Raw genomic sequence first — 56,774 nt, forward strand, 5'->3', positions numbered from 1 at the left:
CACGAACGCGTTCAAGATCAACGAGGACGTCGTGATCCCGCTGAACCGGATGGGCGAGTACACCGACGGCATCGAGCGGATCAACATCGAGCTGTCGCTGAAGAACAAGCTGCAGCTGGTCGACGCGTTCGAGGCGTTCTTCCGTGGCGGCAACCTGCCGCTCGGCAAGACCGACGACGCGAACGAGATCCCGAGCGCGGAACTGCTGGAAGACCGCGTGCAGCAGGCGCTGGAGCTGCTCAGGCGCGTGCGCGCGCGCTGGGAATTCGTGCGCGACCGGCTCGACCAGCCGCTGCGCGAGGCGCAGCACTACCTGGTGCAGCTCGGCTACGAGGCGCTCGCGGAGAAGTTCGCCGATCGCGCGGACGAGCAGCCGGGCGCGACCGTGTTCCACGTCACGCAGGACCGCACGGTGCGCATCTCGTGGAAGCAGGAGATCCGCGCGGAACTGCGCGCGATCTTCAACGGCGGCGCGTTCAAGCCGATCCTCGACGAAGCGCAGGCGATCCACAAGCGCGTGCTGCGCGCGCGCGTGTTCGTCGCGCTGCACATGCACGCGGGCGACGGCAACGTGCACACGAACATCCCGGTCAACTCCGACAACTACGAGATGCTGCAGGACGCGCACGCGGCCGTCGCGCGGATCATGACGCTCGCGCGCTCGCTCGACGGCGTGATTTCCGGCGAGCACGGGATCGGCATCACGAAGCTCGAGTTCCTGACCGAGGACGAGATCGCCGAATTCCGCGCGTACAAGCAGCGCGTGGACCCGAACGGCCGCTTCAACAAGGGCAAGCTGCTCGAGGGCGCCGATCTGCGCAATGCGTACACGCCGAGCTTCGGGCTGATGGGCTACGAGTCGCTGATCATGCAGCAGTCCGACATCGGCGCGATCGCCGATTCGGTGAAGGACTGCCTGCGCTGCGGCAAGTGCAAGCCGGTGTGCGCGACCCACGTGCCGCGCGCGAACCTGCTGTACAGCCCGCGCAACAAGATCCTCGCGACGTCGCTGCTGGTCGAGGCGTTCCTGTACGAGGAGCAGACGCGCCGCGGCGTGTCGATCAAGCACTGGGACGAGTTCAACGACGTGGCCGACCACTGCACGGTGTGCCACAAGTGCGCGACGCCGTGCCCGGTGAAGATCGACTTCGGCGACGTGACGATGAACATGCGCAACCTGTTGCGCAAGATGGGCAAGAAGAAGTTCAACGCGGGCAACGCGGCGGGCATGTTCTTCCTGAACGCGACCAATCCGCAGACGATCAACGTCGCGCGCGGCGTGATGATGGGGGTGGGCTACAAGGTGCAGCGCTTCGCGAACGACATGCTCAAGAAGGTCGTGACGAAGCAGACGCAGCACCCGCCGGCGACGACGGGCAAGCCGCCGGCGGTCGAGCAGGTGATCCACTTCGTGAACAAGAAGATGCCGGGCAACCTGCCGAAGAAGACGGCGCGCGCGCTGCTGGACATCGAGGACAACAAGATCGTGCCGATCATCCGCAACCCGAAATCGACGACCGTGGATTCGGAAGCGGTGTTCTACTTCCCGGGCTGCGGCTCCGAGCGGCTGTTCTCGCAGGTGGGGCTGGCGACGCAGGCGATGCTGTGGGAGGCGGGCGTGCAGACGGTGCTGCCGCCGGGCTACCTGTGCTGCGGCTATCCGCAGCGCGGCTCGGGCCAGTACGACAAGGCCGAGAAGATCGTCACCGACAACCGCGTGCTGTTCCACCGGGTGGCGAACACGCTGAACTACCTCGACATCAAGACGGTGGTGGTGTCGTGCGGCACGTGCTACGACCAGCTCGCGGGCTACGAATTCGACAAGATCTTCCCGGGCTGCCGGATCATCGACATCCACGAGTTCCTGCTGGAGAAGGGGATGAAGCTCGACGGCGTGACGGGCACGCGCTACATGTACCACGACCCGTGCCACACGCCGATCAAGACGATGGACCCGGTGAAGCTGGTCAACGAGCTGATGGGTTCGGAGAAGGACGGCTACAAGATCGAGAAGAACGATCGCTGCTGCGGCGAATCGGGCACGCTGGCGGTCACGCGGCCGGACATCTCGACGCAGGTGCGCTTCCGCAAGGAAGAGGAGATCCGCAAGGGCGCGGCGAAGCTGCGTGCGATTCCGGTGGTGGCGGGCGATGCGGCGGCGCCGGCGGCCGCGGCCGGCCCGGACGTGAAGATCCTGACGAGCTGCCCGTCGTGCCTGCAGGGGCTGTCGCGCTACAGCGAGGACGCGAACCTCGAAGCGGACTACATCGTGGTCGAGATCGCGCGCCAGGTGCTCGGCGAGAACTGGATGGCCGATTATGTCGCACGGGCCAACCATGGCGGGATCGAGCGCGTGCTGGTCTAATGCGGGCATGACGACCGCCCGTCCACATGGGAGCGACGATGGAATGCGTGTTTTGCCGTGAAGACGGCGGCGAGGTGCTCTGGCAGGACGATGCGCTGCGCGTCGTGCTCGCGACGGGCGAGCACGACTACCCGGGCTTCTGCCGGGTGATCTGGGGCGCGCACGTCGCCGAGTTCTCCGATCTCGGCGAGTCGGAGCGGGCACACTTGATGCGCGTGGTCTACGCGGTCGAGCGGGCCGTGCGCCGCGTGATGCAGCCGAACAAGGTGAATCTCGCGAGCCTCGGCAACATGGTGCCGCACGTGCACTGGCACGTGATTCCGCGTTTTTCCAACGACGCCCATTTCCCGCAGCCCGTATGGGCGCCGCGCCAGCGCAGCGTGTCCGAGGCGCTGCTGCGCTCGCGCGCGGCGCAGGCCTCGCTGCTGCACAATGCGGTGCGCGAGGAAATTCAACGCATGACCGATTCGAGGCAGCCATGAGCGGTTTGACTTCCACGACGCCGATTCCGTCCGGCGTCGTCGTGCACGCGGTGTCGCGCGTGCTCGAATTGCAGTATCCGAACGGCGAGAGTTACCGGATTCCGTTCGAGCTGATGCGCGTGTATTCGCCGTCGGCCGAGGTGCGCGGCCACGGGCCCGGCCAGGAGACGTTGCAGACCGGCAAGCGCGAAGTGACGATCACCGCGCTCGAGGGCGTCGGCAACTACGCGCTGCAGCCGACGTTCTCCGACGGCCATTCGACCGGCATCTACTCGTGGGATCTGCTGTACGAACTGGCGACGCAGCAGGACGCGCTGTGGCGCGACTATTTCGACAAACTGAAGGCGGCGGGCGTCGAGCGCGACGCCCCGATGCAGGCGGCCGGCGCGCCGCACGGCCACTGCCACTGAAATCGACGGCGCCCGCTCGGCGCCGTCTTGCCATTTACTGAGGATCAACGCGATGAGCAAAACCCACTTCGGCTTCGAAAGCGTCGAGGAAAACGAAAAAGCGAAGAAAGTGGCGGGCGTGTTTCATTCGGTCGCGAGCAACTACGATCTGATGAACGACCTGATGTCGGCGGGCATGCACCGCGCGTGGAAGGCGTTCACGATCGCGCAGGCGAACGTGCGCCCCGGCTTCAAGGTGCTCGACATCGCGGCCGGCACCGGCGACCTGACCAAGTCGTTCGCGAAGGCGGCCGGGCCGACGGGCGAGGTCTGGCATACCGACATCAACGAATCGATGCTGCGCGTCGGCCGCGACCGGCTGCTCGACAAGGGCATCGTGACGCCGTCGCTGTTGTGCGACGCCGAGAAAATTCCGTTTCCGGACAACTACTTCGATGTGGTGACGGTCGCGTTCGGGCTGCGCAACATGACGCACAAGGACGCCGCGCTCGCCGAGATGCGCCGCGTGACGAAGCCCGGCGGCCGCGTGATGGTGCTGGAATTCTCGAAAGTCTGGGATCCGCTGAAAAAAGCGTACGATCTGTATTCTTTCAAAGTATTACCGTGGCTTGGCGACAAGTTCGCGAAAGATGCCGAAAGTTATCGGTATCTTGCTGAATCTATCCGGATGCACCCCGATCAGGACACGCTGAAGACGATGATGGAACAAGCGGGCCTCGACGCCGTCAAATATTACAATTTGTCAGGTGGCGTGGTAGCTTTACATATGGGAGCCAAGTACTAAGGGGCTCTTCCCATACATTTGTCTTACATCTGGAGAAACTGATGTTCGAATCGCGTTCGTTGTTCAACCGTGGCAAGCCGTCGAAGCCGTGGGCTCGACGGGTCGGCACCCTGCTGATGGTCGGCCTGCTCACGGCCGGCACGTTCGCATCGCTCGACGCTGAGGCCAAGCGCATGGGCGGCGGGCGCAGCATCGGCCGCCAGAGTTCCACCGTCACGCAGCGTCAGGCCACGCCGCCCGCGCAGCAGCCGATGCAGCAAGCGGCGCCGTCGCAGGCGCAGCGTACGAACCCGGCCGCGCCCACGCCGGCCGCGCAACCCAACCGCTCGCGCTGGCTTGGGCCGATCGCCGGCCTCGCGGCCGGTCTCGGCATCGCGGCGCTGCTGTCGCACTTCGGCCTCGGCGGCGCGTTCGCGAGCATGATGGCGAACGTCATCGTGATCGCGTTGCTCGCGATGGTCGGCATCTGGCTGATCCGCAAGTTCATGAACCGCCGTCGCCCGCAGGAGCCGGCGTATTCGGTCGGCGGCGCGTCGTCGTCGTCGGGCGGCTACGCGCAAAGCCCGTCGTTCCAGCAGGGCAACACCGGCAGCAACTATGCAGGTAGCGGCAGCAGCTATGCGAACGAAGCGCAGGGCGTGTTCGGCGGCGGTGCGGCGGCGGCCGGTGCGGCAGGCGCGATGGCGGCTGCGCCGCTGCAGGTGCCGGCCGGCTTCGATACCGAAGCGTTCCTGCGCAGCGCGAAGGTGTACTTCGTGCGCCTGCAGGCTGCGTGGGACCAGGGCAACCTGGCCGACATCCGCGAGTTCACGACACCCGAAATGTTCGCCGAGATCAAGATCGACCTCGATTCGCGCGGCACCGACGCGAACCAGACCGACGTCGTGCAGCTCGACGCGGAACTGGTCGCGATCGAGGATCGCGGCATCGAGCAGTCGGCGAGCGTACGCTTCCACGGTCTGATCCGCGAATCGGCGAATACGTCGGCCGCGCCGTTCGACGAGGTGTGGAACCTGTCGAAGTCGGGCAGTCAGGGCTGGCTGCTCGCGGGTATCCAGCAGATCAACACGCACTGAGCGTGACCGGCGGCCCGCGCCGCCGGGCATCCGGGCGACGGCCGCCGCACTGCGACCGCTTGCCGCCCGGGTGTACGGTCGGGCACGGTCTGCCGCCGATCCGACGTTACAATAGAAACCCGCGTGGGCGCCCGGCCTGCGCGGGTTTTTTCTTTCCCAGCCCGATGACCTTTGCCGCCAAGCCTTTTGCTGCTGCCGTCAATCACTTGCTCGCGCGCGAATCGTGGGCGCGCGACCGCCTGATTCCCTATGCGGGCAAGACTGCCCGGATCGACGTGCCTCCCGTCACGCTCACGCTGCTCGTGCAGCCCGACGGTTATCTGTCGGCCGTCGACGCGCACGATGCGCAACAGGTCGACGTGTCGATCGCGCTCGCCGGCGACACGGTCGCCGCGTTCCTGCAGGGCGGCCAGGCGGCCGTGATGAAGCACGTGAAGATCGAGGGCGACGCGGAATTCGCGACGCAGATCGCGAAGCTGGCCGAGCATCTGCGCTGGGAACCTGAGGAAGATCTCGCGAAGCTGGTCGGCGACGCGGCCGCGTACCGGATCGCGACGTTCGTGCGCGACGCCGGCGCGCGCGCGCGCCGCACCGGCCGCAACGTGCTCGATTCCGTCGCCGAATACTGGCTCGACGAGAACCCGCAAGTCGTCCGGCGCGCGTCGCTCGGCGGCTTCGACGCGGAACTGGCGCGCGCACGCGATGCGCTCGCGCGGGTCGAAAAGCGGGTCGAGCGACTCGAACAAAAAATCGGCGCGCGCACGGGTTCCGGCCCGCGCGGCGCGCACTGAGGGCCGCAGGGCATGCGCATTTTCCGTTTCATCAAGATTGTCTACACCGTCATCCGCTTTGGCCTCGACGAAGTGATGCTGTCCCGGATCGACGACCGGCGCGTGAAGCTGCTGCTGCGGATCACGACGATCGGCCGCCGCTATTCCGATCCGCCGGCCGTACGGCTGCGTCACGCGCTCGAAAGCCTCGGCCCGATCTTCGTGAAGTTCGGCCAGGTGCTGTCGACGCGCCGCGACCTGCTGTCGGTCGATTTCGCGAACGAACTCGCGAAGCTGCAGGACCAGGTGCCGCCGTTCGATTCGGCCGTCGCGATCGCGATCATCGAGAAATCGCTCGGCGCGCCGGTCGACGAACTGTTCGACGAATTCGAGCGCGAGCCGATCGCGAGCGCGTCGATCGCACAGGTGCATTTCGCGAAGCTGAAGCAGGGCGCGCATGCGGGCAAGGCGGTCGCCGTCAAGGTGCTGCGCCCGAACATGCTGCCGGTGATCGATTCCGACCTCGCGCTGATGCGCGACATCGCGACGTGGACCGAGCGCATGTGGGCCGACGGCCGACGCCTGAAGCCGCGCGAGGTCGTCGCCGAATTCGACAAGTACCTGCACGACGAGCTCGACCTGATGCGCGAGGCCGCGAACGGCAGCCAGCTGCGCCGCAACTTCGCGGGCCTCGACCTGCTGCTCGTGCCGGAGATGTTCTGGGATTTCTCGACGTCGCAGGTGCTCGTGATGGAGCGCATGACCGGCGTGCCGATCAGCCAGGTCGAGACGCTGCGCTCGGCGGGCGTCGACATCAAGAAGCTCGCGCGCGAAGGCGTCGAGATCTTCTTCACGCAGGTGTTCCGCGACGGCTTCTTCCATGCGGACATGCACCCCGGCAACATCCAGGTGAGCCTCGATCCGAACACGTTCGGCCGCTATATCGCGCTCGATTTCGGGATCGTCGGCGCGCTGTCCGATTTCGACAAGAACTACCTCGCGCAGAACTTCCTCGCGTTCTTCAAGCGCGACTACCACCGCGTCGCGACGCTCCACCTCGAATCGGGCTGGGTGCCGCCCGAGACGCGCGTCGAGGAGCTCGAAAGCGCGATCCGCGCGGTGTGCGAGCCGTATTTCGACCGCGCGCTGAAGGACATTTCGCTCGGCCAGGTGCTGATGCGCCTGTTCTCGACGTCGCGCCGCTTCAACGTCGAGATCCAGCCGCAGCTCGTACTGCTGCAGAAGACGATGCTGAACGTGGAAGGGCTCGGCCGCTCGCTCGACCCCGAACTCGACCTGTGGAAGACCGCGAAGCCGTATCTCGAGCGCTGGATGACCGAGCAGATCGGCCTGCGCGGCTGGTACGAGCGGTTCAAGGTCGAGGCGCCGCAGTGGAGCAAGACGCTGCCGCAGCTGCCGCGCCTGATCCACCATGCGATGGCCGCGCGCCACGACGCGCCGCGCGCCGCGAGCGAGGAGCTGATGCGCCAGATCCTCGTCGAGCAGAAACGGACGAACCGGCTGATGCAGGCGTTGCTGATCTTCGGCCTGGCCGTCGGCGTCGGCGCGCTCGTCGCGCGCGTGCTGCTCGCGCTCGCGTACGGCGCCTGATCGAAAGGAGCGCGGCGATGTCCGATCCGAAGCAACCGGCCGCACCGTCGGCCGCCGATTTCGCGACGCGCGACCCGGGCAGCGCGTCGTTCTGGAATGAGCGCTTCGAGCGCGGCGTGACGCCGTGGGAATTCGGCGGCGTGCCGGACGGTTTTCGCGTGTTCGCGCGGCGGCTCGAGCCGTGCGCGGTGCTGATCCCCGGCTGCGGCAGCGCGCAGGAGGCCGGATGGCTCGCGCAGGCCGGCTGGCCGGTGCGCGCGATCGATTTCGCCGCGCAGGCGGTCGCTGCCGCGAAGGCGCAGCTCGGCGCGCATGCGGACGTCGTCGAGCAGGCGGATTTTTTCCAGTACCGGCCGCCGTTCGACGTGCAGTGGGTGTACGAGCGAGCGTTCCTGTGCGCGTTGCCGCCGGCCATGCGTGCCGACTATGCGGCGCGGATGGCCGAGCTGCTGCCCGCGGGTGGCTTGCTGGCCGGTTATTTCTTCCTGGTGGCGAAGCCGAAGGGGCCGCCGTTCGGCATCGAGCGTGCGGAGCTCGACACGCTGCTCGCGCCGCACTTCGAACGGGTGGAGGATTTGCCGGTGACCGATTCGCTGGCCGTGTTCGACGGGCACGAGCGCTGGCTCACGTGGCGTCGCCGCTGATGCGCCGGCGTCTCGGCCATTGCCGGAGCGCGCCCGGGTTTCGGCTATAATTCAAGGTTTTGCAAGCCGTTTCCAGTTTCCGCGGGAAAAATATCATGCCGATCTACGCCTATCGATGCGAAGCGTGCGGTTTCGCGAAGGACGTGCTCCAGAAGATGAGCGACGCGCCGCTGTCGCAATGCCCTGAATGCGGGAAGGATGCTTTTCGCAAACAGGTGACTGCCGCCGGGTTCCAGCTCAAGGGCTCGGGGTGGTATGTCACCGATTTCCGCGGTGGCTCGGGCGGCACCAGCGCACCGGCGGCGGCGTCGGGCGACGCGGCGCCGGCAGCCTCCGGGGCGCAAGCCGCACCCGCCGCGGCCGCGCCGGCCGCGGCGAGCAGTTCAAGCAGCACCACGACGACGAGCGCCGCGCCGGCACCGGCTGCGACGCCCGCCGCCGGCAGTTGACCGTCGCGGCCCGGCCGGGTCGCGACCAACCCGCGCCGCCGGCGCGGTTCATTGACGGCAGATGATGAAAAAGACGACCCTGAAAACGGTGTTCCTGACCGGCTTGCTGGTTCTCGTCCCGCTCGCGATCACGCTGTGGGTGCTCGGCCTCATCATCGGCACGATGGATCAGACGCTGCTCCTGCTGCCCGAATCGTGGCAGCCCGAGCGGATGCTCGGCTTCCATCTGCCGGGGATCGGCGCGGTGCTGACGCTCGCGTTCATCTTCGTGGTCGGGCTGGCCACGCAGAACTTCATCGGCCAGAAGCTCGTCACGTGGTGGAACGCGGTCGTGCGCCACATCCCGGTCGTCGGGCCGATCTACACGAGCGTCAAGCAGGTATCGGACACGCTGCTGTCGAGCAGCGGCAACGCGTTCCGCAAGGCGCTGCTGATCGAATACCCGCGCCGCGGCTCGTATACGATCGCGTTTCTGACCGGCGTGCCCGGCGGCGACGTGGTCAACCATCTGACGGAAGAGTACGTGAGCGTGTACGTGCCCACGACGCCGAACCCGACATCCGGCTTCTTCCTGATGCTGCCGAAGAGCGAAGTCATCGAACTCGACATGTCGGTCGATGCCGCGCTCAAGTACATCGTCTCGATGGGCGTCGTGGCGCCTTCGGCGCCGGTTCCGGCGCCCGCCCGCCGTCCCGTCGAGCCGCCGCTGTAAGTAAAGAATCATCGCCCGGGCCGCGCGTTGCGGCGCCCGTTGATCAAACCGAACGAAAGCAAACATCATGTCGATGCGTACTGAATACTGCGGTCTCGTGACCGAACACCTGCTGGGCCAAACCGTGTCGCTGTGCGGCTGGGTGCAGCGCCGCCGCGATCACGGCGGTGTGATCTTCATCGACCTGCGCGATCGTGAAGGCCTCGTGCAGGTGGTGTGCGACCCGGATCGCGCCGAGATGTTCGCGACCGCCGAAGGCGTGCGCAACGAGTTCTGCGTGCAGATCAAGGGCCTCGTGCGCAACCGTCCGGAAGGCACGGTCAACGCCGGCCTGAAGAGCGGCAAGATCGAAGTGCTGTGCCACGAGCTGAACGTGCTGAACGCGTCGGTCACGCCGCCGTTCCAGCTCGACGACGACAACCTGTCGGAAACGACGCGCCTCACGCACCGCGTGCTCGACCTGCGCCGCCCGCAGATGCAGCACAACCTGCGCCTGCGCTACCGCGTCGCGATCGAGGCACGCAAGTACCTCGACGAACAGGGCTTCATCGACATCGAAACGCCGATGCTGACGAAGAGCACGCCGGAAGGCGCGCGCGACTATCTCGTGCCGTCGCGCGTGAACGCGGGCCAGTTCTTCGCGCTGCCGCAGTCGCCGCAGCTGTTCAAGCAGCTGCTGATGGTTGCGAACTTCGATCGTTACTACCAGATCACCAAGTGCTTCCGCGACGAGGATCTGCGCGCCGACCGCCAGCCGGAATTCACGCAGATCGACTGTGAAACGTCGTTCCTCGGCGAGCAGGAAATCCGCGACCTGTTCGAGGACATGATCCGTCACATCTTCAAGACGACGATCGACGTCGAGCTCGACGCGAAATTCCCGGTGATGCCGTACTCGGAAGCGATGGCGCGTTTCGGTTCGGACAAGCCGGACCTGCGCGTGCAGCTCGAATTCACCGAGTTGACCGACGCGATGAAGGACGTCGACTTCAAGGTTTTCAGCACGCCGGCCAACGCGAAGGACGGCCGGGTCGCGGCGCTGCGCGTGCCGAAGGGCGGCGAGCTGTCGCGCGGCGACATCGACGGCTACACCGAATTCGTGCGCATCTACGGCGCGAAGGGCCTCGCGTGGATCAAGGTCAACGAGAAGGCGAAGGGCCGCGACGGCCTGCAAAGCCCGATCGTCAAGAACCTGCACGACGCATCGATCGCGGCGATCCTCGAGCGCACCGGCGCTGAAGACGGCGACATCATCTTCTTCGCGGCCGACCGCGCGAAGGTCGTCAACGACAGCCTCGGCGCGCTGCGCCTGAAGATCGGCCATTCGGAATTCGGCAAGGCGAACGGTCTCGTCCAGGCCGGCTGGAAGCCGCTGTGGGTCGTCGATTTCCCGATGTTCGAATATGACGACGAAGACGCGCGCTACGTCGCCGCGCACCATCCGTTCACGAGCCCGAAGGACGAGCACCTCGAGTACCTCGAGACCGATCCGGGCCGCTGCCTCGCGAAGGCGTACGACATGGTGCTGAACGGCTGGGAAATCGGCGGCGGCTCGGTGCGTATCCACCGCGAGGAAGTGCAGAGCAAGGTGTTCCGCGCGCTGAAGATCGGCGCGGAAGAAGCGCAGGCGAAGTTCGGCTTCCTGCTGGACGCGCTGCAGTACGGCGCGCCGCCGCACGGCGGTATCGCGTTCGGTCTCGACCGCATCGTCACGATGATGGCCGGCGCCGATTCGATCCGCGACGTGATCGCGTTCCCGAAGACCCAGCGTGCGCAGGATCTGCTCACGCAGGCGCCGAGCCCGGTCGACGAGCGTCAACTGCGCGAGCTGCACATCCGTCTGCGTCAGCCGGAGCAGCCGAAGGCGTAACGCGCTTTCGCCCCCTCTGTCGTGTGTGCGGTCACGCCCACACGACACCCATGAAAAAGGCGCGGTGCGCCTTTTTCATTTTTTGCGGTACAGTCGCAGCACTTGCCGCACGTTCGGGGCACAGGGTCGACGCACCGCCTCGTGCCGCATGAAACCAAGATGACGAAGCCGCCGAAAATCCCTGAATCCGTTCTCGTCGTGATCTACACGCCCGACCTCGACGTGCTCGTGATCAAGCGTGCCGACCAGCCCGATTTCTGGCAATCGGTCACCGGCTCGAAGGACGCGCTCGACGAGCCGCTCGCGCTCACCGCCGCGCGCGAAGTAGCCGAGGAAACCGGCATCGCGGTCGGCACGCCCGACGTGCCGGCCAGCGCGCTCGTCGACTGGCATCACCGGATCGAATACACGATCTATCCGCAATACCTGCACCGCTATGCGCCGGGCGTCACGCGCAACGTCGAGCACTGGTTCGGGCTGCGCGTGCCGCATCGTGTCGACGTGACGCTGTCGCCGCGCGAGCACGTCGACCACGCGTGGCTGCCGTTCCGCGAGGCGGCCGCGCGCTGTTTCTCGCCGTCGAACGCCGAGGCGATCCTGCAATTGCCCGTACGCGTGGCGCTCGCGCGGGCGCCGCACGGCTCGTCCGCATGAATGCGGAGACCCGCAAGCGCTTCGCGCAATTGCGGCAGATGTTCTTGCAGGAGCGCGGCTCCGCGTCGCGGCTCGCGTTTACGGCCGGCAACACCGTGCGGCTGTGCGAAACCGGCGGCGAATTCTTCCAGGCACTGATCGATCGGATCGATGCCGCCCGCGAGCAGGTGATGCTCGAAACCTACATCTTCTGCGACGACGCGGCCGGCCGGCCGGTGTCGGACGCGCTGATCCGCGCGGTGCAGCGCGGCGTGCGCGTGCGCGTGATCACCGACGGCATCGGCACCGCCCGCCTGCCGCTGTTCGACACGTGGGCCGAGGCCGGTGTCGAACACTGCATCTACAACCGCTACCTGTTCGGCCGCTTCGGCTTCTCGCGCACGCACCGCAAGCTCGCGGTGGTCGATCACGCGGTCGCGTTCTGCGGCGGCATCAACATCGTCGACGACTACACGCAGGGCAGCGCGACGCTGCCGTTCCCGCGCTGGGATTTCGCGGTCGAGATGGCCGGGCCCGCGGTGTCCGACGTGCGCGCCGCGTTCGAGCTGCAGTGGCACCGGATCCAGTTCGGCCACAAGCCGTACGCGCAGTACGCGGCCGGGCTGCACGGCGGCGAAGCGTTTCCGGACATGTTCCGGCGCTGGATGCGCAGCCACCGGTGGATCAAGGCCGGCGCGCTGCGGGTCGTGACCGAGCCGAGCGTGGCGTTCGTCGCGCGCGACAACGTCGTGAACCGCCGCGCGATCGAGAAGGCGTATCTCGCGGCGATCGGCCAGGCGCGCCAGCGGATCCTGCTCGCGAATCCGTACTTCATGCCGGGCCGCAAGCTGCGCCGCGCGCTGACGGGCGCGGCCCGCCGCGGCGTCGACGTGCAGGTGCTGATCGGCCGCAAGGAGTTCACGGCGCTCGATACGGCCGTGCCGTTCCTGTATCACTCGCTGTTGCGCGCGGGCGTGCGCGTCGCCGAATACGACAAGACGATCCTGCACGGCAAGGTCGCCGTGATCGACGACAACTGGGCGACGGTCGGCTCGTCGAATCTGGACGCGCTGAGCCTGATGCTGAACAATGAAGCGAACGTCGTGCTGGTGCGCTACGATGCGGTAACGAACCAGTTGCGCGACGCGATCGCCACCGCGTTCGCCGAAGGGCGCGAGATCGACGCCGCGCACTACGCCGCGCGCCCGCGCATCGAGCGGCTGCTGAACTGGCTGGCGTACAACACGTACCGCCTCCTGATGAAGGCGCTGACGGTCGGCGGTTACGACTGACGCAGACTAAGCATTCACTTCAAAAATCCGTCCGCACGTTCGTGCGGAAAAGCCGCTCCGGTCCCGCCGGAATCGCGCAAAATAGCGGCTCGGTTAGACACCGGTTTCTAATAATTTCCTTGTTTCGCGAGCGGCCGCACTCAATAATAGTACGGCCGTTCGATTTTATTCGAACCCCCGAACGGTTACAGAAATAGCTATGCGAAAAGGCGAACAGACGCGTGCCGCGATACTCGAAGCTGCTTTGGACCTCGCCAGCCGTGACGGGCTGGAGGGGCTGACGATCGGCCTGCTGGCCGAGCGCATGCAGATGAGCAAGAGCGGCGTGTTCGCGCACTTCGGATCGCGCGAGGACCTGCAGGTCGAGGTCGTGCGCGAGTACCACCATCGTTTCGAGAACGAGGTGTTCTTTCCGAGCCTGCGCGAGGCGCGCGGTCTGCCGCGTCTTCGGGCGATGCTGGCGCGCTGGATGGAGAAGCGCATCCAGGAGGTGACGACCGGGTGCATCTACATCAGCGGCGCTGTGGAGTACGACGACCGGCCGGACAGCCCCGTGCGCGAACAGTTGATCGCGAGCGTGACCGCCTGGCGTGCCGCGTTGCTGCGCGCCATTTCGCAGGCGATGGAAGAAGGGCATCTGCGCGCGGATACGGATCCGGAATTGATGCTCTTCGAGTTGTACAGCTTCACGCTCGGCCTGCATCACGACGCACGCTTCCTGCATTCGCCGGACGCCGTGCGCCTCACGTGGGCCGCGCTGGAAAAGACGATTGTTTCGTATCAGAGCGAGAGCCGTTAGCGGCGCGTGACCCGCCCGCCAGGAGCTCGAGCCGTTTGCCCACCTTTGGAGAGAGTCATGGGACAGTACGCCGCGCCGCTGCGCGACATGCAATTCGTGTTGCACGAGCTTCTGAACGTCGAAGCCGAAGTCAAGCAAATGCCCAAGCATGCGGACCTCGACGCCGACACGATCAACCAGGTCCTCGAGGAAGCGGGCAAGTTCTGCTCCGAGGTACTGTTCCCGCTGAACCAGGTCGGTGACCGCGAAGGCTGCACGTATGAAGGCGACGGCGTCGTGAAGACCCCGACCGGCTTCAAGGAAGCGTATCAGCAGTACGTCGAGGCCGGCTGGCCGGCGCTCGGCTGCGATCCGGACTACGGCGGCCAGGGCCTGCCCGCGTTCGTGAACAACGCACTCTACGAAATGCTGAACTCGGCGAACCAGGCCTGGACGATGTATCCGGGCCTGTCGCACGGCGCGTACGAATGCCTGCACGCGCACGGCGCGCCGGAACTGCAGCAGCAATACCTGCCGAAGCTCGTGTCGGGCGAATGGACCGGCACGATGTGCCTGACCGAGCCGCACTGCGGCACCGATCTCGGCATCCTGCGCACCAAGGCCGAACCGAACGGCGACGGCTCGTACTCGATCAGCGGCACGAAGATCTTCATCTCGAGCGGCGAGCACGACATGTCGAAGAACATCGTCCACCTCGTGCTCGCGCGCCTGCCGGACGCGCCGCAAGGCACGAAGGGGATCTCGCTGTTCATCGTGCCGAAGTTCATTCCGGACGCTTCGGGCGAGCCGGGCGAGCGCAACGGCATCAAGTGCGGCTCGATCGAGCACAAGATGGGCATCCACGGCAACTCGACGTGCGTGATGAACCTCGACGGTGCGAAGGGCTGGATGGTCGGCGAGCCGAACAAGGGCTTGAACGCGATGTTCGTGATGATGAATGCCGCGCGTCTGGGTGTCGGCATGCAGGGCCTCGGCCTCACGGAAGTCGCGTACCAGAACTCGCTGACGTACGCGAAGGAACGCCTGCAGATGCGTTCGCTGACCGGCCCGAAGGCACCGGACAAGCCGGCCGACCCGATCATCGTGCACCCGGACGTGCGCCGCATGCTGCTCACGCAGAAGGCCTACGCGGAAGGCGCGCGCGCATTCACGTACTGGTCCGCGCTGCAGATCGACAAGGAGCTGTCGCACGCCGACGAAGCGGTGCGCAAGGAAGCGGCCGACCTCGTCGCGCTGCTCACGCCGATCATCAAGGCGTTCCTGACCGACAACGCGTTCGAGTGCACGAACCATGCGATGCAGATCTACGGCGGCCACGGCTTCATCTCCGAGTGGGGCATGGAGCAGTACGTGCGCGACGCGCGGATCAACATGATCTACGAAGGCACGAACTCGATCCAGTCGCTCGACCTGCTGGGCCGCAAGGTGCTCGGCGACATGGGCGCGAAGCTGAAGAAGTTCGGCAAGCTCGTGACCGAATTCGCGGAAGCCGAAGGCGTGAAGCCCGAGATGGCCGAGTTCATCAACCCGCTCGCCGACATCGGTGAAAAGGTGCAGAAGCTGACGATGGAAATCGGCATGAAGGCGATGCAGAACCCGGACGAAGTCGGCGCCGCGGCCGTGCCGTACCTGCGCACCGTCGGCCATCTGGTGTTCTCGTACTTCTGGGCGCGCATGGCGCGCATCGCGCTCGACAACGAAGCGTCGGGCGACCGTAGCGGAGATCCGTTCTACAAGTCGAAGCTCGCCACCGCCCGCTTCTACTTCGCGCGCCTGCTGCCCGAAACGGCATCGACGATCCGCGCCGCGCGCGCCGGTTCGAAGACGCTGATGGAAGTCGACGAATCGCTGTTCTGATCCAAGTCCGGGCGGTGCGCGCCGCGCGCCGCCCGAACGCAACGGTTCTGGTACTCACTTCGCCGTGCAGCCCCCATATTCCGCGCTGCACGACACTATCCGGAGACATCCCGTGAGCAATTTCCTGATTCGCAAGGTCGCCGTGCTGGGCGCCGGCGTGATGGGCGCGCAGATCGCCGCGCATCTCGTCAACGCGCGCGTGCCGGTGCTGCTGTTCGACCTGCCGGCCAAGGAAGGCCCGAAAAACGCGATCGCGCTGAAGGCGATCGAGAACCTGAAGAAGCTGTCGCCCGCGCCGTTCGGCGTGAAGGACGACGCGAAGTATCTCGAAGCCGCGAACTACGAGGACGACATCGCGAAGCTCGCCGAATGCGACGTCGTGATCGAGGCGATCGCCGAGCGGATGGACTGGAAGCACGACCTGTACAAGAAGGTCGCACCGCACATCGCCTCGCACGCGATCTTCGCGACCAACACGTCGGGCCTGTCGATCACGAAGCTGTCCGAAGGTTTCTCGGACGAGCTGAAGTCGCGCTTCTGCGGCGTGCATTTCTTCAACCCGCCGCGCTACATGCACCTCGTCGAGCTGATCCCGACCGCGCATACGCGGCCGGAAATCCTCGACCAGCTCGAAACCTTCCTGACGAGCGTCGTCGGCAAGGGCGTCGTGCGCGCGAAGGACACGCCGAACTTCATCGCGAATCGCGTCGGCATCTTCTCGATCCTCGCGGTGATCACCGAGGCCGCGAAGTTCGGCCTGCGCTTCGACGAAGTCGATGACCTGACGGGCAGCCGCCTCGGCCGCGCGAAGTCGGCGACGTTCCGCACCGCGGACGTGGTCGGCCTCGACACGATGGCGCACGTGATCAAGACGATGCAGGACAACCTCGCCGACGATCCGTTCTTCCCGGTCTACCAGACGCCCGCCGTGCTCGCCGAGCTGGTGAAGCAGGGTGCGCTCGGCCAGAAGACGGGCGGCGGTTTCTACAAGAAGGAAGGCAAGGCGATCAAGGTGCTCGACGCGAAGATGGGCACCTACGTCGACTCGGGCGCGAAGGCGGACGAAACGGTCGGCCGCATCCTGAAGCGTCCGCCGGCGGAACGCCTGAAGCTGCTGCGCGAGACGAACCATCCGCACGCGCAGTTCCTGTGGTCGATCTTCCGCGACGTGTTCCACTACATCGGCGTGCATCTCGAATCGATCGCCGACAACGCGCGCGACGTCGACCTCGCGATCCGCTGGGGCTTCGGCTGGAACGAAGGCCCGTTCGAAGGCTGGCAGGCCGCCGGCTGGAAGCAGGTCGCCGAATGGGTGCAGGAAGACATCGCGGCCGGCAAGGCGCTCGCGAACGTGCCGCTGCCGTCGTGGGTACTCGAAGGCCCGGTCGCCGAGAAGGGCGGCGTGCACACGGCCGAAGGCTCGTGGGCGCCGGCCGCCAAGCGTTTCGTGCCGCGTTCGGACCTGGCCGTGTACGACAAGCAGGTGTTCCGTGCGCCGCTCGTCGGCGAAGCCGGCGCCGACCCGAAGACGTACGGCAAGACGCTGTTCGAAACCGACGCGGTGCGCGCGTGGGTCGACGATCGTGCCGGCGAGGACGACGTCGTGATCGTGTCGTTCAAGTCGAAGATGAACACGATCGGACCGAGCGTGATCGACGGCCTCGTGCAGGCGATCGAACTCGCGGAGAAGGATTACAAGGGCGTGGTGATCTGGCAGCCGACGTCGCTGAAGCTCGGCACGCCGGGCGGCCCGTTCTCGGCCGGCGCGAACCTCGAGGAGGCGATGCCCGCGTTCATGATGGGTGGCGCGAAGGGCATCGAGCCGTTCGTGAAGAAATTCCAGGAAGGCATGCTGCGCGTGAAGTACGCGAACGTACCGGTCGTCGCGGCCGTGTCGGGCATCGCGCTCGGCGGCGGGTGCGAGCTGATGCTGCACAGCGCGAAGCGCGTCGTGCACGTCGAGAGCTACATCGGCCTCGTCGAAGTGGGCGTCGGCCTCGTGCCGGCCGGCGGCGGCCTGAAGGAAGCGGCGCTGCGCGCAGCGGAAGCCGCGACGGCCGCGAATGCGACCACCGACATCCTGAAGTTCGTCACGAAGTCGTTCGAGAACGCGGCGATGGCGAAGGTGTCGTCGTCCGCGCACGACGCGCGTGCGATGGGCTACGTGAAGCCGTCCGACACGATCGTCTTCAACGTGTTCGAACTGCTCGACACCGCGAAGAAGGAAGCGCGTGCGCTGGCCGCCACCGGCTACCGCGCACCGCTGCGCGCGAAGGACGTGCCGGTCGCGGGCCGCTCGGCGATCGCGACGATCAAGGCATCGCTCGTCAACATGCGTGACGGCCGCTTCATCAGCGATCACGACTACCTGATCGCGAGCCGCATCGCCGAAGCCGTGTGCGGCGGCGACGTCGAAGCCGGCAGCCTCGTCGACGAAGAATGGCTGCTCGCGCTGGAGCGTCGCGCGTTCGTCGAGCTGCTCGGCACGCAGAAGACGCAGGAACGGATCATGGGCATGTTGCAGACCGGCAAGCCGGTGCGTAACTGAGCGAGCGGATAAGGCAAGGAGTTTCAAATGAGCAAACAACTGCAAGACGCATACATCGTCGCCGCCAGCCGCACGCCGATCGGCAAGGCCCCGCGCGGTGTCTTCAAGAACACGCGCCCCGACGAGCTGCTGGTTCACGCGATCAAGTCGGCGGTCGCTCAGGTGCCCGGCCTCGACACGAAGGTGATCGAGGACGCGATCATCGGCTGCGCGATTCCCGAAGCCGAGCAGGGCCTGAACGTCGCGCGCATGGGCGCGCTGCTGGCGGGCCTGCCGCAGACGGTCGGCGGCGTGACGGTCAACCGCTTCTGCGCGTCGGGCATCACCGCGCTGGCGATGGCGGCCGACCGCATCCGCGTCGGCGAATCGGACGCGATCTTCGCGGGCGGCTGCGAATCGATGAGCATGGTGCCGATGATGGGCAACAAGCCGTCGATGTCGCCGCACATCTTCGATCGCAGCGAAGACTTCGGCATCGCGTACGGGATGGGCCTGACGGCCGAGCGCGTCGCCGAGCAGTGGAAGGTGAGCCGCGAGGACCAGGACGCGTTCTCGGTCGAGTCGCACCGCAAGGCGCTCGCCGCGCAGCAGGCCGGCGAGTTCGGCGACGAAATCGCCGCGTACACGATCACCGAGCGTTTCCCGAACCTCGCGACCGGCGAAGTCGACGTGAAGACGCGCGAGATCAAGCTCGACGAAGGTCCGCGCGCGGATACGTCGCTCGAAGGCCTCGCGAAGCTGCGCACGGTGTTCGCGAACAAGGGCTCGGTCACGGCCGGCAACAGCTCGCAGACGTCGGACGGCGCGGGTGCGCTGCTCGTCGTGTCGGAGAAGGTGCTCAAGCAATTCAACCTGACGCCGCTCGCGCGCTTCGTGAGCTTCGCGGTGCGTGGCGTGCCGCCGGAAATCATGGGTATCGGTCCGAAGGAAGCGATTCCGGCCGCGCTGAAGGCCGCTGGCCTGAAACAGGACGATCTCGACTGGATCGAACTGAACGAAGCGTTCGCCGCGCAATCGCTGGCGGTGATGCGCGATCTCGGCCTCGATCCGTCGAAGGTCAACCCGATGGGCGGCGCGATCGCACTGGGCCACCCGCTCGGCGCGACCGGCGCGATCCGCGCGGCGACCGTCGTGCACGGGCTGCGCCGCCGCAACCTGAAGTACGGGATGGTCACGATGTGCGTCGGCACCGGCATGGGCGCCGCGGGCATCATCGAGCGCCTGTAAGCGAGGCGCGGATAAAAGCGACGACGGTGCGCGGGCCACGAGCTCGCGCACCGTTTTTTCATTCCGGTAGAGACAGTCAAAGGAGACGGTTGTGGCCGACATTCAAGTGGAACGCGCCGACGGCGTGATGACGATCACGATCGCACGCCCGGCGAAGAAGAATGCGCTGACGGCGGCGATGTACCAGACGATGGCCGACGCGCTCGCCGACGCGCAGGAAGACAAGGCGACGCGCGTGATCCTGCTGCGCGGCAGCGACGGCAATTTCAGCGCGGGCAACGATCTCGAGGATTTCCTGAAATCGCCGCCGACGGACGACACCGCCTCGGTGTTCCAGTTCCTGGCGCGGATCAGCAGCGCGAGCAAGCCGGTCGTGGCAGCGGTGCCGGGCATTGCGGTCGGCGTCGGCGTGACGATGCTGCTGCACTGCGATCTGGTCTACGCGGCCGACACCGCGACGTTCTCGCTGCCTTTCGTGCAGCTCGGGCTGTGCCCGGAAGCCGCGTCGAGCGCGCTGCTGCCGCGCCTGGCCGGCCATCAGGTCGCCGCCGAGAAGCTGCTGCTGGGCGAGGCGTTCGACGCGCTGGAAGCGCACCGGATCGGCATCGTCAACCGCGTGCTGCCGGCGGCGGAGCTCGACGCATTCGCGGCGAAGCAGGCGGCGAAGCTGGCGGCGCTGCCGGCGGCATCGCTGCGTGTGACCAAGGCGCTGCTCAAGGATACGGGCGGCGTGGCGACGCCCGCGCGGATGGCCGAGGAAGCGCGCCACTTCTCGGCGATGCTGCGCGCGCCGGAAGCGCGCGAGGCGATGACGGCGTTCTTCGAGAAGCGCAAGCCGGATTTCCGTCAGTTCGACTGACGGAGCAGGCCGCGCTGGCGGTGGCTTGCCGGCGCGGCTTCGACCGCGATCAGGCCGTGCCGTAGTCGACGTGGCCCGTTTCGCGGCAGAAGCTGACGAGCCGCAAGCCGGCCGCCTTCGCGATCTCGATCGCAAGCGACGACGGCGCGGAGATGGTCGCGACCAGCGGGATGCCGACCCGCGCGGCCTTGCGTACGAGCTCGTAGCTCGCGCGGCTCGACAGGAACACGAAGCCGTCGGTGGTATCGGCACGCGACAGCACGAGCGAGCCGATCAGCTTGTCGAGCGCATTGTGGCGGCCGACATCCTCGAATGCCGTGCGGATCGCGCCTGTTGCGTCGCACCACGCGGCCGCATGCAGGCCGCCGGTCAGTTTTGTCAGCGCCTGATGCGCCGGCAGCGCATGCGCGGCGCGCGCCAGCGCATCGGGCGCGAGGCGCGCGAGAAAGCCGGTATCGGGCACGCGTTCGGGCGCGAGGTCGAGCAGGTCGATGCTTTCGATGCCGCACACGCCGCAGCCCGTGCGCCCGGCGAGCGCGCGGCGCCGGTCCTTCAGCGCGGCGAACGCCTGCTGGACGACTTCCAGGTGGACTTCCGCGTGCGGCAACGGCGCATCGGCATGCAGGATCACCTCGATGTCCTTGATGTCGCTGCCGCGCGCGACGATCCCCTCCGAGATCGCGAAGCCGACCGCGAACGCTTCGAGGTCGCATGGGGTACACATCATCACCGCGTGCGAGATGCCGTTGAAGACGAGTGCGACCGGCCATTCCTGGCCGACGAAGTCGTGCGCGGTTTCGACCGCGCCGCCGCGCGTGCGGCTCACGGGCAGCTCGATCGCGCCGCGCGGCTCATCGCGCAACGCGTCGCGCGGATCGTCTGATTGGGTCGGATTCACGAGCACTCCCGTTGATTCGACGCACGGCCGGCGACGATCGTGCCGCCGCCCGCGCGCAGAGGTTCTAAAATACCCCAGGCAAGCCGGCCGCGCCGGCATCCGCCACGTCAGGTAACGACCATGGGACTCAGCGACGCTCCGTTGCTCTTCAACTTCGAACACGATTCGTCGGAAAACTTCACGTACATCCCGATGATCGTGCGTTTCAATCTCGACCGCTTCGGGCTGCGGATTTCGCTCGAACAGTGGCAACTGCTGCCGCTCGAGGATCGCAAGCTGCTCGCGCGCTTCCCGGCCGACGACGACACCGCGATCGAGCCCAACTTCGATCATGCGCTGTTCGAAATGCTGCGCACGCACGCCGATCTGGAGCCGTCATGGTTTCAGCCGGACGAGCAGCCGGCCTGGCGCGACGTCGACACGGTGCCGGAGTCGCTCGTGCAGCAGAGCGCGCTGGCCGGGCTGCCGGCGCCCGCGCTCGCGCAGTGGCAGCGGCTCGCGCCGTTCCAGCGCTACGTGCTGGTGAAGCTGTCGCGCAAGCCGCAGCTGAATCACGATTTCCTGCCCGCGATGCGGGAGTTCGGGCTGACGGCCACGCATTGACGGCCGCCTGCCGCGCCGCTGCGCGTGCCCGCGTCAGAGCGGCGGCAGTTGCCGCGGCTTGCGGTCCGGGCCGGTCGCGACGTAGGTGAGCGTCGCTTCGGTGACCTTCACGACTTCGCCCATCAGGCGCATGCGCTGCGCGTACACCTCGACGTCGACCGTGATCGACGTGTTGCCGGTGCGCATGATCGTGGCGTAGAAGCTCAGCAGATCGCCGACGAATACCGGCTGCTTGAACACGAACGAGTTGACCGCGACCGTCGCGACGCGGCCGTTCGCGCGCTGGCTCGCGGGAATCGAGCCGGCGATGTCGACCTGCGACATGATCCAGCCGCCGAACACGTCGCCGTGAACGTTCGCGTCGTGCGGTTGCGGGACGACGCGCAGCGCGGGCTGCTTCTGCGGGAGTTCGAGGGTCGAATCGGTCATGGCGGGGGCTTTCATCCTGTAATAAATGGGCCGCCGCGCGCAGGCCGGCCGGCAAGGCCGCCGGCAGCGGCGCGAAGCGGCTTCTGCGACAATACAACGTTCGCAAATTGTACGAGAAAGCGCGCGAGCCGGCCGTCGATACGCGCGTCCGGCATCGCCGCAGGACCTTTTCCCCATGCGCCGATTTCCCGCTTCCGGCGAGCCCGCGCCGGCTTCGACCGGGCCTCGCAACGACTGGCAGACCATCCGGTCGCTGCTGCCGTACCTGACCACCTACAAATGGCGCGTCGCGCTCGCGCTCGGCTGCCTGATCGGCGCGAAGGTCGCGAACCTCGGCGTGCCGGTCGTGATGAAGCGCATCGTCGACCACCTGTCCGCCGTGCAGCAGCTCACCGCGCTCGGCCGCGCCGAGCAGTCGGCCGGCATCGTGCTCGCGGGCGGCGTCGGGCTGCTGGTCGTCGCGTATGCGCTCGTGCGGCTGTCGACGTCGCTCTTTACCGAGCTGCGCGAGATCCTGTTCTCGAAGGTCACCGAGAGCGCGGTGCGCCAGCTTGCGCTGCAGGTGTTCCGGCACCTGCACGGGCTGTCGCTGCGGTTCCATCTCGAACGCCAGACGGGCGGCATGTCGCGCGACATCGAGCGCGGCACGCGCGGCATCCAGCAACTGATTTCGTATTCGCTGTACAGCATCCTGCCGACGCTCGTCGAGGTCGGGCTCGTGCTCGGCTTCTTCGTGGTCAAGTACGAGGCGTACTACGCGTACGTGACGTTCGCGGCGCTCGTCACGTACATCGTGTTCACCGTGAAGGTCACCAACTGGCGCACGCACTTCCGCCGCACGATGAACGAGCTCGATTCGCGCGCGAACTCGCGGGCGATCGATTCGCTGATCAACTACGAGACGGTGAAGTACTTCGGCAACGAGGAGTGGGAGGCGCAGCGCTACGACGAGAACCTGAAGCGCTACCGGAAGGCCGCGATCCGCTCGCAGAACTCGCTGTCGGTGCTGAACTTCGGCCAGCAGGCGATCATCGGCACGGGGCTCGTGTTCATCCTGTGGCGCGCGACGCAGGGCGTGCTCGCGGGCAAGCTGACGCTCGGCGATCTCGTGCTGATCAACACGTTCATGCTGCAGCTGTACATCCCGCTGAATTTCCTGGGCGTCGTCTATCGCGAGCTGAAGCAGAGCCTCACCGACATGGATCGGATGTTCGGGCTGCTGTCGGCGCCGAAGGAAGTGGCCGACCGGCCGGATGCGCCGCCGCTCGCGGTGGCCGGTGCGCAGGTGCGCTTCGAGCACGTGAACTTCGCGTACGAGCCGTCGCGGCCGATCCTGCACGACGTGACCTTTACGATCGAGGCCGGCACGACGACCGCGGTGGTCGGCCACAGCGGTTCGGGGAAATCGACGCTGTCGCGGCTGCTGTTCCGCTTTTACGATCTCGACCGGCAGACGGGCGGCGCGATCCGGATCGACGGCCAGGACATTCGCGACGTCACGCAGGAATCGCTGCGCGCGTCGATCGGGATCGTGCCGCAGGACACCGTGCTGTTCAACGACTCGATCTACTACAACATCGCGTACGGCCGGCCGACGGCGAGCCGTGACGAGGTGGTCGCGGCCGCGCGCGCCGCGCACATCCACGATTTCATCGAGAGCTTGCCGAAGGGCTATGACACGCCGGTCGGCGAGCGCGGGCTGAAGCTGTCCGGCGGCGAGAAGCAGCGCGTCGCGATCGCGCGCACGCTGCTGAAGGATCCGCCGGTGCTGCTGTTCGACGAAGCGACGTCGGCGCTCGATTCGCGCTCGGAACGCGCGATCCAGCACGAACTCGACCAGATCGCGCGGCATCGCACGACGCTCGTGATCGCGCACCGGCTGTCGACGGTCGTGCACGCGCAGCAGATTCTCGTGATGGATCACGGGCGGATCGTCGAGCGCGGCACGCACGACGAACTCGTGCGCGCCGACGGGCTGTATGCGCAGATGTGGGCGCTGCAGCAGCAGCGCGCGGCAGCCGGCGGGGAAGAGGCCGAGGCCGCGTAACGGTTTGGGTGGGCTGCGTGCCGTGGCGCGCGGCGGGCGGCCGGCACGACGGTGCGCGGCCGTCCGTCGGCTCCGCTCAGCCCGCGGCGCGCAGGCGCGCGTCCAGCTCGCCGAGCTGCGCGGGCGTGCCGACGTTCTCCCAGATCCCTTCGTACAGTTCGCCGGTCGCGCGGCCGGCCTCGATCGCCGCGCGGTAGTACGGCGTCAGCGCGCGCCGCGTGCCGGGCGCGAGGTCGCGGAACATCCGTGTGTCGTACAGGCCGATGTTGCCGAACGTGAAGCGCGCGGCGCCATCGAGCGCGAGACGGCCGTCGTCGCCGAGCGCGAAGTCGCCGGCCGGGTGGAACGGCGGGTTCGGCACCATCACGAGGTGCATCGCCGGCGTGTCGAGTGCGGCCATCCGGGCGGCGCGCGGCGCGAGCGTCCGGTAGTCGAAGGCGCAGTACACGTCGCCGCTGACGGCCGCGAACACGGTCGGTTGGCCGTCGCGCCCGATGAGCGGCAGCGCCTGTGCGATGCCGCCGGCGGTTTCCAGCGCTTCGCCTTCGGCCGAATACGCGATCCGCACGCCCCAGCGCGAACCGTCGCCGAGCGCGGCCTCGATTCGTTCGCCGAGCCACGCATGGTTGATCACGATCGTGTCGATGCCCGCACGCGCGAGCGCCTCGATCTGCCACACGATCAGCGGCTTGCCGCCGGCTTCGAGCAGCGGCTTCGGGCAGGTGTCGGTCAGCGGACGCATCCGTTCGCCGCGTCCGGCGGCGAAGATCATCGCCGTGGTCAGGGTAGGGCTCATGTTCGACTGGGTGTAAGGGCGCTCAGAACGTATAGCCGACGTCGGCCGGCGCGTTGCCCTCGAGCTCGTCGAGCAGCTTCGCGAACGGCACGAGCGGACGATAGCGCAGCGCGACCTTGCGCGCATACGCGAGGAAGCGCGGCAGGTCGTTCAGGTAGTGCGGCTTGCCGTCGCGGTAGTTGATGCGCGCGAACAGGCCGAGGATCTTGATGTGGCGCTGCAGGCCCATCCATTCGAGCTGGCGGTAGAACTCGCCGAAGTCGGGATCGACCGGCAGGCCGGCCTTTTTCGCCTTTTCCCAGTAGTACGCGAAGCAGTCGAGCTCGAATTCCTCGTCCCAGCTGATGAACGCGTCGCGCAGCAGCGACACGACGTCGTACGTCAGCGGCCCGTACACGGCGTCCTGGAAGTCGAGCACGCCCGGGTTCGGCTCGCAGACCATCAGGTTGCGCGGCATGAAGTCGCGCAGCATGAAGCCTTGCGGCTGCGCGTGCGCGCTCGCGACCAGCAGCGCGAATGTGCGGTCGAGCGTGCCGCGCATCGCGTCGGTGACGGGCTTGCCGAGGTGGCGGCCGACGAACCATTCGGGCATCAGCTCCATTTCGCGGCGCAGGAACGCTTCGTCGAACGGCGGCAGCACGTCGGGCTTCGACGTGAGCTGGAAACGGATCAGCGCATCGAGCGCCGCCCGCATCAGCGGCTTTGCGGCGGCCGGGTCGGCCGGATCGAGCACCGAGATGTACGACGTGCGGCCGAGGTCCGTCACGAGCATGAAGCCCGCGTCGAAATCGTGGGCGAGCACGTCCGGCACGTGGTCGCCGGCCGCGGCGAGCAACTGCGCGACCTGGACGAACTCGCGGCACTTCTCGGGCGGCGGCGCGTCGACGGCGATCAGCGTGCCGCCGGGGCTCGCGGCGGACGCGACGCGGAAATAGCGGCGGAAACTGGCGTCCGACGACGCGGGCGCGAGGGTCGACAGATCGAGGGCGTAGCGCCCGGCGAGCGGGCGCAGCCACGCGGTGAGCGCGTCGAGGCGGGCGTCGGGCTGGGATGCGGCGGATGGGGGCGTCATGAAACTCGGCGGAGGGGGGAACGTCTTGCCATATAATACCCCACGACTTTTTTGACGCGCCCCGCGTCAGCTTCCGCCGTGCAGGCCCGCGCCTGTCGCGACGTCCGCCCGATCGCCTCCCCGGTTTGCGAAGAGCCGCAGTCGCGGCTCGACGGCGCGGCCCGCCGCGCGCGAAGGTGCCGTGCAGGCGCGGTTGACAAGGGGCGATTCGCCAAACGATAGATGCCGCCCAAACCGCTATTCCCGAATGTTTTCCCCGGTGACGGGGCGCCGCGCAAACGGCGGCTCGCGCTCGCGCTCCTGGCCGTGCCCGGCCTCGTGCCGGCCGTGTCGTACGCGCAGCTGTCGGGCGCCGCTGCGCAGCCGCAGCCGCTCGACTCGCCGTGGGATCTGCGTCTCGCACCCCAGCTCGAGGATCATCCGCTGAAGGACGGCGCGAAGCCGGCCGCGTTCGTGATCGCCGACCACACGAGCGGCACCGCCGAGCAGGATCTCGCCGCGAAGGGCTCCGCCGAGCTGCGGCGCGGCGATGCCGTCGTGAAGGCCGACGCGATCCACTACGATCAGGATACCGACATGGCCGATGCGTACGGCCAGGTCAAGGTGATCAACGGCGGCACGTCGTTCGCGGGCCCCGAGGCGCACCTGAAGGTCGAGGCGAACCAGGGCTTCATGACCGCGCCGAAGTATCACTTCAACGTGACGGGCGGGTCGGGCAGCGCGGAGCGCGTCGACATGGTCGACAACGAGCGCTCGGTGTTCGTCAACGGCACGTATACCGCATGCCAGTGCGCGACGAATCCCGCGTGGTACATCAAGGGCAGCCGCTTCGACTTCGATACGGGTGCCGACGAGGGCACCGCGCGCAACGGCGTGCTGTTCTTCCAGGGCGTGCCGATCTTCGCGAGCCCGTGGATGACGTTCCCGCTGTCGGGCGAGCGGCGCAGCGGCCTGCTGCCGCCGACGTTCTCGGTGAACTCGAGCAACGGCTTCGAGCTGTCGCTGCCGTACTACTTCAACATCGCGCCGAACCGCGACCTGACGCTCACGCCGCGCATCATCTCGCGGCGCGGCGTGATGGCCGAGGCGACGTTCCGCTATCTGTCGCCGTCGTATTCGGGCACGTTCACGGCCAATTACCTGCCGGACGACCGGCTCGCGCACCGCAACCGCTACGCGATCTACTGGCAGCACCAGCAGAACTTCGGCGGCGGTTTCGGCGGCTACGTCTATTACAACAAGGTCTCGGACAACACGTATCCGGAAGACCTCGGGTCGGCGAACCAGTTCATCAACGGGACGCAGACGCTGTACCAGCAGGAAGCCGGCCTTACGTACAACAACGGCCCGTGGTCGGTGCTCGCGCGCTACCAGCACTGGCAGACGCTGCCGCCGTCGATCGCGCCGTACAGCCGCGAGCCGCAGTTGAACGTGAAGTACACGAAGTACAACGTCGGCGGCTTCGACTTCGGCGCGGAAGCCGATTATTCGCGGTTTCGCATCACGACCGCCGACGCGACCGAAGGCGACCGCATCGTCTTCAATCCGTACATCTCGTACGGCGTGTACGGGCCCGGCTACTTCGTCGTGCCGAAGGTCCAGTACCACTTCGCGTCGTACGACCTGAACTACCTGTCGTCGACCACGCCGAACAGCCCCAAGCGCTTCACCGAGTCGATCCCGACCGTGAGCTTCGACACGGGCCTGATCTTCGACCGTTCGGTGCGCCTGTTCGGCCAGGACTTCATCCAGACCCTCGAGCCGCGCCTGTACTACGTGTACACGCCGTATCGCGACCAGTCGAACGCGCCGCTGTTCGACACCGCGGAATCGGACTTCGGCCTCGCGGAGATCTACCAGCCGAACACGTTCGTCGGCAACGACCGGATCGCCGACGCGAACCGGATCACGGCCGGCCTCACGTCGCGCTTCATCGATCCGCGCACCGGCGACGAGCGCGCGCGCTTCGTGATCGCGCAGCAGTACTACTTCGCGGATCAGCGCGTCACGCTGACGCCCGGGCAGAGCGCCGTGCTGGCGCGCCACTCGGACCTGATCGTCGGCGCCGCGCTGAAGCTCGGCTCGGGCTTCATGTCGGAAACGGCGTTCCAGTACAACCAGAACAACAACCAGCTCGTGAAGTCGAGTATCGGTTTCGGCTACAGCCCGGGCGAGCGCCGCGTGATCAACGTCGGCTACCGCTATACGCGCACGAACACCACGCTCGACAACCAGCCGATCAACCAGTTCCTGGTGTCCGCGCAGTGGCCGCTCACGCGCCGCCTGTATGCGATCGGCCGCTTCAACTACGACTTCGCCGGAGATCGCGTGGTCGACGGTCTGGTCGGCTTACAATACGACGCGGATTGCTGGGCGCTCGGCGTCGGGGTGCAGCGGGCCGCGAACGGCATCAATTCGTCGGGACAGCAGAACTCGTCGACGCGATTCATGATGCAACTGACGCTCAAGGGCTTGTCGACGGTCGACAACGGGCTCGTGTCCGCATTCCGCGCCGGGGTGCCGGGCTACACGCCGTTGCCGCCGCCGCCGCCGCCGATGTCCCGCTTCAGCAACTACGAGTAACGCCGGCAATGTCTGCACCGGTCAGCACGATTTCAATGGAGTTTCAGTGGCAATGAAGAAAACCCTTCGTTTCGCGGCAGTCGTGTCCAGCCTCGCCGCGTCCGCCGCGCTGCTCGCCGCCGCGCCCGCTGCGGCGCAGGCGCTCGGTTCGCAAGGTGCGCAGCTCGCCGACGAAGTCGTCGCGGTCGTCAACAACGACGTGATCACCGGCCGCGAACTCGACCAGCGCGTCGGCCTGATCGCGCGCCGGCTGCAGCAGCAGAACGCGCCGGTGCCGCCGGCCGACCAGTTGCGCGCGCAGGTGCTGAACCAGATGGTGCTCGAGCGTATCCAGGTGCAAAAGGCCAAGGACGACGGGATCCGCATCGACGACGCGACCGTGCAGGCCACGCTGCAGCGTCTCGCGCAGGCGAACGGGATGACGCTCGACCAGTACCGCGCGCGTCTCGAGGCGCAAGGCGTGCCGTGGAGCATCTTCACGAACGATGCGCGTACCGAGCTGATGCTGTCGAAGCTGCGTGAGCGCGAAGTCGACGGCAAGATCACGGTGTCGGACGCCGAGGTCGCGAACTACATCGCGAGCCAGCGCGGGCCGAACGCGGCGCAGCAGCAGGACCTGCGCTTCCAGCACATCTTCATCAAGGCGCCGACCAACGCGCCGCAGGCCGACATCGAAGCCGCGCAGAAGAAGGCCGAAGCGCTGCTGCAGCAGGCGAAGTCGGGCGCCGATTTCGAGCGCCTCGCGAAGAACAACTCCGAAGCGAACGACGCGAAGAAGGGCGGCGATCTCGGCTTCAAGGCGCCGAGCGCGCTGCCGGCCGACGTCGTCGACGCCGCGTCGAAGCTGCGCCCGGGCCAGGTCAACCCGACGCTGATCCGCGTGCCGGACGGCTTCGAGATCGTGCGTCTCGTCGACCGCCGCCAGAGCCAGGGCGCGAGCGCCGCGGCGCCGAAGATCGTGCAGACGCACGTGCGCCACATCCTGCTGCGCGTCGGCGAAGGCAAGTCGGAAGGCCAGGCGCGCCAGCAATTGAGCGACATCCGCAACCAGGTCGAGGCCGGCGGCGATTTCGCGAAGTTCGCGCGCACCTACTCGCAGGACGGCTCGGCGTCGCAGGGCGGCGATCTGGGCTGGATCAGCCCGGGCGAGACCGTGCCGGAATTCGAGCGCGCGATGAACAGCCTGCAGGACGGCCAGATCAGCCAGCCGATTCGCACCGAGTACGGCTACCACCTGATCCAGGTGCTGAGCCGCCGTGAAGCGGAAGGGTCGGTGCAGCAGCAGATGGACATCGCCCGTCAGGCGATCGGCCAGCGCAAGGCCGAACAGGCCTATGCCGACTGGCTGCGCGAGCTGCGCGATTCGTCGTACGTGCAGTACAAGATCGGCGGCGTCGGCCCGGCGAACTGAGCGAGCATCGGATGACCATGCCCGCGCTGCAGATCGCGATCACGACCGGCGAACCCGCGGGGGTCGGCCCGGAGCTGACCGTGCAGGCGCTGCGTGACGCCGCGCAGCGCTGGCCCGACGCGCATTTCACCGTGCTCGGCGATGCGGCGCTGCTCGATGCGCGGGCGGCGGCGGTCGGGGCCGACCCGGCCACGCTGGCGGGCGGCGCGCAGGTGTCGGTCGCGCATCACGCGCTGGCCGCGCCCGCGCAGGCGGGCAAGCTGGACGCGGCGAACGGCCGGTACGTGCTCGGGCTGCTCGACGCGGCGATCGACGGCGCGCTGGCGGGCCGGTACGACGCGATCGTCACCGCGCCGCTGCAGAAAAGCACGATCAACGACGCGGGCGTGCCGTTCACCGGCCATACCGAATACCTGGCCGAACGCACGCATACGCCGCGCGTCGTGATGATGCTGGCCGGCACCGGCCACCGGCCGCTGCGCGTCGCGCTCGCGACCACGCACCTGCCGCTGAAGGACGTATCGGCCGCGCTGACGATCGACGGGCTCGTCGAGACGCTCGCGATCATCGATCGCGACCTGCGGCGCGATTTCGGTCTCGCCGCGCCACGCATCCTCGTGACGGGCCTGAACCCGCACGCGGGCGAGAACGGTTATCTCGGCCGCGAGGAGATCGACGTGATCGAACCGGCGCTGGCCCGCGCGAACGCGCAACGCATCGACGCGCGCGGCCCGTATCCGGCCGACACGCTGTTCCAGCCGCGCCATCTGGCCGATGCCGATTGCGTGCTGGCGATGTTCCATGACCAGGGCCTGCCCGTGCTGAAGTACGCGACGTTCGGCGAGGGCATCAACGTGACGCTCGGGCTGCCGATCATCCGCACGTCGGTCGATCACGGCACCGCGCTCGATCTGGCCGGCACGGGCCGCGCGGATCCGGGCAGCATGATCGCCGCGCTCGATACGGCCGTCACGATGGCGCGCCATCGCCGCGCAGCCTGACGCCGCCGGCTTACTCCTTTCGTCGTATTTTTCGTTTTACTGAGTCGATGTCGAACAGCAGACAGCACCAAGGCCATTTCGCGCGCAAGCGCTTCGGGCAGAACTTTCTCGTCGATCACGGCGTGATCGACTCGATCGTCGCGACGATCGGCCCCGCCCGCGGCCAGCGGATGGTCGAGATCGGCCCCGGGCTCGGCGCGCTGACCGAGCCGCTGATCGAGCGCCTCGCGACGCCCGAGTCGCCGCTGCACGCGGTCGAGCTCGACCGCGACCTGATCGGGCGCCTGCAGCAACGCTTCGGCGCGCTGCTGGAGCTGCACGCGGGCGACGCGCTCGCGTTCGACTTCCGCTCACTCGCGGCGCCCGGCGACAAGCCGTCGCTGCGGATCGTCGGCAACCTGCCGTACAACATTTCCAGCCCGCTGCTGTTTCACCTGATGACGTTCGCCGATGCGGTCATCGACCAGCATTTCATGCTGCAGAACGAAGTCGTCGAGCGGATGGTCGCGGAGCCGGGCACGAAGGCGTTTTCCCGGCTGTCGGTGATGCTGCAGTACCGTTACGTGATGGAGAAGATGCTCGACGTGCCGCCGGAATCGTTCCAGCCGCCGCCGAAGGTCGATTCGGCGATCGTCCGGATGATTCCGTACGAGCCGCACGAACTGCCGGACGTCGATCCCGTGCTGCTCGGCGAAATCGTCACCGCCGCGTTCTCGCAGCGCCGCAAGATGCTGCGCAACACGCTCGGCGATTATCGCGAGACGATCGATTTCGACGGGCTCGGTTTCGATCTCGCACGGCGCGCGGAGGATGTGAGCGTGGCCGAATATGTCGGGGTGGCGCAGGCGCTGGCGGCGGTGCGTCGTTAACGCCGTTCCCATCGCCCCCGCTTCATTGCTTCTTCCAACATCCCCAGTGTGAGCGATCGGCCTCCTAGCGATTCGCGCGCCTTCGCGCTGAACGGCGACTTCAACGCAGCCAGCACTACGTCACGCTTTCGCATACTCGCGGATGGAACGTAGTAGGCGACATTGAAGTCGCTGAGGTCGACGTGAAATCGATCGCCCCACATCTGTATGACGTTCACGATTTTGGGTGGTTCCCAATCGAGATCGTGATACAGATCCATATCGCGAGTTAATTCATCGTCCAGCCCGAATACTCCGGCGGCGCGTACTTCCCGTATGAATTGCTGAAGTTGGGGCCACGCATCGTCCATTACAGTCGATCCTCACGTTTTACTCGTCGGTTGTATTCCATAACCGATTTATACCCGATCATTGCCACATCGACGGCAGTAATCGCCCAGCCGACTCCCGGAGTCGCCCGGCCGACGAATACACCAATATGGTTCGTCAACTTCACTCGTAATCGCGCTACACTGGTCCATGATGTGAACGTCGGTAAGATCCGATATTTTATCTCATAGGGCAATAGTGAGCGAGAGACCTTCGACGCAACCGAGGTCCCTTTTACTGCACCCGCGAATTTGCCTCGTGTTGAGAGAAACCGTGAGCCCGCAAGTATCATTGCAACACCTGCTGCATCACTAACTCCCAACTCATCCATGGTTTTATCGACTGCGATCAAAAAGAATAGTTCTGCAGGTGTGAGGTTGCTGTGTATCCCATATGTATATGTGTTTTGTATGGCGGTGTGATAATAAAATGAGATTGCAATAATAATGTATTGTTTCTGCGAATGGCAATCTGATTTATTTTGAGATATTTAAATGTCTCGATATTGTTCGGACTTGTCAGAATAACACCGCTGATGCGATGCGTTTTTCACTGCGTCGGTGCCGCGGATTTCCCATTAATCCTCGTATCTTTCTTATTTCCCGCGCGAGCCAATAGTTGTCGCGTCACCCATGCGGCCAAAAGGCTGTCACGTCTCGCGGAGGCCCGCGGCCAGCGGATTTTCGGCGACTCCGGTAGAATTTCCGCTTCTGGAAAGTCCCCACAGGAGTACAACACATGCGTTTGCTGCATACGATGCTGCGAGTCGGCGATCTCGACCGCTCGATCAAGTTCTACACCGAATTGCTCGGCATGAAGCTGCTGCGTCGCGAGGACTATCCGGAAGGCAAGTTCACGCTCGCGTTCGTCGGCTACGAAGACGAGCGCACGGGCACCGTGATCGAGCTGACCCACAACTGGGACACGCCGTCCTACGATCTCGGCAATGGCTTCGGCCATCTGGCGGTGGCGGTCGACGATGCGTACGCGGCCTGCGAGAAGATCAAGGCGCAAGGCGGCAAGGTCACGCGCGAGGCGGGCCCGATGAAGCACGGCACGACCGTGATCGCGTTCGTCGAGGATCCGGACGGCTACAAGATCGAGTTCATCCAGAAGAAGTAAGCGCGGGATGAACCGGGCCGCGGCGTGCGATGTGCGCCGCGCCAACGAAAAAGGGCGATGCGGGGTAATCCGCATCGCCCTTTTTCGTTGGCGGCGAAGCCGTGCGCGTCAGAGCGACGGCAGCAGCTCGGGCGGGTGATGCTTGAGCGTGTGCCGCGCTTCGCGGAACTCGGGGAAGATCGATTCGACGGTCTGCCAGAAGGCCGGGCTGTGGTTCATCTCGCGCAGGTGCGACAGCTCGTGCGCGACGACGTAGTCGATGATCGACATCGGGAAATGGATCAGCCGCCAGTTCAGGCGGATCTTGCCGTCGCTCGAGCAACTGCCCCAACGCGTCGCGGCCGACGACAGCGCATACATCGAATACGTGACGCCGAGCTTTTCCGCATAGACCGCGAGGCGTTCGCCGAAGATGCGTTTCGCTTCGCCCTGCAGCCAGCCCTGCACGCGATCCTTGATCTGCTGCATGTCGGCCTGCACGGGCAGCGGCAGCGACAGCCGCTGCGCATTGGCATCGAACGCGACGGCGCCCGCGCCGAGCGCGATCGTCACCGTCTTGCCCAGATACGGCAGTTGCGCGCCGTCACGCCAGTCGATCTGCGGCAGCGCGCGCTGCTCGGTGCGCGTCTTCCATTCCGCGAGCTTCGCGAAGATCCAGCGCTGCTTCTCGGCGATTGCCGCCTCGATGTCAGCGAGCGTGACCCAGCGCGGCGCGGTGATCGACAGCCCGCTGCCGTCGATCGTGAAGCCGATCGTGCGGCGCGCCGAGCGCTTGAGCCGGTATTCGAGCACGCGGCTGTCGAGCGCGAACGTGCGCACGCGCGAGCGATCGGGCGCCGGACCGGGATCGAGCGGCGCGGCAGGGGCGGCTTCGGGCGGCGCCGGCGGGGCGGCGGGCGCCGACGGCGGCGCGGCCGGCCCGTCGAAGAGCGGCAGGTCCATCTGGCGATGATCGAGGGCCACGACGGCAGGCCGTGGCCGCGGACGCTGTTTCATCAGTTCGCTTCTTTTTGTCGTACGCAACGGCTGCAATCCGGGGCGTCAGGCGCGCGCGGCATCGCGTGTGCCGGCGTTGCCCGCCTGACGATACGCATCGGGATCGATGCGGCGCATTTCCGCTTCGATCCAGGCTTCGACCTGCGAGTTCAATACGTCGGGCGTCTTGCCTTCGACCGGAATCGGCTTGCCGATCGACACGGTGACGACGCCCGGGAATTTCGTGAACGAGTTGCGCGGCCACACACGACCTGCATTGTGCGCGATCGGCACGACCGGCGTGCCGGTTTCGATCGCGAAGCGCGCGCCGCCCGTCTTGTACTTGCCCTGCTTGCCGACCGGCGTGCGCGTGCCTTCGGGGAACATGATCATCCATGCGCCTTCCGACAGGCGCTTCTTACCCTGGCGGATCACCGAATTGAACGCGTTCTTGCCTTCCTTGCGGTTGATGTTGACCATGTGCAGCAGCCCGAGCGCCCAGCCGAAGAACGGCACGTACAGCAGCTCGCGCTTGAACACGTAGCAGAGCGGCTTGGGCATCAGCGCGGGAAACGCGAGCGTCTCCCACGCGGATTGATGCTTCGACAGCAGCACGGCCGGGCCGTCGGGCAGGTTCTCCATCCCTTCGATCCGGTAGCGGATGCCGTTCAGCCAGCGCACGACCCACAGCGTCGACTTGCACCAGCCGGCCGCCATCCAGTAGCGTGCGTCGGGGCGCATGAACGGGAACGCGATGAAGCACGCGGTGGCGTACGGCACCGTGTACAGGATGAAGTAGATCAGCAGCAGCAGGGAGCGAACGAAGCGCATCGGCGTGAGTCTGGCGTTGGGGAGGATGCGCGCGGCAGCCGCATCACTCGTGTTCGTGTGAAAGAAAATCGAGCGCGAACGCGCGCAGGTCGTCGTGCACCTTCGTGCCGGGCGGCAGGTTGCCCGCGGCGAGCGTCTTCTTGCCCTTGCCGGTCAGCACGAGGTGCGGCTGGAAGCCGACCGCGACGCCGGCGAGCAGGTCGCGCAGCGAATCGCCGACGACCGGCGTGTGATCGGGATCGATCTCGAAGCGCTCGGCGATCATCTGCATCATGCCGGGTTTCGGCTTGCGGCAGTCGCAGTGATCCTCGGCCGTGTGCGGGCAGAAGAACACCGCGTCGATGCGCGCGCCGACGGCAGCCGCCGCGCGATGCATCTTCAGGTGCATCTCGTTGAGCGCGGCCATGTCGAACAGCCCACGACCGATGCCGGACTGGTTGGTCGCGACGACCACGCGGTAGCCCGCGTGGTTGAGCCGGGCGATCGCCTCGAAGCTGCCGGGCAGCGCGATCCATTCGTCGGGCGTCTTGATGAACGCATCCGAATCGACGTTGATCACGCCGTCCCGGTCGAGGACGACGAGCTTTCGGTTGGGGCTGATCGGCATCGTGCGGCCCTTATGCGGCGAGCTTCGAGATGTCGGCGACGCAGTTCATCTGCTGGTGCAGCGCGGACAGCAGCGCGAGACGGTTCGCGCGCAGCGCCGGATCTTCCGCGTTGACCATCACGTCGTTGAAGAACGTGTCGACCGGCGCGCGCAGCGCGGCGAGCGCCGACAGCGCGCCCGTGTACGCGCGCGCCTCGAGCTGCGACTGCACGTGCGGCGTGACGGCCGCGAGCTGCTCGTGCAGCGCCTTTTCCGCGGCCTCGACGAGCAGCGTCGGCTGCACCGCGCCGTTCGCGCCGCCTTCCGACTTCTTCAGGATGTTCGAGATCCGCTTGTTCGCGGCCGCGAGCGCTTCGGCTTCCGCGAGGCGCGTGAATTCGCGCACCGCGTCGAGGCGCGCGACGAGATCGTCGATGCGCGTCGGGTTCAGGCTCAGCACCGCGTCGATTTCGCCGGCCGAATAGCCGCGCTCGCGCAGCAGGCCGCGCAGGCGATCCATGAAGAACGCGAAGATCGCGTCGGTCGATTCGGCGACGCCCGGCACGCCGTCGAAGCGTGCATGGGCCGTGCGCAGCAGCGACACGAGATCGAGCGGCAACTGCTTTTCGAGCAGCAGGCGCAGCACGCCGAGCGCGTGGCGGCGCAGCGCGAACGGATCCTTCTCGCCCGTCGGCGCGAGGCCGATGCCCCAGATGCCGACGATCGTTTCGAGCTTGTCGGCGAGCGCGACGGCGGTCGACACCGGCGTGGTCGGCAGCGCGTCGCCGGAAAAGCGCGGCTGGTAGTGCTCGGCGCACGCGAGCGCGACGTCGTCGGCTTCGCCGTCGTGGCGCGCGTAGTACGTGCCCATCGTGCCCTGCAGTTCCGGGAACTCGCCGACCATGTCGGTCAGCAGGTCGGCCTTCGCGAGGCGCGCGGCGCGCTTCGCGTGCGCGGGATCGGCGCCGATCGCCGGGGCGATCTCGCCCGCCAGCGCCTCGAGGCGCTCGACGCGCGCGAGCGCCGAACCGAGCTTGTTGTGATAGACGACGTTGGCGAGCTGCGGCACGCGATCGGCGAGCGGCTTCTTCTTGTCCTGCTCGAAGAAGAACTTCGCATCGGCGAGGCGCGGGCGCACGACGCGCTCGTTGCCTTCGACGATCTCGCCCGGCGTCTTCGTCTCGATGTTCGACACGATCAGGAAGCGCGAGCGCAGCTTGCCGGCGACGTCGGTCAGCGCGAAATACTTCTGGTTCGTCTGCATCGTGAGGATCAGGCATTCCTGCGGCACCTGCAGGAATTCGTCCTCGAAGCGGCACGGGTAGACGACCGGCCATTCGACCAGCGACGTGACTTCGTCGAGCAGCGATTCGGGCATCACGACCGTGTCGCCGTTCGCATGTTCGTTCAGCTGCGTGCGGATCGTTTCGCGACGATCGGCGAAGTGCGCGATCACGCGGCCCTTGTCGCGCAGCGTGTCGGCGTACGCGCGCGCATGCTGGATCGCGACGAGGCCGTCGGACAGGAAGCGGTGGCCGAGCGTGGTGTCGCCCGCGTCGACGCCGAACGCGGTGACGGGCACGACGCGGTCGTCGTGCAGCACCGTCAGGCGATGCACCGGACGCACGAACTTCACGTCCGTGCCGTCCGGGCGCTGGTACGTCATGAATTTCGGGATCGGTAGCTTCGCGAGCGCTTCGTCGAGCGCGGCCTGCAGGCCGTCGGCGAGCGTGGCGCCGGCCGCCGAGTAGTTGATGAAGAACGCTTCGGCCTTGCCGTCCTGCGCGCGTTCGAGATCGGCGATCGAGGCGTTCGGGTGGCCGAGCGCCGCAAGCTTCTTCGCGAGCGGGGCCGTCGGGTTGCCTTGCGCGTCGAGCGCGACCGACACGGGCAGGACCTTTTCGCGGACCTGTCTGTCGGGCGCGACGGCGCGTACGTTCTGCACGACGACGGCGAGGCGGCGCGGCGTCGCGTAGCGTTCGAACACGAGTTCGCCTTCGACGAGGTCGCGCGCGGCGAGGCGTTGTGCGATACCTTCGGCGAATGCGTCGCCGAGGCGCGCGAGGGCCTTCGGCGGCAGCTCTTCGGTCAGCAGTTCGACGAGCAGGGGGGCGGGATGATTGTGCGTCATGTCTGGAATAAATCTCGTCTCGTCAGTCCTGATCGATCTTGCGTTCGACCTTGAGCGGCGGCGCCCATGCCGGCTGCGCGGCATCCTGGGCGTCGGTGGTGAGGCCCGGCACGCCCGGCGGGTTGCCGAGCATCGGGAAGCCGAGCTTCTCGCGCGAGTCGTAGTAAGCCTGCGCGACGAGACGCGACAGCGCGCGGATGCGGCCGATGTACGCTGCCCGCTCGGTGACCGAGATCGCGCCGCGCGCGTCGAGCAGGTTGAACGTGTGGCCGGCTTTCAGCACGAGCTCGTACGCGGGCAACGCGAGCTGCGCGTCGATCATCTTCTTCGCTTCCGCTTCGTAGCTGTTGAAGAACGTGAACAGCAGGTCGACGTTCGCATGCTCGAAGTTGTAGGTCGACTGCTCGACCTCGTTCTGGTGGTACACGTCGCCATACGACAGGCGGCGCAGCTCGGGGCCGTTCGGGCCTTGCTCTTCCCACTCGGTCCACACGAGGTCGTACACGTTCTCGACCTTCTGCAGGTACATCGCCAGGCGCTCGAGGCCGTACGTGATCTCGCCGAGCACCGGCTTGCATTCGAGGCCGCCGACTTCCTGGAAATACGTGAACTGCGTGACTTCCATCCCGTTCAGCCACACTTCCCAGCCGAGGCCCCACGCGCCGAGCGTCGGGTTTTCCCAGTCGTCCTCGACGAAGCGCACGTCGTTCTGCTTCAGGTCGAAGCCGAGCGCTTCCAGCGAGCCGAGGTACAGGTCGAGGATGTTTTCCGGCGCCGGCTTGAGCACGACCTGGTACTGGTAGTAGTGCTGCAGGCGGTTCGGGTTTTCGCCGTAGCGGCCGTCCTTCGGGCGGCGCGACGGCTGCACGTACGCGGCGCGCCACGGCTCGGGGCCGACCGCGCGCAGGAACGTGTGGACGTGCGACGTACCCGCGCCGACTTCCATGTCGATGGGCTGGAGCAGGGCGCAACCCTGCTTGTCCCAGTAGGACTGCAGCGTCAGGATGATTTGCTGAAACGTAAGCATGAAGAGCCTTCGTGGCGCTGGCGCTCCGTTGCGGACGGCGCTCCGGGCGGGCCCGGAGGGTCGGCTCGCGCGGCGGCGCGGCTTGTTAGTGTGCAGAAACGCGTAATTTTACCGGATCGGCGAGCGGATGCGGCCGGAAGCCGGATGCGGGCATCGCCGCACCGTTCCGGCGGCCCGCGCACCGGTGCGCACGCGCGCGGGCCGCGGCGCCTCGCGCGGGCGTTAAGATGCGCGTATTGCGGCGCGTGCGATGCGCGCCGCGTCACCCGCTCGCCGATGCCGATTGCATGAACGAACCGACCGACATTCTGATTCCGCTGCTTCCGCCGTTCCTCGCGCTGCTCGGGCAGGCCGCCGACGCGCAGGCGCGCGGCGAGCGCCCCGCGCACGATCTTTGGCTGGCCGCCGCCGCCCATCTGCATGCGGTCGATGCCGACTCGCTGGTGCGGCTCACGACCGCGCTCGTTGCCCGGCAGCGCCCGGCCGACGCGCTCGCGCTCGCCGAATGCGCGGCGCGCATGCAGCCGGGCGCGGCCACGCACTTCAACCACGGCTACGTGCTGCAGATGGCCGGCCATCACGCGCAGGCGGTCGCGCCGTACCGCGCGGCGCTCGCCATCGACGCCGGCTGGCCGTCGCTGCGCAACAACCTCGCGATCGCGCTGCGGCTGTCGGGCGGCGACCGCGCGGAAGAGATCGCGCTGCTCGACGCGGCCGTGAAGCACGATCTGCACGACGTGCAGGCATGGATCAACCTCGTCGTCGCGCGGATCGCGATGCACGATCTGGATGGTGCGCTCGCGAGCGCCGCGCGGCTCGCCGATCTCGCACCCGACAACGCGCTCGCGATGAACAACGTCGCGATGGCGATGAAGGAGGCGCAGCGCTGGGACGACGCCGAGCGCTACGCGGCGCGCGCGTGCGAGCTCGCGCCCGACGACGCGTCGTTCCGCTTCAACCTCGCGATCATCCAGCTCGTGCGCGGCAACTACGCGGCCGGCTGGCGCGGCCACGAGGCGCGCTGGGACGGCGCGGGCGAGCTGCGCGGCCGCCGGCCGGCGCTGCCGGGCCCGCGCTGGCAGGGCGAGCCGCTCGCCGGCAAGACGCTGCTGGTGTGGGGCGAGCAGGGGCTCGGCGACGTGCTGCAGTTCTGCCGCTTCGTCGTGCCGCTCGCCGAACGCGTGCATCGCGAGGGCGGCCGGCTCGCGTGGAATACGTTTCCGGCGCTCGGCGCGCTGATGCAGCGCAGCCTCGGCGCGCATGCGGACGTGTTCGGCGCGGGCGGCGGCGTCGACGCGCTGCCGGCGTTCGATTACGAAGTGCCGCTGATCGGCGTGCCGCTGATGCTCGGCATGGAGGCGTCGACGCTCGCGGCGTCGGTGCCGTACCTGCGGGCCGAGCCGGGCGCCCGCGACGCATGGTGCGCGCGGCTCGCGGGCGACGGCCGGCTGAAGGTCGGGCTCGTGTGGACGGGCAGCGCGGGCCACCAGCGCAATCCGTTCCGGCGCGTCGGGCTCGAACGCTACGCCGACGCGTTTCGCGGCATCGACGGCGTCACGTTTTATTCGCTGCAGCCGGGGGCGGACGCGGACGTCGCCGCCGCGCGCGCGGCCGGTTTCGCGATCGAAGACTACACCGCCGAATTGAAGAGCTTCGACGATACGGCCGCATTCATCGGCGCGCTGGATCTCGTGATCACCGTGTGCACGTCGGTCGCGCACCTGGCCGGCGCGCTCGGCGCGCGCACCTGGGTGCTGCTCGACGTGAATCCGCACTGGCCGTGGCTGCTCGATCGCCGGGACAGCCCGTGGTATCCGACCGCGACGTTGTACCGGCAGCCGACGTTCGGCGCGTGGGCGCCGGTGATGGAGGACGTGAGCCGCGACCTGCGGGGCCTCGCCGCGCAGCCGGCGCAATCGGATCGATCGTCCCGGCAGGCCTGAACGGCCGGCCGGTTCGCGGTCACGGGCCGCCGCCGTGCGCGGCAGCGGCCCGTTGCGTCATGCCGCTTCGTCGCCGCCGTGCTGCTGCCGGCCGTTGCGGCGGCGCAGCCCGGGCCCGAACGTGAAGCCGAACGCGAGCAGCACGAACGACACCGCGAGCACGATGTTGTTGCCGCTCGTCACGTACGGCGTGAAGCCGCTCGTGCCTTCGATCCGCACGTCGAGCGAGCCGATCGTGAACGGCTTCAACTGGCCGAGCACGCGGCCGTGCGCGTCGATCGCGGCCGTCATCCCGGTGTTGGTCGAGCGCAGCATCGGCCGGCCCGTTTCGAGCGAGCGCATCCGCGCGATCTGCAGATGCTGGTCGAGCGCGATCGTGTCGCCGAACCACGCGAGGTTCGTCACGTTGACGAGCACGCCGGGCGGCTGCGGATTGTCGCGGATCGTCGCGGCGATTTCCTCGCCGAACAAGTCCTCGTAGCAGATGTCGGCCATCACCGGCTGGTTGTGCACGAGGAACGGCTTCTGCACCGGCGCGCCGCGCGCGAAGTCGCCGAGCGGCATCTTCATCAGGTTGACGAACCACCGGAAGCCCCACGGGATGAATTCGCCGAAGGGCACGAGGTGATGCTTGTCGTAGTGATAGATGTCGCGCGAATTCGGCGTCACGCCGTACAGGCTGTTCGTGTAGTCGACGTAGTGGCCGTCCTCGGTCACCGACGCGCCGACCGCGCCGAACAGCACGGCCGAACCGGTCGTGTCGCTGAACTTGCGGATCGCGGCGGCGAACGGCTCGGGCAGTTCCTGGATCATCACCGCGATCGCGGTCTCGGGCGTGACGATCAGGTCGGCCGGCTTCTCGACGATCATCTGCTGGTACATCTTGATCGCCGCGTCGATGCCTTCCTGCTCGAACTTGATGTCCTGCTTCACGTTGCCCTGCAGCAGCCGCACGGTGAGCGGCGCGTTCGCGGGCACGGTCCACGTGACCTGCGACAGCCCGAGGCCGGCCGCGACGAGCGCGAGCGCGATGCCGGCCGGCGCGGCGATGCGCACGCGGGCGTTGCCGCCCGATGCGCCGGCTGCGCCGTCACGCACCGGCGACGGCCGCGCGGCGGCGAGCGCCTGCACGACCAGCGCGGCGAACAGCGCGAGCACCCACGCGATCCCGTACACGCCGACCACCGGCGCGAAACCCGCGAACGGGCCGTCGACCTGCGGATAGCCGCTGCCGAGCCACGGAAAGCCGGTGAACACGGTGCCGCGCAGCCATTCGCCGAGCGCCCACGCGCTGGCGAACGCAAACGCGCCGTGCCAGGTCGGCGAGAATGGTCGCGGGTCGGGCTCGCGGCGGTGCCACGCATGGCCCGCGCAGAACGACCACAGCCCGGCCGAGAACGCCGGATACAGCGCCAGGTACAGCGAGAACAGCACGAGCGCGCCGCCGGCGAGCGGCGCGGCCATCTCGCCGTACACATGCATGCTGATGTAGAGCCACCAGACGCCGGTGATGAAGTTGCCGAAGCCGAACGCGCCGCCGGTGAGCGCGGCGCCGCGCCAGCTCGACGTGCGCGTCAGTTGCGCGAAAAACCAGACGAATACGACGAGCTGCAGCCAGCCGCCATGCGGCGTGGGCGCGAAGGTGAGCGTATTGGCCGCACCGGCGAGCAGCGCGGCCGGATAGTGCCAGCGCGGCAGCGCGCGGCCGGGGGCCGGCGCGAGAAGGCCGCCAGCCGGGCGGGACGGGATCGGATCGTCCATGTGAAGCGGAAGTGGGCGAGCGGTTGAAGGAAGCGCGGCTGGCGCGGAGCGGTCAGTCTTCGTGCGAGGTTTCGGCGCGACGGCTGGCGAGCGGGTTGCGGCGCACCAGCAGCACATGAACCTGGCGCGCATCGCCGCGCTGGATTTCGAACACGAGGTTGCCGAGCTGCAGCTTCTCGCCGCGGTGCGGCACGCGGCCGAAATGATGGGTGATCAGCCCGCCGATCGTGTCGACCTCGTCGTCGGGAAAATCGGTGCCGAACGTCTCGTTGAACTGTTCGATCTCGGTGAGCGCGCGCACGCGGTAGCGGCCGTCCGGCCCCGCGATGATGTTGCCGGCTTCCTCGTCGAAGTCGTATTCGTCCTCGATGTCGCCGACGATCTGTTCGAGCACGTCCTCGATCGTGATCAGGCCCGCGACGCCGCCGTATTCGTCGACGACGATCGCCAGGTGGTTGCGGTTCACGCGGAAGTCGTGCAGCAGCACGTTCAGGCGCTTCGATTCCGGAATGAACACGGCCGGGCGCAGCATCCCGCGCACGTCGAACTCCTCCTCGGCGTAGAAGCGCAGCAGATCCTTCGCGAGCAGCACGCCGATCACGTTGTCGCGGTTCTCCTCGTACACCGGGTAGCGCGAGTGCGCCTTTTCCAGGACGAACGGGATGAAATCCTCGGGCTTGTCGGCGATGTTGATCGCGTCCATCTGCGCGCGCGGCACCATGATGTCGCGCGCGCACAGATCGGACACCTGGAACACGCCTTCGATCATCGACAGCGAATCGGCGTCGATCAGGTTGCGTTCGTGGGCGTCCTGGAGGATTTCCAGCAGCTCGCCGCGGGATTCGGGCTCGGGCGAGATGAAGTCGGTCAGGCGCTCGAGCAGCGAGCGCTTTTCTTGCGGTTTGTCGGTTGGCTTACGACTGGGATACGAATCGTTCATGGTGGTGCGCCCGGGTCATGCCGGGGCGCGCGGTCACGGAGTAGGCAAGGATACACCAAGGGCACGACGCGACCGTGTCACCCCGGCCGCACGGCCAGGGCGGGCGGCTCGCGCGGGCCCCGCTCGCGGACGGCCGCGCCGGGCGCGACGTCGTCGTCGGGTCCATCCTATCGCAGAAAGGAGCGGCGGGGCGCGGCGGCCAAAAAACGGTGGCGGGACGGGCGGCGCGGCCGGACGGCGGCATTCTGCCGCAGGCGGGCGCCGCCGGCGCGCCGCTCAGAACCGCATGCCGGCCGAGCAGCCGCCGGCGGCCGCGCCGTTGGTCGCGGCGCCGCCGCAGCCGAGTATCCCGCAGCCGGACAGCGCGACGCTCGCGGCGACGAGCAGCACGGCGATCCTGCAACGCGACCAGTGTGACGGTTTCATTGGCGGTGTCCTCGTGCGGGTGCGCGGGCGGCGCGGTGCCGGATCACCGGCATCGCGCCAGCAACCCTTCCAGCGCGCGGTCGGGGATGCCGCTCGCGCGTAGCGCGTCGACCGTGCGGCTCACGTAGTCGAGCGTCGTGCCGTAGCGGCCGGCCGCGCAGCCGAACACTTGCTTCACGACGGCGTCGGTCAGCTTGCCCGTATAGGTCGGTGCGTCGCGGCGCATCACGAACGCGAGCGCGTTCACGCGTTCGCCGGTCTCGAGCGAGCACGGCAGCCACGCGGGCCGGTACGAGCCCATCGGCATCTCGCGTTTCCACAATGTCTCGAGATGCGGCTGCGCGGTCGGGCCGGAAAGCCGGAACGCGATGCCCGAGCACGAGCCGCCGCGATCGAGCGCGAGCACGAGGCCCGGCCGTTCCGGCGTGCCGCGGTTCACGCGCGACCACAGGTAGAGCCCGCGATGGTAGCCGTGCACCTTGCCGCGCACGGCGGCGACGGTCGGCAGCCCGGGGTTCCAGATCAGCGAGCCATAGCCGAACAGCCAGAGATCCTGCCGGCCGTCCCAGTCGCGCATCGTGTGCGCGAGCGATGCCGCGAGCTCGTCTTCGGTCAGCAGACGGCCTTCGCCGATCGACGGCGGGTAGGCGGGCGGCAGCATCGCGGCGTGACGCATCGTGCGGACGGCTTACCGGTACGGGTTCGGGAAACCCAGTTTCGCGAGGATGTCGACTTCGAGCGCTTCCATTTCGGCCGCGTCCTCGTCGCTCGTCTCGTGGTCGTAGCCCTGCGCGTGCAGCGCGCCGTGCACCAGCAGGTGCGCGTAATGGGCCATGAGCGGCTTGCCTTGCTCGTGCGCTTCCTTCTCGACGACCGGGCAGCACAGCACGAGGTCGCCGATCACGGTGCCGTCGGGCGCCGGGTCGTACGCGAAGGTCAGCACGTTGGTCGGATAGTCCTTGTGGCGGTAGCCGGCGTTCAGCGTACGGCCTTCGTTCTCGCCGACGAAGCGCACGGTGAGCTGCGCGCTCGTGAACAGCGCCGGCTCGAGCCATTCGGCGATCAGCTTGCGTTTGGGCAGCGTCTTGCGTACGTCGCTCGTGATTTCGTCGCCGTACTGCACGGACAGGTCGAATTCGAGCGCGCGCGGCCCGTCTTCGGGGTCGTCCTCGCGCGGCGCGAATTCGGCGCCGACGTGCAGCGTCACGCTGTCGTAGTGCTCGGGCTGCAGCGCGAGCTTCGCGCGCATCGCCGGGTCGTTGTGCTGCGCGACGATCGCGACAGCCGCGTCGCCCGAGCTGCCCGACAGGTCGAACATCAGGCTGCGGCCGTCCGGGAAGTCGATCCGCAGCCCTTGCGCGTTGACGGTCCGGGCCTTGCCCTTCGCGTCGAACAGCGAAAGGCGGGGGGATTCGGACGCGACGGACTGGGCGCGGCCGGACTTGCGGGAACGGGAGGATTTCATGACGCGTGAGGCGATTGGGACGCGTCGAGGATACACCAAATGGCCGATCGCGCCCGAATTCGGCCGGGCCGCGCACGGGCAAAAAAAGCCCGGCGCGCCGTCGGGCGGGCCGGGCCGGCAGGCTGGGGGGGCGGCACGCGGCCGCCGCTGCTCAGCCGTCCTGATGCTGCGCGTGGAATTCGTCGTACGCCTCGACGATGCGCGCGACGAGCGGGTGGCGCACCACGTCGGCGCTCGTGAAGCGCGTGAGCGCGATGCCGCGCACGCCGCCGAGCACCTGCTGCGCCTCGACGAGGCCGCTCTTGTGGCCGCGCGGCAGGTCGACCTGGCTCGTGTCGCCGGTCACGACCGCCTTCGAGCCGAAGCCGATCCGCGTGAGGAACATCTTCATCTGCTCGGGCGTCGTGTTCTGCGCCTCGTCGAGGATGATGAACGCGTGGTTCAGCGTGCGGCCGCGCATGTACGCGAGCGGCGCGATCTCGATCATCTGGCGCTCGAACATCTTGGCCGTCTTGTCGAAGCCGAGCAGGTCGTACAGCGCGTCGTACAGCGGCCGCAGGTACGGGTCGACCTTCTGCGCGAGATCGCCGGGCAGGAAGCCGAGCCGCTCGCCGGCCTCGACGGCCGGGCGCGTCAGCACGATCCGCTTGACCTGGTCGCGCTCGAGCGCGTCGACCGCGCATGCGACCGCGAGGTAGGTCTTGCCGGTGCCGGCCGGCCCGATGCCGAACGTCACGTCGTGTTGCAGGATCTGCTTCAGGTATTCGCGCTGGGCCGGCGTGCGGCCGCGCAGGTCGGCGCGCCGCGTGTAGAGCTTCGGCCCCGGCTCTTCGTCCGGCTCGCTGGCGTCGAGCTGCACGACCGGTTCGTCGAACGGATGGTCGGGATCGCCGCGAAAGCGCACGTCGAGCGTGTCCTGGCGGCCGTTGCCGGCCGTGTGGCGCACTTCGACCAGCGCGAGCTGGATGTCGTCGACCGACAGCGGATCGCGCGCGCGGTTGTAGAAGTTTTCGAGCGCGGCGAGCGCGAGCTTGGCGCCGCGCCCGCGAATCGTGATCCGGTGGCCGCGCCGCGCGAGCGTCACGTCGAGCGCCTGTTCGATCTGCCGCAGGTTTTCGTCGAGCGGGCCGCAGAGGTTGGCGAGGCGCGCGTTGTCGTCGCGCGGGGCGGTGAATTCCAGTGCTTGGACGGTCTTCAAAGTAGCGTCGGGCTCCTGTCGGGCGTCGGTCGGTCAGTGGGTGGCCGTGCTCGCGTCGTCGCTGACGAGCACGAGCTCGCCGCGCAGCGAGTGCGGGTACGCATGGTTGATCTTCACGTCGATCATCTGGCCGATCAGGCGCGGGTGCGACGCGAGCGGCGCCGGGAAATTCACGACCCGGTTGTTCTCGGTGCGGCCCGCGAGCTCGTTCGGGTCCTTGCGCGACGGGCCCTCGACGAGGATCCGCTCGACCTTCCCGACCATCGACTGGCTGATGCGCGCGACGTTTTCCTCGATCGTCGCCTGCAGATGTTGCAGGCGTTTGAGCTTGACCTCGCGCGGCGTGTCGTCGGCGAGGTTCGCGGCCGGCGTGCCGGGGCGCGGGCTGTAGATGAACGAGAAGCTCGTGTCGTAGCGCATGTCGTGCACGAGCGCCATCATCTTGTCGAAATCCTCCTCGGTCTCGCCGGGGAAGCCGACGATCATGTCGGTCGACAGCGACAGGTCGGGGCGGATCGCGCGCAGCTTGCGAATCACCGACTTGTATTCGAGCACCGTGTAGCCGCGCTTCATCGCCATCAGGATGCGGTCGGAACCGTGCTGGACCGGCAGGTGCAGGTGGCTCACGAGCTTCGGCACCTTCGCGTACGTGTCGATCAGGCGCTGCGTGAATTCCTTCGGATGCGACGTCGTGTAGCGGATCCGCTCGATGCCGGGGATGTCGGCGACGTATTCGATCAGCGTCGCGAAATCGGCGATTTCCGACGAGCCGGCCGTCAGTGCGCCGCGATAGGCGTTCACGTTCTGGCCGAGCAGCGTGACTTCGCGCACGCCCTGGTCGGCGAGGCCGGCGACTTCGGTCAGCACGTCGTCGAGCGGGCGCGACACTTCATCGCCGCGCGTGTACGGCACCACGCAGTAGCTGCAGTACTTCGAGCAGCCTTCCATGATCGACACGAACGCGCTCGGCCCCTCGACGCGCGCGGGCGGCAGGTGGTCGAACTTCTCGATTTCGGGGAACGTGATGTCGACCTGCGCGCGGCCGCTCTCGCGGCGCGCGTCGATCATCTGCGGCAGGCGGTGCAGGGTTTGCGGGCCGAACACCAGGTCGACGTACGGCGCGCGCGACACGATCGACGCGCCTTCCTGGCTCGCGACGCAGCCGCCGACGCCGATCAGCAGGCCCGGCTTCGCTTCCTTCAGCTCGCGCACGCGGCCGAGATCGGAGAACACTTTTTCCTGCGCCTTCTCGCGCACCGAGCACGTGTTGAACAGGATGATGTCCGCGTCTTCCGGCGTGTCGGTCTTTTCGAGGCCTTCGGCCGCGTTGAGCACGTCCACCATCTTGTCCGAGTCGTACTCGTTCATCTGGCAGCCGAAGGTCTTTACGTAAACTTTCTTGGTCATGGGGATTCGCCGTTCGCAGTGGTTGACCTGGGGGCGTCGTCAAGGGTGAGTCGGGACGGCGGTGCGCGGCACGCGAATCGCGCGTAGCCGGGAGGAAAGGCCGTCGGGAAAGCCTTCCATTATAGCTTTTCATGCCGCGGCGGACGGGCCGCCGGTTGCGGGCATGCGACGCCGGCTTCCGGGTTCCGACCCTTCTATAGCGGCGACGACGGCCGGCCGTCACCGGCACGCGTTGAGCAGGTCGTCGAGCGCGGCTTCCTCGCGCGCGAAGCGTTCGGCGAGAAAGTCGAGCAGCACGCGCACGCGCGGCGCCATGTAGCGCTTGCTGTGGTAGATCGCGTGCAGCGGTGCGTCCTGGTGCCGCCAGTCGGGCAGCAGCACGCGCAGCCGGCCCGCGCGGACGTCGTCGGCGATGTCCCACAGCGATTTCAGCGCGATGCCGTGGCCGCGCAGCGTCCATTCGCGCGTGAGCCCGCCGTCGTTGGTCTCGAACGCGGTCGACACGGGCACCGTGTGAACCTGCACTTCGTCGCCGCGCGTGAAGTGCCAGGTGTTCATCGGGCCGGACGCGATCGTGATCACGTTGCACGGAAAGCGGGCCAGATCGTGCGGATCGGCCGGGACGCCGTGGCGTTCGATGAACGACGGCGCCGCGCACAGCACCCGCCGGTTGGTCGCGAGCCGGCGGGCGATCAGCGCGCCGTCGGGCGGGGCGGCGAAGCGGATCGCGAGATCGATTTCGTCCTGCCACAGGTTCGACGACGAATCGGACGCCGTCAGCGAGAACGTGACGTCGGGATGTTGCGTCGTGAATTCGTCGAGCCAGTCGAGCAACTGATTGCGGCCGAAATCGGACGTCGACGACAGCCGCACCTTGCCGCTCACGACGTTGCGGCCTTCCTGCAACATCGCGTCCGCGTCGTCGAGCGCCTGCAGCGCCTGGCGGCAGCAGTTCAGGTACAGCTTGCCTTCGTCGGTGAGCCGCAATTGCCGCGTCGAGCGTTCGAACAGCCGCGTCGCGATCTTCGCCTCGAGCTTCGCGAGCCGCGCGCTCGCGGCGGCCGGCGTGAGGTTCAGCTTGCGCCCGGCGGCGGACAGGCTGCCCAGCTCCGCCGCCTCGACGAACAGCCGGATGTCGCCCAGTCGGTCCATGCGATTTTCCAGAAATATTTGAAAATGGTTCAAATGCCACGCCAATTATCAAATATAGGCGTCTTCGGGACAATGCGCGCACATCCCGCTTTCTTGTGCGGTGCGGCACCGAACCGGCGCCGCGGCCGCCGCCTACCGGAGAACGTCATGCCCATTCCGCTCCTGGCGCTCGCGATCAGCGCCTTCGCCATCGGCACCACCGAATTCATCATCATGGGCCTGCTGCCCGAAGTCGCGCACGACCTCGCCGTGTCGCTTCCGTCGGCCGGCCTGCTCGTCACCGGCTACGCGCTCGGCGTCGCGGTGGGCGCGCCGCTGCTCGCGGTGCTGACGAGCCGCATGCCGCGCAAGGCCGCGCTGCAGTTGCTGATGGCGATCTTCATCGTCGGCAACGTGCTGTGCGCCACCGCGTCCGGCTACGCGATGCTGATGGTCGCGCGCGTCGTCACGTCGTTCGCGCACGGGTCGTTCTTCGGCATCGGCGCGGTGGTCGCCGCGTCGCTCGTGCCGGCCGACAAGCGCGCGAGCGCGATCGCGCTGATGTTCACCGGGCTCACGCTGTCGAACGTGCTCGGCGTGCCGTTCGGCACGTTCGTCGGCCAGGTGCTCGGCTGGCGCGCGTCGTTCTGGATCGTCGCCGCGCTCGGCGTGCTCGCGCTCGGCGGCGTGGCCGCGCTGGTGCCGAACCGTCACGACAGCGGGCCGGTCGGCCTCGGCCATGAAGTGCGCGTGCTGAAGGAGCCGCAGGTGTGGCTCGCGCTGCTGATGACCGTGCTCGGCTTCGGCGGCGTGTTCGTCGTGTTCACGTACATCGCGCCGATCCTCGAGACCGTGTCGGGCTACTCGCCGCGCGCGGTCGCGCTGATCCTCGTGCTGTTCGGCGCGGGGCTGACGATCGGCAATACGATCGGCGGCAAGCTCGCCGATCGCGCGCTGATGCCGTCGCTGATCGCGATCCTCGTCGCGCTGATGGCCGTGATGGCCGTGTTCGCGAAGACGAGCCACCTGCCGGTCGCGGCCGCCGTCACCGTGTTTGTCTGGGGGATCGCCGCGTTCGCGACGGTGCCGCCGCTGCAGGCGCGCGTGGTCGAAAAGGCCGCGAGCGCGCCGCATCTCGCGTCGACGCTGAACATCGGCGCGTTCAACGTCGGCAATGCGGGCGGCGCGTGGCTCGGCGGCCTCGCGCTGGAGCACGGCTTCGCGCTCGATGCGCTGCCGTGGGTCGCGGTCGCGGTGACGTTCGCGGCGCTGGTCGTCACGTGGCTCGCGATGCGGCTCGACGCGCGCGGCCCGGCGCGCGGCGCGGCGCCGGCGGCGCAGTGAACGCCGCCACGGCGCGCCGAGCGCGACGCCATAGCGGCAGGAAAAGGTTCGCGAGAAACGCATTCCTCCGCGATGCTGATAACGGTGTGAAGATAACTTCGTTTGCCCGTGCAAGGTCGGGTGATAGCGTTTCGATACGCGCCACGACCGGCGCAACCCGATTCCGATTCCGGCTTACCCCCTACGCAGGGCCGCGCGGCGGCCCGGAGGCAATGCTATGTCTTCATCCCTGGCGCTCGTGCGCGACGTGTCTTCCTTCGAGTCCGGCAATGGCGCCGACCTGCGCGCGTCCGCATCGCTCGACGCGCTCGAGCAGGTCGTCGGCGTGAACCTCGCGCGCTTGCGCGCCGAGCGGCAACTGTCGCTCGATGCGCTCGCGCGGCTGTCCGGCGTGTCGCGGGCGATGCTCGCGCAGATCGAATCGGCGCGCAGCGTGCCGTCGATCAAGGTGCTCTGCAAGATCGCCGCGGCGCTGAAGGTGTCGGTCGCCGCGTTCCTGCGGCGCCATGCGGTGAACGGTTTCGAGCACCTGGCGGCCGAGCGCGCATCGCGCGTCGTCAGCTCGAACGGCCGCTTCTCGGCGCGCGCGCTGTATCCGGAAGGCGAGCCGGCCGCGGCTGAATTCCACGAGCTGCGGATCGCGCCGCTGCATACGGAACCCGGCGCGCGCCGCGCACCGGGCACGACGGTCAATCTCGTCGTCAGCGAAGGCACGCTCGAAGTCAGCGTGCATGATCGCCGCCAGTTGCTGGCGACCGGCGACGCGATCGTGTTCGACGCCGATCAGCCGTACAGCCTGCGCAACCCGGGCGACAGCGAAGCGCGTGCGTTCCGCGTGACGGTGAGCCCGGAGGTGCCGCCGCGCTGGCTCGTGCCCGACGCGGCGCACGCGGCCGCCAACTGATCGCGCGGGTCGCGCGGCGCGAGCGTTGCGGTCCCCGGTTTGCGCGGGAGACGCCGCGTGCGCGCGTCGGCCGTTCGGACGATGCCGTTAGACGGGGTCGTCAGTAAGGTTTTACCGGTCATTCGCTGCGCGTCGTGTGCGGCTGTTGTATGCTTGGCCCGCCGGTCACGGGGCGTTCCCGTCCGGCAATCAGTGCGTCTTCAGGGCGGGGCGAAATTCCCCACCGGCGGTAGGCTGGCGTAAGCCGGCGAGCCCGCGAGCGCCCGCGCATTTCGCGCGGGGTCAGCAGATCTGGTCGAATGCCAGAGCCGACGGTCACAGTCCGGATGAGAGAAGATGTGCAGATAGTCATGTCCGTCAGGGCCGCTTCGCCGCGCGCGAAGCGGGTTGTCGTTCTGTCTGTTTGCAATGCCCTGAAACGTTTTTCGCCCAAATCGTCTTTGCGAGGAGCGTTTCACATGTCCTTGATGTCCGTTTCGTCGGCGCCTGCCGACGCCTTTGCCGATCTCCCTCTGCTGGATTCCGAACCGGTGCCGCCGCGCATCGCCGCCGCGCTCGACGCGATGCGCGCGGGCCGCGCGGTCGTGCTGCAGGACGACCACGACCGCGAGAACGAGGCCGACCTGATCGTCGCCGCCGAGCGCATCACGCCCGAGACGATGGCGCTGCTCATTCGCGAGTGCAGCGGCATCGTGTGCCTGTGCCTGACCGACGACACGGTGCGTGCGCTGGAGCTGCCGCCGATGGTGCAGACCAACGAAAGCCGCAACGGCACCGCGTTCACCGTGTCGATCGAGGCGCGCGAAGGCGTGCACACCGGCGTGTCGGCGGCCGATCGCGTGACGACGATCCGCGCGGCGATCGCCGACGGCGCGAAGCCGCACGACATCGTGCGCCCCGGCCACGTGTTTCCGTTGCGTGCGCAACCGGGCGGCGTGCTCGCGCGCCGCGGTCACACCGAAGGCACGGTCGACCTGTCGATCCTCGCGGGCCTGAAGCCGGCCGGCGTGCTGTGCGAGCTGATGAATCCGGACGGCACGATGACGCGTGGCGACGATGTCGAGCGCTTCGCGCAACGGCACGGGCTGCCGATGCTGACGATCGCGGAACTCGTCGCGTTCCGCGAGGCATTGGCCGCTGCGCGTGAACGCTGCTGCGAGCCGGCCTGAGCGGAAGGAAACGCGGGCGCGTTCGCGCGCCCGTGGCGCGGCCGGATCGACGCGAGCCGGCCCGAATGACGATCAGGACTGCACGTCGCCGAATTCACCGCGCATGCCGGCTTCGACGAGCGCCGGCAGTTCGTCCATCCTGCGCATGATCCGCGTGATGCCCATCGCGCGCAGCGCGTCCGCGTAGTTGTCGGGGATGTGGCTCGCGCCGACGAACGCGATCGTCTTCATCCCGGCCGCCCGCGCGGCATTCAGCCCCGAGATGCTGTCCTCGACGACGACGCAGCGCGCCGGCGCGACGCCGAGCGTGTGCGCTGCGTGCAGGTACACGTCGGGGTAGGGCTTCGGCCGCGCGACCTGTTCGGCGCTGAACACGCGTTCGCCGAAGATTTCGGTGAGCGCGGCGCGCTTCAGCGAGCTGCGCACGCGCACGAGCCGGCTGTTCGACACGACGGCGGCCGGCAGCGTGATCTTCAGCAGCGCGTCGCGCACGCCGCTGATCGGCGCGAGCGATTGCGCGAGCGCGACTTCGATGTTGTGCTCGACGGTCTCGATGAAGTTGGCGGGCATCTCGACCCCGAAGCGGGCTTCGATGCCGGTGAGGAAGCGGGACGTCTGCTGGCCGAATGCCGACTTCGCGGCGGCTTCGAAATCGAGGTTCGGGAACGTGGCGGACAGCGTGTCGAGCAGCACGCGGTCGGCAATGACTTCGCTGTCGACGAGCACGCCGTCGCAGTCGCAGATGAGGTGATCGAGCATGGTGATGAAAACGCGGGATATCGGCGACGCCGATCGATTCGCCATCATACGTGCTTTCCCGTGCATGCCGCGCGACGTGGCGGTAAATGTGCCCGATCCGGCCGGGCCGCTACGGCAGGTCGTGGCGGGGCGCCGCCCGTCGCACGGCAGCGGCGGCCCGCTTGCCCGGATCGCTGCCGCCGTTCGCGGCGTCACAGCTCGATCACCCGCCCCGTTTTCCACGACGTCATCGCGGCTTCGGCCAGCTCGAGCGCGGCGAGTCCGTCGTCGATCGTCGTCCTGACCGGCGTGCCGTCGCGTAACGCGTCGACGAAGTGCGCGATCTCGGCCGCGTACGAATGCCGGTAGCGTTCCAGGAAGAACGGCTCCGGCACGTCCGTCGCGATGCCGCCGGCAAGCCACGCGCTCACCTCGGTCGGCCGCACGTTGCCGGCCTGCAGCATCCCGCGGCTGCCGAGCAGTTCGAAGCGCTGGTCGTAGCCGTACGCCGCGCGGCGCGACGTGTTGATCTGGCACAGCAATCCGCGCCGCGTGCGGATCGTCACGGCGGTCGAATCGATGTCGCCGGCGTCGTGCACGGCCGGATCGGTCAGGCAACTGCCCGTCGCATGCAGCGTGTGCGCTTCGTCGCCGAGGATCCAGCGGAACACGTCGAAGTCGTGGATCAGCATGTCCTTGAAAATGCCGCCCGAGCTGCGGAGGTAGTCGGCCGGTGGCGCGCCCGGGTCGCGGCTCGTGACGACCAGCATTTCAGGCGCGCCGATCTCGCCGCGCTCGACGCGCGCCTTCAGCGCCGCGAAGGTCGGGTCGAAGCGGCGCTGGAAGCCGATCATGCAGGTCACGCCGGTGCGCCGCACGACGTCCGCGCATGCACGCGAGCGTTCGACGGCGAGGTCGACCGGCTTTTCGCAAAACACGGCCTTGCCCGCGTTCGCGGCCGCGACGATCAGATCCGCGTGCGTATCGGTGCTCGATGCGATCACGACGGCCCGCACCGACGCGTCGCCCAGCGCGCGTTCGACGTCGGTTGCCTGCGCGCCGTGCGCGCGGGCGAGTGCGTCCGCCGACGGTGCGTGCCGGTCGATCACGTACTTCAGTGTCGCGCCCGGATGGCGCGCGAGATTCGCCGCGTGGATCTTGCCGATCCTGCCCGCGCCGAACAAGGCGAATTCGATCATTCCGTTCTCCCGTGGATTTTCTTGTCTTGCCGATGCGCGACCGGCGTGGGCCGCACGCCGTCGCGACGGCCCGCTCAGCGATCCGCCAGCTTGCCGCGCACGTAATCGATGCTTGCCCGCAGCCGGTCCTCGATGTCGTCGGCTTCGGCGATCTCGTTCGCGAACGGCTCGAACGACAACGCACCGCGGTAGCCGCGCGCGAGCAGCTCGCGCAGTTGCCGGACGTTGCCGAGCCGGTCCGCGTGGCCGACCAGCACGCGGTGGCCGTCGCGCATCCGCTCGACCGGCAGGTCGGCTTCCTCGACGCCCGAGAGGTGCACGAGGCCCGTGAGATTCGGGAAGAAGATGTCCTCGCCGGCGAGGTGATGGTGGAACGTGTCGTGCACGAGCCGGAACACCGGCTCGCCCGCCGCCGCGTAGATGCCCTTCACCGCGTCCGACTTGCGGCGCAGCGCGCATTCCTCGAAGCCGAGCGGCTCGATGAAGCCGAGCAGGCCGCGGGCTTCGAGGATCGGCTTCAATGCCTTGAGCGCCGTGACGAGATCCGCGTGGCGGGCGTGCTCGCCGCGCGTGTCGGCGCGGCTGTTGGTCGGGCACAGCACCAGCGCCTGCGCGCCGCATTGCGCCGCATAGTCGGCCAGCACGGTCGCCTCGTCGGCGCGCTCGGCATTCCACTGCTCGAAGCGCTGCAGTGCGTTGATCGTCAGGATCGTCACGCCGCCGGCTTCGGCCGTCGCGCGGACGGCGGCGGCCGGCGTGCCGTCGGCGAGTTCGACGCCGTCGAGATCGTTGCGGATCTCGATCGTGTCGACGCCGAGGCGCCGGCACAGCGCGACGTAGCGGTCGAGCGGCAAGCGCGGCGCGCTCATCCGGTTCAGCGAAAAGTGCAAGGCTTGCGTCATCGTGCTGTCCTTGGGGCTTGAGTGGGGCGGGTCCGGATCAGGCGCCGGCGCGCGCGGCGAGTGCGTGCCACGTGTCGCGCAGCCAGTGCGCGCACGCGACGTTGTTGTCGAAGATCGAATAGCGTGCGCCGCCGCCGTAGTCGGGAAACGGGATGAATTCGCAACTGATCTGCTCGAGCGGTGTCGCTTGCGCATGGGCCTGCACCCGCGCCTGCAGCAACTGACGCAGCGCGGCTTTCCATGGATCGAGCGACTCGGCACGCCATTCGTCGTGGTACGCGCCCGGCGGCGGCGCGACGAACGGGTACTGGATGCCGCGTCCGGGCCGGCCGTCCGCGCGGCGCATCCAGCGATTGTCCGGGTTGTTCGGCACGACGCTGCGCGCATGCGCATGCCGGACCCAGCCGCGCGCGATCCAGTCGGCGTAGATCGCGGCGGGCGATGCGGGGTCGAGCATCGCGCGGCCGCCGTCGGCCGATTCGTGCAGGCCCGATGCGTCGAGTTCGGCGCGATTGCCGATCTTGAACAGCAGGTGCGAATGATCGAGCGTGATACGGAACGGCGCGCCCGCCTGCTCGACATGCCGCGCGACGCGTGCAACCCGCGCGAAATCCTCGCTCCACATGTCGACGTGCACTTCGAGGCTCGGCAGGCAGCCGGACGGTTCGCCCCATGCATAGGCGCGCAGGTAGAAATCGGCGACTTCGCGATCCGACAGCGGATGGCCGTCCGCGTGATGCGCGAACAGCTGACAGTTGAGCACCGTGCTGCCGAACCGCGCGCCCGCCGCGACGATCTCGGCGACATGCGCTTCGTCGCGGCCCGCGCACCAGATGCCGCCGATCACGCGAATCGGCAGCGCGTGGCGCTCGACCAGCGCGAAATACGGCGACAGGTCCTCGCCGCGCACCGGGTTCTTTTCGACGTAGTCGAACACGCCGGCGGCGGCGACCATCCGGAAGCGCTCGGCGGGCGTGGGCGGCGGCAGCCCGTCGTGTTCGAGCACGCCGTCGAAATTCACGCCGATGAGGATCGGTTCAGCCATCGTCTCCTGTCCGTCGTTGTTCGTGGATGGCTGCCAATGTACGGACGCGCGGCGCGGGCTGCAT

Annotated in this window: 52 protein-coding genes and 1 riboswitch; of the genes, 29 read left to right on the forward strand and 23 right to left on the reverse strand. The window is 67.6% G+C overall.

All coding sequences use genetic code 11. The features are described 5' to 3' along the window. From LGM42_RS24200 to LGM42_RS24285, 18 genes are all read left to right on the forward strand, one after another. Positions 1-2,365, forward strand: a 2,365-nt coding sequence (locus LGM42_RS24200) for a DUF3400 domain-containing protein (protein WP_226233431.1), incomplete at its 5' end; no start/stop codon positions are given. A gap of 38 nt (positions 2,366-2,403) precedes the next feature. Further along, a complete protein-coding gene (locus tag LGM42_RS24205; protein ID WP_059642921.1) occupies positions 2,404-2,847 on the forward strand; it encodes an HIT family protein in 444 nt (147 codons plus the stop codon). After that, positions 2,844-3,257 (forward strand): gamma-butyrobetaine hydroxylase-like domain-containing protein, encoded by a 414-nt coding sequence (locus LGM42_RS24210; RefSeq protein WP_006487879.1) that lies wholly within the window; start codon positions 2,844-2,846, stop codon positions 3,255-3,257. The genes LGM42_RS24205 and LGM42_RS24210 overlap by 4 nt, the downstream gene beginning before the upstream one ends. A 52-nt stretch (positions 3,258-3,309) precedes the next feature. Then, complete coding sequence (gene ubiE, locus LGM42_RS24215; RefSeq protein WP_059578778.1) at positions 3,310-4,041, forward strand: bifunctional demethylmenaquinone methyltransferase/2-methoxy-6-polyprenyl-1,4-benzoquinol methylase UbiE; 732 nt, start codon at positions 3,310-3,312, stop codon at positions 4,039-4,041. 41 nt (positions 4,042-4,082) lie between these two features. Further along, positions 4,083-5,117, forward strand: coding sequence for a Tim44 domain-containing protein (locus LGM42_RS24220; protein WP_060966670.1), 1,035 nt, complete (start codon positions 4,083-4,085; stop codon positions 5,115-5,117). 164 nt (positions 5,118-5,281) lie between these two features. Beyond that, complete coding sequence (locus LGM42_RS24225) at positions 5,282-5,908, forward strand: SCP2 domain-containing protein (RefSeq protein WP_060314938.1); 627 nt, start codon at positions 5,282-5,284, stop codon at positions 5,906-5,908. A 12-nt stretch (positions 5,909-5,920) separates the two neighbouring features. Then, entirely contained in the window at positions 5,921-7,498 is a 1,578-nt protein-coding gene (gene ubiB / locus LGM42_RS24230) for a ubiquinone biosynthesis regulatory protein kinase UbiB (RefSeq protein WP_059578770.1), read from the forward strand. Between the two features lie 17 nt (positions 7,499-7,515). After that, positions 7,516-8,142 (forward strand): TPMT family class I SAM-dependent methyltransferase, encoded by a 627-nt coding sequence (locus tag LGM42_RS24235; protein ID WP_226233433.1) that lies wholly within the window; start codon positions 7,516-7,518, stop codon positions 8,140-8,142. A 95-nt stretch (positions 8,143-8,237) separates the two neighbouring features. Then, a complete protein-coding gene (locus tag LGM42_RS24240) occupies positions 8,238-8,591 on the forward strand; it encodes an FmdB family zinc ribbon protein (RefSeq protein ID WP_060314941.1) in 354 nt (117 codons plus the stop codon). 61 nt (positions 8,592-8,652) lie between these two features. Beyond that, positions 8,653-9,303 carry a DUF502 domain-containing protein gene (locus LGM42_RS24245; RefSeq protein ID WP_059578762.1) on the forward strand — a complete coding sequence of 217 codons (651 nt, stop codon included), beginning with the start codon at positions 8,653-8,655 and terminating at the stop codon, positions 9,301-9,303. A gap of 67 nt (positions 9,304-9,370) precedes the next feature. Next, positions 9,371-11,173 carry an aspartate--tRNA ligase gene (gene aspS, locus LGM42_RS24250; protein WP_006485737.1) on the forward strand — a complete coding sequence of 601 codons (1,803 nt, stop codon included), beginning with the start codon at positions 9,371-9,373 and terminating at the stop codon, positions 11,171-11,173. A 159-nt stretch (positions 11,174-11,332) separates the two neighbouring features. Beyond that, positions 11,333-11,827 (forward strand): dihydroneopterin triphosphate diphosphatase, encoded by a 495-nt coding sequence (nudB, locus tag LGM42_RS24255; protein WP_226233435.1) that lies wholly within the window; start codon positions 11,333-11,335, stop codon positions 11,825-11,827. Continuing rightward, positions 11,824-13,098, forward strand: coding sequence for a cardiolipin synthase ClsB (gene clsB / locus LGM42_RS24260; RefSeq protein WP_060314944.1), 1,275 nt, complete (start codon positions 11,824-11,826; stop codon positions 13,096-13,098). The genes nudB and clsB overlap by 4 nt, the downstream gene beginning before the upstream one ends. Before the next feature lie 199 nt (positions 13,099-13,297). Beyond that, a complete protein-coding gene (locus tag LGM42_RS24265; RefSeq protein ID WP_059578757.1) occupies positions 13,298-13,897 on the forward strand; it encodes a TetR/AcrR family transcriptional regulator in 600 nt (199 codons plus the stop codon). A gap of 57 nt (positions 13,898-13,954) precedes the next feature. Further along, complete coding sequence (locus tag LGM42_RS24270; protein ID WP_226233437.1) at positions 13,955-15,754, forward strand: acyl-CoA dehydrogenase C-terminal domain-containing protein; 1,800 nt, start codon at positions 13,955-13,957, stop codon at positions 15,752-15,754. A gap of 112 nt (positions 15,755-15,866) precedes the next feature. Continuing rightward, positions 15,867-18,302, forward strand: a complete 2,436-nt coding sequence (locus tag LGM42_RS24275) for a 3-hydroxyacyl-CoA dehydrogenase/enoyl-CoA hydratase family protein (RefSeq protein WP_226233439.1) — start codon at positions 15,867-15,869, stop codon at positions 18,300-18,302. Between the two features lie 27 nt (positions 18,303-18,329). Then, complete coding sequence (locus tag LGM42_RS24280; RefSeq protein WP_059642934.1) at positions 18,330-19,529, forward strand: acetyl-CoA C-acyltransferase; 1,200 nt, start codon at positions 18,330-18,332, stop codon at positions 19,527-19,529. 91 nt (positions 19,530-19,620) lie between these two features. Then, entirely contained in the window at positions 19,621-20,388 is a 768-nt protein-coding gene (locus LGM42_RS24285; RefSeq protein ID WP_226233440.1) for an enoyl-CoA hydratase, read from the forward strand. A gap of 49 nt (positions 20,389-20,437) precedes the next feature. Here LGM42_RS24285 and fdhD read toward each other — a convergent pair whose 3' ends face one another. Beyond that, on the reverse strand, positions 20,438-21,292 hold the full coding sequence (gene fdhD / locus LGM42_RS24290) for a formate dehydrogenase accessory sulfurtransferase FdhD (RefSeq protein WP_226233441.1): 855 nt from the start codon (positions 21,290-21,292) through the stop codon (positions 20,438-20,440). Positions 21,293-21,406: 114 nt separating this feature from the next. Here fdhD and LGM42_RS24295 point away from each other — a divergent pair, with 114 nt between their 5' ends. Next, positions 21,407-21,889, forward strand: coding sequence for a nitrate reductase associated protein (locus LGM42_RS24295; RefSeq protein ID WP_226233442.1), 483 nt, complete (start codon positions 21,407-21,409; stop codon positions 21,887-21,889). A gap of 33 nt (positions 21,890-21,922) precedes the next feature. Here the strand turns inward: LGM42_RS24295 and LGM42_RS24300 are convergent, their stop codons facing one another. Continuing rightward, entirely contained in the window at positions 21,923-22,318 is a 396-nt protein-coding gene (locus LGM42_RS24300) for an acyl-CoA thioesterase (RefSeq protein ID WP_006485741.1), read from the reverse strand. Positions 22,319-22,493: 175 nt separating this feature from the next. On the opposite strand from LGM42_RS24300, the gene LGM42_RS24305 reads away from it, so the two are divergent. Next, positions 22,494-24,365, forward strand: coding sequence for an ABCB family ABC transporter ATP-binding protein/permease (locus LGM42_RS24305; protein WP_060314964.1), 1,872 nt, complete (start codon positions 22,494-22,496; stop codon positions 24,363-24,365). A gap of 76 nt (positions 24,366-24,441) precedes the next feature. Here LGM42_RS24305 and murU read toward each other — a convergent pair whose 3' ends face one another. Both murU and LGM42_RS24315 read right to left on the reverse strand, forming a co-directional pair. Then, positions 24,442-25,161, reverse strand: a complete 720-nt coding sequence (gene murU, locus LGM42_RS24310) for an N-acetylmuramate alpha-1-phosphate uridylyltransferase MurU (RefSeq protein WP_226233444.1) — start codon at positions 25,159-25,161, stop codon at positions 24,442-24,444. A gap of 22 nt (positions 25,162-25,183) precedes the next feature. Continuing rightward, complete coding sequence (locus tag LGM42_RS24315; RefSeq protein WP_059642949.1) at positions 25,184-26,233, reverse strand: aminoglycoside phosphotransferase family protein; 1,050 nt, start codon at positions 26,231-26,233, stop codon at positions 25,184-25,186. Between the two features lie 222 nt (positions 26,234-26,455). Between LGM42_RS24315 and LGM42_RS24320 the strand changes: the two genes are divergently transcribed. Genes LGM42_RS24320 through rsmA form a run of 4 tightly spaced genes read left to right on the forward strand, consistent with a single transcriptional unit; the run spans position 26,456 to position 32,097 of the window. Further along, complete coding sequence (locus LGM42_RS24320; RefSeq protein WP_226225250.1) at positions 26,456-28,816, forward strand: LPS-assembly protein LptD; 2,361 nt, start codon at positions 26,456-26,458, stop codon at positions 28,814-28,816. Between the two features lie 52 nt (positions 28,817-28,868). Continuing rightward, complete coding sequence (locus LGM42_RS24325) at positions 28,869-30,227, forward strand: peptidylprolyl isomerase (RefSeq protein WP_059578719.1); 1,359 nt, start codon at positions 28,869-28,871, stop codon at positions 30,225-30,227. 11 nt (positions 30,228-30,238) lie between these two features. Further along, complete coding sequence (pdxA, locus tag LGM42_RS24330; protein WP_060314975.1) at positions 30,239-31,228, forward strand: 4-hydroxythreonine-4-phosphate dehydrogenase PdxA; 990 nt, start codon at positions 30,239-30,241, stop codon at positions 31,226-31,228. A gap of 47 nt (positions 31,229-31,275) precedes the next feature. Then, entirely contained in the window at positions 31,276-32,097 is an 822-nt protein-coding gene (gene rsmA, locus LGM42_RS24335) for a 16S rRNA (adenine(1518)-N(6)/adenine(1519)-N(6))-dimethyltransferase RsmA (RefSeq protein ID WP_060314978.1), read from the forward strand. On the opposite strand, the gene LGM42_RS24340 is transcribed toward rsmA, so the two are convergent. After that, positions 32,094-32,447, reverse strand: coding sequence for a DUF1493 family protein (locus LGM42_RS24340; protein ID WP_060314982.1), 354 nt, complete (start codon positions 32,445-32,447; stop codon positions 32,094-32,096). The genes rsmA and LGM42_RS24340 overlap by 4 nt on opposite strands. Next, entirely contained in the window at positions 32,447-32,878 is a 432-nt protein-coding gene (locus LGM42_RS33385) for an STM2901 family protein (protein WP_413227427.1), read from the reverse strand. The genes LGM42_RS24340 and LGM42_RS33385 overlap by 1 nt, the downstream gene beginning before the upstream one ends. 326 nt (positions 32,879-33,204) lie before the next feature. Here LGM42_RS33385 and gloA point away from each other — a divergent pair, with 326 nt between their 5' ends. After that, the gene (gene gloA / locus LGM42_RS24345) at positions 33,205-33,588 is read left to right on the forward strand and encodes a lactoylglutathione lyase (RefSeq protein ID WP_059578709.1); all 384 of its coding nucleotides are present in this window, start codon (positions 33,205-33,207) and stop codon (positions 33,586-33,588) included. A 108-nt stretch (positions 33,589-33,696) separates the two neighbouring features. Here the strand turns inward: gloA and LGM42_RS24350 are convergent, their stop codons facing one another. From LGM42_RS24350 to glyQ, 5 genes are read right to left on the reverse strand one after another with little or no spacing between them, the layout of a single operon-like run. Beyond that, a complete protein-coding gene (locus tag LGM42_RS24350; protein ID WP_226233446.1) occupies positions 33,697-34,584 on the reverse strand; it encodes a M48 family metallopeptidase in 888 nt (295 codons plus the stop codon). Between the two features lie 45 nt (positions 34,585-34,629). Then, positions 34,630-35,394: a lysophospholipid acyltransferase family protein gene (locus LGM42_RS24355; RefSeq protein ID WP_059578704.1), complete on the reverse strand. Its 765-nt coding sequence runs from the start codon at positions 35,392-35,394 to the stop codon at positions 34,630-34,632. Positions 35,395-35,437: 43 nt separating this feature from the next. Then, the gene (gene gmhB, locus LGM42_RS24360) at positions 35,438-36,001 is read right to left on the reverse strand and encodes a D-glycero-beta-D-manno-heptose 1,7-bisphosphate 7-phosphatase (protein ID WP_060314991.1); all 564 of its coding nucleotides are present in this window, start codon (positions 35,999-36,001) and stop codon (positions 35,438-35,440) included. A gap of 10 nt (positions 36,002-36,011) precedes the next feature. Then, a complete protein-coding gene (gene glyS / locus LGM42_RS24365) occupies positions 36,012-38,111 on the reverse strand; it encodes a glycine--tRNA ligase subunit beta (RefSeq protein ID WP_226233448.1) in 2,100 nt (699 codons plus the stop codon). A gap of 22 nt (positions 38,112-38,133) precedes the next feature. Beyond that, positions 38,134-39,138, reverse strand: coding sequence for a glycine--tRNA ligase subunit alpha (gene glyQ / locus LGM42_RS24370; protein WP_006477868.1), 1,005 nt, complete (start codon positions 39,136-39,138; stop codon positions 38,134-38,136). 287 nt (positions 39,139-39,425) lie between these two features. On the opposite strand from glyQ, the gene LGM42_RS24375 reads away from it, so the two are divergent. Beyond that, positions 39,426-41,081 (forward strand): hypothetical protein, encoded by a 1,656-nt coding sequence (locus LGM42_RS24375; RefSeq protein ID WP_226233450.1) that lies wholly within the window; start codon positions 39,426-39,428, stop codon positions 41,079-41,081. 57 nt (positions 41,082-41,138) lie between these two features. Here LGM42_RS24375 and lnt read toward each other — a convergent pair whose 3' ends face one another. From lnt to LGM42_RS24415, 8 genes are all read right to left on the reverse strand, one after another. After that, positions 41,139-42,842, reverse strand: coding sequence for an apolipoprotein N-acyltransferase (gene lnt / locus LGM42_RS24380; RefSeq protein WP_059642976.1), 1,704 nt, complete (start codon positions 42,840-42,842; stop codon positions 41,139-41,141). 52 nt (positions 42,843-42,894) lie between these two features. Next, entirely contained in the window at positions 42,895-43,782 is an 888-nt protein-coding gene (locus LGM42_RS24385; protein WP_059578694.1) for an HlyC/CorC family transporter, read from the reverse strand. Positions 43,783-44,058: 276 nt separating this feature from the next. Next, positions 44,059-44,208 carry a hypothetical protein gene (locus tag LGM42_RS24390; RefSeq protein WP_167351617.1) on the reverse strand — a complete coding sequence of 50 codons (150 nt, stop codon included), beginning with the start codon at positions 44,206-44,208 and terminating at the stop codon, positions 44,059-44,061. A gap of 43 nt (positions 44,209-44,251) precedes the next feature. Continuing rightward, positions 44,252-44,884, reverse strand: a complete 633-nt coding sequence (locus LGM42_RS24395; protein ID WP_226233452.1) for a gamma-glutamylcyclotransferase — start codon at positions 44,882-44,884, stop codon at positions 44,252-44,254. A gap of 12 nt (positions 44,885-44,896) precedes the next feature. After that, complete coding sequence (gene ybeY / locus LGM42_RS24400; protein ID WP_226233454.1) at positions 44,897-45,673, reverse strand: rRNA maturation RNase YbeY; 777 nt, start codon at positions 45,671-45,673, stop codon at positions 44,897-44,899. A gap of 151 nt (positions 45,674-45,824) precedes the next feature. After that, the gene (locus LGM42_RS24405; protein ID WP_059578685.1) at positions 45,825-46,871 is read right to left on the reverse strand and encodes a PhoH family protein; all 1,047 of its coding nucleotides are present in this window, start codon (positions 46,869-46,871) and stop codon (positions 45,825-45,827) included. Positions 46,872-46,904: 33 nt separating this feature from the next. Next, positions 46,905-48,278 carry a tRNA (N6-isopentenyl adenosine(37)-C2)-methylthiotransferase MiaB gene (gene miaB, locus LGM42_RS24410; RefSeq protein WP_059578683.1) on the reverse strand — a complete coding sequence of 458 codons (1,374 nt, stop codon included), beginning with the start codon at positions 48,276-48,278 and terminating at the stop codon, positions 46,905-46,907. 219 nt (positions 48,279-48,497) lie between these two features. Further along, entirely contained in the window at positions 48,498-49,430 is a 933-nt protein-coding gene (locus LGM42_RS24415; RefSeq protein WP_059578680.1) for a LysR family transcriptional regulator, read from the reverse strand. Between the two features lie 147 nt (positions 49,431-49,577). On the opposite strand from LGM42_RS24415, the gene LGM42_RS24420 reads away from it, so the two are divergent. From LGM42_RS24420 to ribB, 3 genes are all read left to right on the forward strand, one after another. Next, positions 49,578-50,753 (forward strand): MFS transporter, encoded by a 1,176-nt coding sequence (locus tag LGM42_RS24420; protein ID WP_124658655.1) that lies wholly within the window; start codon positions 49,578-49,580, stop codon positions 50,751-50,753. A 217-nt stretch (positions 50,754-50,970) separates the two neighbouring features. Then, positions 50,971-51,657: a helix-turn-helix domain-containing protein gene (locus LGM42_RS24425; RefSeq protein ID WP_059578678.1), complete on the forward strand. Its 687-nt coding sequence runs from the start codon at positions 50,971-50,973 to the stop codon at positions 51,655-51,657. A gap of 192 nt (positions 51,658-51,849) precedes the next feature. Continuing rightward, positions 51,850-51,999, forward strand: a riboswitch (FMN riboswitch). A 116-nt stretch (positions 52,000-52,115) separates the two neighbouring features. After that, the gene (ribB, locus tag LGM42_RS24430; protein WP_012329192.1) at positions 52,116-52,826 is read left to right on the forward strand and encodes a 3,4-dihydroxy-2-butanone-4-phosphate synthase; all 711 of its coding nucleotides are present in this window, start codon (positions 52,116-52,118) and stop codon (positions 52,824-52,826) included. Positions 52,827-52,898: 72 nt separating this feature from the next. On the opposite strand, the gene LGM42_RS24435 is transcribed toward ribB, so the two are convergent. The 4 genes from LGM42_RS24435 to LGM42_RS24450 form a co-directional block, all read right to left on the reverse strand. Continuing rightward, a complete protein-coding gene (locus LGM42_RS24435; protein ID WP_060315005.1) occupies positions 52,899-53,585 on the reverse strand; it encodes an HAD family hydrolase in 687 nt (228 codons plus the stop codon). A gap of 191 nt (positions 53,586-53,776) precedes the next feature. Further along, the gene (iolG, locus tag LGM42_RS24440) at positions 53,777-54,763 is read right to left on the reverse strand and encodes an inositol 2-dehydrogenase (RefSeq protein WP_226233456.1); all 987 of its coding nucleotides are present in this window, start codon (positions 54,761-54,763) and stop codon (positions 53,777-53,779) included. Between the two features lie 74 nt (positions 54,764-54,837). Further along, the gene (locus LGM42_RS24445; protein WP_226233458.1) at positions 54,838-55,665 is read right to left on the reverse strand and encodes a TIM barrel protein; all 828 of its coding nucleotides are present in this window, start codon (positions 55,663-55,665) and stop codon (positions 54,838-54,840) included. Positions 55,666-55,702: 37 nt separating this feature from the next. Beyond that, positions 55,703-56,710 carry a xylose isomerase gene (locus tag LGM42_RS24450; RefSeq protein ID WP_226233459.1) on the reverse strand — a complete coding sequence of 336 codons (1,008 nt, stop codon included), beginning with the start codon at positions 56,708-56,710 and terminating at the stop codon, positions 55,703-55,705. Positions 56,711-56,774 lie beyond the last annotated feature (64 nt).

The organism is Burkholderia sp. AU39826 (genome assembly GCF_020419965.1).
GTDB classification, from domain to species: Bacteria; Pseudomonadota; Gammaproteobacteria; order Burkholderiales; family Burkholderiaceae; genus Burkholderia; species Burkholderia semiarida.

Bases quoted from the DNA above. Each gene is read 5' to 3' on its own strand.
- LGM42_RS24220 (WP_060966670.1), top strand. From the start codon at position 4,083: ATGTTCGAATCGCGTTCGTTGTTCAACCGTGGCAAGCCGTCGAAGCCG.
- gloA (WP_059578709.1), top strand. From the start codon at position 33,205: ATGCGTTTGCTGCATACGATGCTGCGAGTCGGCGATCTCGACCGCTCG.
- LGM42_RS24280 (WP_059642934.1), top strand. From the start codon at position 18,330: ATGAGCAAACAACTGCAAGACGCATACATCGTCGCCGCCAGCCGCACG.
- LGM42_RS24210 (WP_006487879.1), top strand. From the start codon at position 2,844: ATGAGCGGTTTGACTTCCACGACGCCGATTCCGTCCGGCGTCGTCGTG.
- LGM42_RS24270 (WP_226233437.1), top strand. From the start codon at position 13,955: ATGGGACAGTACGCCGCGCCGCTGCGCGACATGCAATTCGTGTTGCAC.
- LGM42_RS24415 (WP_059578680.1), bottom strand. From the start codon at position 49,430: ATGGACCGACTGGGCGACATCCGGCTGTTCGTCGAGGCGGCGGAGCTG.
- LGM42_RS24355 (WP_059578704.1), bottom strand. From the start codon at position 35,394: ATGCGCTTCGTTCGCTCCCTGCTGCTGCTGATCTACTTCATCCTGTAC.
- LGM42_RS24245 (WP_059578762.1), top strand. From the start codon at position 8,653: ATGATGAAAAAGACGACCCTGAAAACGGTGTTCCTGACCGGCTTGCTG.
- LGM42_RS24385 (WP_059578694.1), bottom strand. From the start codon at position 43,782: ATGAACGATTCGTATCCCAGTCGTAAGCCAACCGACAAACCGCAAGAA.
- aspS (WP_006485737.1), top strand. From the start codon at position 9,371: ATGTCGATGCGTACTGAATACTGCGGTCTCGTGACCGAACACCTGCTG.
- LGM42_RS24425 (WP_059578678.1), top strand. From the start codon at position 50,971: ATGTCTTCATCCCTGGCGCTCGTGCGCGACGTGTCTTCCTTCGAGTCC.
- iolG (WP_226233456.1), bottom strand. From the start codon at position 54,763: ATGATCGAATTCGCCTTGTTCGGCGCGGGCAGGATCGGCAAGATCCAC.
- LGM42_RS24445 (WP_226233458.1), bottom strand. From the start codon at position 55,665: ATGACGCAAGCCTTGCACTTTTCGCTGAACCGGATGAGCGCGCCGCGC.
- lnt (WP_059642976.1), bottom strand. From the start codon at position 42,842: ATGGACGATCCGATCCCGTCCCGCCCGGCTGGCGGCCTTCTCGCGCCG.
- LGM42_RS24315 (WP_059642949.1), bottom strand. From the start codon at position 26,233: ATGACGCCCCCATCCGCCGCATCCCAGCCCGACGCCCGCCTCGACGCG.
- LGM42_RS24395 (WP_226233452.1), bottom strand. From the start codon at position 44,884: ATGCGTCACGCCGCGATGCTGCCGCCCGCCTACCCGCCGTCGATCGGC.
- LGM42_RS24265 (WP_059578757.1), top strand. From the start codon at position 13,298: ATGCGAAAAGGCGAACAGACGCGTGCCGCGATACTCGAAGCTGCTTTG.
- ribB (WP_012329192.1), top strand. From the start codon at position 52,116: ATGTCCTTGATGTCCGTTTCGTCGGCGCCTGCCGACGCCTTTGCCGAT.
- LGM42_RS24240 (WP_060314941.1), top strand. From the start codon at position 8,238: ATGCCGATCTACGCCTATCGATGCGAAGCGTGCGGTTTCGCGAAGGAC.
- LGM42_RS24350 (WP_226233446.1), bottom strand. From the start codon at position 34,584: ATGAAACAGCGTCCGCGGCCACGGCCTGCCGTCGTGGCCCTCGATCAT.
- miaB (WP_059578683.1), bottom strand. From the start codon at position 48,278: ATGACCAAGAAAGTTTACGTAAAGACCTTCGGCTGCCAGATGAACGAG.
- LGM42_RS24375 (WP_226233450.1), top strand. From the start codon at position 39,426: ATGAACGAACCGACCGACATTCTGATTCCGCTGCTTCCGCCGTTCCTC.
- LGM42_RS24390 (WP_167351617.1), bottom strand. From the start codon at position 44,208: ATGAAACCGTCACACTGGTCGCGTTGCAGGATCGCCGTGCTGCTCGTC.
- LGM42_RS24235 (WP_226233433.1), top strand. From the start codon at position 7,516: ATGTCCGATCCGAAGCAACCGGCCGCACCGTCGGCCGCCGATTTCGCG.
- clsB (WP_060314944.1), top strand. From the start codon at position 11,824: ATGAATGCGGAGACCCGCAAGCGCTTCGCGCAATTGCGGCAGATGTTC.
- LGM42_RS24295 (WP_226233442.1), top strand. From the start codon at position 21,407: ATGGGACTCAGCGACGCTCCGTTGCTCTTCAACTTCGAACACGATTCG.
- glyQ (WP_006477868.1), bottom strand. From the start codon at position 39,138: ATGCTTACGTTTCAGCAAATCATCCTGACGCTGCAGTCCTACTGGGAC.
- LGM42_RS24305 (WP_060314964.1), top strand. From the start codon at position 22,494: ATGCGCCGATTTCCCGCTTCCGGCGAGCCCGCGCCGGCTTCGACCGGG.
- pdxA (WP_060314975.1), top strand. From the start codon at position 30,239: ATGACCATGCCCGCGCTGCAGATCGCGATCACGACCGGCGAACCCGCG.
- LGM42_RS24225 (WP_060314938.1), top strand. From the start codon at position 5,282: ATGACCTTTGCCGCCAAGCCTTTTGCTGCTGCCGTCAATCACTTGCTC.
- rsmA (WP_060314978.1), top strand. From the start codon at position 31,276: ATGTCGAACAGCAGACAGCACCAAGGCCATTTCGCGCGCAAGCGCTTC.
- gmhB (WP_060314991.1), bottom strand. From the start codon at position 36,001: ATGCCGATCAGCCCCAACCGAAAGCTCGTCGTCCTCGACCGGGACGGC.
- nudB (WP_226233435.1), top strand. From the start codon at position 11,333: ATGACGAAGCCGCCGAAAATCCCTGAATCCGTTCTCGTCGTGATCTAC.
- LGM42_RS24340 (WP_060314982.1), bottom strand. From the start codon at position 32,447: ATGGACGATGCGTGGCCCCAACTTCAGCAATTCATACGGGAAGTACGC.
- LGM42_RS24320 (WP_226225250.1), top strand. From the start codon at position 26,456: ATGCCGCCCAAACCGCTATTCCCGAATGTTTTCCCCGGTGACGGGGCG.
- LGM42_RS24435 (WP_060315005.1), bottom strand. From the start codon at position 53,585: ATGCTCGATCACCTCATCTGCGACTGCGACGGCGTGCTCGTCGACAGC.
- LGM42_RS24205 (WP_059642921.1), top strand. From the start codon at position 2,404: ATGGAATGCGTGTTTTGCCGTGAAGACGGCGGCGAGGTGCTCTGGCAG.
- murU (WP_226233444.1), bottom strand. From the start codon at position 25,161: ATGAGCCCTACCCTGACCACGGCGATGATCTTCGCCGCCGGACGCGGC.
- ybeY (WP_226233454.1), bottom strand. From the start codon at position 45,673: ATGAAATCCTCCCGTTCCCGCAAGTCCGGCCGCGCCCAGTCCGTCGCG.
- LGM42_RS24300 (WP_006485741.1), bottom strand. From the start codon at position 22,318: ATGACCGATTCGACCCTCGAACTCCCGCAGAAGCAGCCCGCGCTGCGC.
- ubiE (WP_059578778.1), top strand. From the start codon at position 3,310: ATGAGCAAAACCCACTTCGGCTTCGAAAGCGTCGAGGAAAACGAAAAA.
- LGM42_RS24420 (WP_124658655.1), top strand. From the start codon at position 49,578: ATGCCCATTCCGCTCCTGGCGCTCGCGATCAGCGCCTTCGCCATCGGC.
- glyS (WP_226233448.1), bottom strand. From the start codon at position 38,111: ATGACGCACAATCATCCCGCCCCCCTGCTCGTCGAACTGCTGACCGAA.
- LGM42_RS24450 (WP_226233459.1), bottom strand. From the start codon at position 56,710: ATGGCTGAACCGATCCTCATCGGCGTGAATTTCGACGGCGTGCTCGAA.
- ubiB (WP_059578770.1), top strand. From the start codon at position 5,921: ATGCGCATTTTCCGTTTCATCAAGATTGTCTACACCGTCATCCGCTTT.
- LGM42_RS24325 (WP_059578719.1), top strand. From the start codon at position 28,869: ATGAAGAAAACCCTTCGTTTCGCGGCAGTCGTGTCCAGCCTCGCCGCG.